The organism is Microbacterium sp. XT11 (genome assembly GCF_001513675.1).
GTDB lineage: Bacteria > Actinomycetota > Actinomycetes > Actinomycetales > Microbacteriaceae > Microbacterium.
The window spans coordinates 850585-907051 of sequence record NZ_CP013859.1 but is presented as its reverse complement, the minus strand read 5'-3'; the positions used below and the strand labels follow the sequence as shown (position 1 = coordinate 907051).

Below are 56467 nucleotides of genomic sequence, written 5' to 3'. Positions count from 1 at the left end.
TCACATCCGGCGCGCACGCGGAGATGGCGCGGAGCGTATCTTCCGCCGCGCCTACAACTACGACGAACGCCCCGCCGGCGCTGAGGTCTCCGAGTCCGGCCTCATCTTCGTCTCGTTCCAAGCCGACATCGACCGCCAGTTCATTCCCATGCAGCATCGGCTGGACGAGCTCGACCTGCTCAACGAGTGGACCACACCCATCGGCTCGGCCGTCTTCGCGGTCCCGCCGGGATGCCGCGACGGCGGATTCATCGGCGACACCCTCCTCACCTGAAAGCCACACCCGTGACCCTCACCGACACCCACACGCCCCACCCGCCTCCGCGCCCACCCCTCCTCGCCGTCGCGGGTGGTTCGGCGCCCTCCTGCTCCGACTGCACTTCTACGCCGGCATCCTCGTCGGCCCGTTCATCCTCATCACCGCGCTCAGCGGTGCGCTGTACGCGCTCACCCCGCAACTCGAACAGGCCGTCTACGCCCATGAGCTTCACGCACCGAAGAGCGACACCACCCTGACTCTCGCCGCGCAGATCGAGGCGGCCGACGCCTACTTGGGCGACGATGCCGCCCTGTTCGCCGTCCGCCCGGCACCTGAGAACGGCGACACCACGCGCATCATGTACGCCGAGGACGGTCTGGGATCCAGCGAGTCCCGCGCCGCGTTCATCGATCCGGGCACAGGAGAGATCCGCGGCGACCTCGTCGTCTACGGCACCAGCGGCTCCACACCACTGCGCACGTGGATCAGCAATCTGCACCGCAGCCTCCACCTCGGCGACCCCGGACGCGTCTACAGCGAGCTTGCGGCATCCTGGCTCGGAATCGTCGCCGTCGCTGGCCTCGCGCTGTGGGTCATCCGCATCCGCAGAGCCAGGGCGAAGAAGGACTACCTCCGCCCTAACCGCGCGCACAAGGGCTATCGTCGACTGTTCGGATGGCACACCTCGGTCGGCATCTGGATGCTGCTCGGCGCCCTGTTCCTCTCCGTCACCGGCATCACCTGGTCCCAGTACGCCGGAACCAACGTCAGCACCCTCCGCGCTGCCCTCGACTGGGGCACACCATCGGTGAACACCGCCCTCGACGGACGGGCCGCGGGTGCCGACGAACACGCCCACCACCACGGAGCGGAGAGCGCCCCAACCGGGGCCGCGAACCCGGCGACCTTCGACGCGAACCTCGCCATCGCACAGCGCGAGAACACCGGCCAGGTCGAGATCAGGCCGCCCACCGAACCCGGCACCGCATGGACGGTCCGCGAGATCAAGACCAGCTTCCCCACCGAAGGCGACTCCCTCGCCATCGACGGCACCACCATGCAGGTCGTCGACCGCATCGACTTCGCCGACATGTCGTTGCCGGCGAAGCTCGCCAGCTGGGGCGTCAACCTCCATATGGGAGTCATGTTCGGCCTCGCCAACCAGATCATCCTCTTCATCATCGCCATCGCACTTGCCGGCATGGTCGTCCTCGGCTACCTCATGTGGTGGAAACGACGCCCCCTCAGAGACACGAGCCGCGTGGTCGGCCGGGCACCCGCTCCCGTGCTCCGAGAAGCACCGTGGTGGGGAATCGCCGCGGTCGCGGCGGCTTCGGTGCTCGTAGGGCTCTGGCTGCCGCTCGTCGGCTGGACGCTTCTCGGCTTCGTCGTGGTGGACATCGTGCTTCGTCGGCGGAGAACACCCCGTACCCGTCGTACACCCCACGACCCAGTGCCGTCGCGTGGCGAGCCCGCTTGCCCCCCACCCGAGCCGCGGCAGGCTCAGGCGCTGGGCGCGGTTCGTTCCGCACGAACCACGACGTCGCGGAGCACCATGCGGTGACCGCCGTGCACCCCGGCGTCTCGCTCGCGCACCCCGGCCGTGCGGATCGTCCAGAGAGGCGGATCGAGGACCCCGCGGATGCGCTCGGGGGCTGTGACCGATCCCTCCGGATGCGCAGGGGCACCGTGGTGGCCCGGCGCGTGGTGATCGTGTCCGACGATCAGCAGTGTGCCGCCGGGAGCGACCCATCGCGAGATGCGGTGGTAGAACGCGTCCTGGCCCATCGTCGGATGCGCGTAGAACGTGGTCACCAGGTCGTACTGACGGTCTGGCTCCCAGCGGGTGAGGTCTGCCTGGACCCAGTCGACGCCCGAGGCATCGGCAGCGGCAACCGCGCGAGCCACCGCGGTCGCCGAGATGTCGACGGCCGTGACCGCCCAGCCGTGCCGCGCGAGCCAGACCGCCTCGGCCCCTTCGCCGCTGCCCGCGTCCAGCGCCGAGCCGGGGGTCAGCGTGGAGAGCTCCGCGGCGAGCGCGGGGTGGGCGGGCAGCGGTGCTCGGGACGACGCCTGAACCCAGTGGTCCTCCCAGTGCTCCGCGTCGAATCGTTCGCTCATCGGCCCGCTCCCGTCGCCCGGGCGAGGGCGGAGCGCACGCGGCCGTAGATATCGTGCAGCGAGGGCGCCTGCGCCGCCGGACCGTCGTCCGAGCGCCTCACCCACTCGTCGAACGTGAGCCGCATGCCGAGAGCGAAGGTCTCGGCCACTGCGTGCGCGTCGAGTACGTCCAGATCCGGGCCGCTCTGCAGGGCATCGGCGATGCGCTGTGTCAGCCGCGCCTCGCTCTCGAGGCCCGCGGCGAGCAGGGACGGGTTGTCGCGCATCAGCCGGCGCACACGCAGGAACCGGTCACGCCCCTGCGGATCGGCGTCGAAGACCGTCGTCATTCCCTCCCAGGCCGACTCGAGGTCGCGCAGCGGGTGGGCGGCGGATGCGGTCTCGGCGGCGCCGAGCAGCTCGGGCTCGAGACCGGAGTCGTCGACGAGCACCGCCGCCTCCTTGGTCGCGCAGTGACGGAAGAAGGTCGTGCGCGAGATGCCGGCCGCCGCGGCGATGTCGTCGATGGTCGTCGCCGAGAAGCCGTTGCGCTCGAACAGGTCGACGGCGGTCGCGGCGATCGTGCGCGCGAGCTCGCGACGGCGGCGTTCGCGCAGGCTGGGCGCCGGTGGCGCGGTGAGTCGCGATTCCCGGGTAGTCCACGATCAGCCCTGCCGCGTCGTACCGCAGGTCGCACGCGACGTCGAAGGTCGACGATTCATAGTGGAAGAGGATCTGCTCCGAAGCGGTGCCGATCAACGTGTAGCGCTGCTCGAGCCGTTCCACGCGCAGATCCTCCGCCCGGACGAATGCCGCCGGCACGTCGACCGCGGCTCCCTCGATGAGGTCGAGACGGTGCAGAGGAAGGGTGTTCGTCACGACCGACGACTCGAAGTCGACGTCGACGCATCCGTCCAGCTCAGGAAGCGGCTCCCCGTTCGCCGTCCACCTGCCCCCCGGGTCACGCGTGAGCGCCAACTCGCGTCTTCCGGCCGCCGTCAGCGTCGATGCGCGCACCTGTACGGTTTTCCATGAACCATCCACCGTCACGTCGTAGCCGACCGACCACGACGAACCGGACTCGCGTGCGGTCGTGTGACCGCGCAGTCGATGACCCTCGGGCAGCTCGGTGAAGAAGGCGACCTCGAAGCCGACTCTCGCCCCGACGTGGTTCCAGCTCGCATCCTGTGGTGGCCTCAGCTTCATGCAGCACTCCTTTTCACGAACTCAGCCGCGCGGCGATCCCGTCGAGGACCATGCCGAGGTGTCGTTCGAATCGCTGATCGCCATCATCGTGGAGATGGCCGGCCTGTTTGACGAGCGGCACCCCCTCGCCCAGCCAGTCATCGCGCTGTTCCACGGAGTACCGCGATGGATCGGTGGCGGCCGACTGGCTTCGCGCCTGTTCTTCGATGACGAATCCGACCACGAACGCCGTGATGATGTCGACCGCGTCGTCTGCGTCGGCGGGGTTCCATCCCTGCGCGACCCAACGTTCGAAGAGGGGCTCCTTCGCGCGGACCACGTCCGGGTCGGTGATCCGCGTGCCGCTGAAGATGCGCGCCCCATCGCGGTGCGGCAGGTACTCGGCGCGCAGGACGCGCGCGTAGGCCGCGAGGTCGTCACGCCAGCCCTCGCCCGGAGGCATCGCGGCGAACGCGACCGCCACGCGCCGCATCACCTCGGTCGCCATCTCGTCGAGCAGCTCCTGCTTGTTGCGCACGTGCCAGTAGAGGGCGGGTGGACGCACCCCCAACCGGGAGGCGAGCGCGCGGACGGTGAGGTCATCCATGCCCTGATCGTCCAGGAGTTCCAGCGCCGCCGTGACGATCCGCTCCCGCGTGATGCCTTTGGTCATGATTGACACCTTAACAAAGTTAAGGCATCCTGGCAGAGCTATTGAACTTAGTTAAGGAGAACCGATATGCGTGCTGCAGTCTTCACCGGCCCCGATGCCTCCCCGGTCTGTGCCGACGTCCCCGAGCCGACGGTGCCACCCGGCGTCGAGCCGATGCGCCTCGTCGGAGCCGGCCTGCACAACGTCGTCCGCGGACTCGCGACCGGCCAGCACTACGGCAGCGGTCAGATGAGCTATCCGCTGATCCCCGGAATCGACGCGGTCGCCCGCACGGACGACGGGCGGCTGGTCTACACCGGCTACGCACGTCCACCCTTCGGGACGATGGCCGAGCAGTTGTTCGCACCATTACAGGCGGAGGTCCCCGCAGGCGCTGACCCGCTCGAGATCGCGGCGGGGATGAACCCCAGCCTGTCCGGCTGGATGGTGCTCACTGCGCGACGCAAGGAGATCGGCGCGCTGGGCACCGTGATCGTGCTCGGCGCTACCGGCATGTCGGGCAGCCTCGCCGTGCAAGGAGCGTGGGCACTCGGAGCAGAGCGCGTGGTCGCTGCCGGACGCGATCCGGAGGCGTTGGAGCGGCTGCGCGAGACGGGAGCGACCACCGTGTCACTGGCGCACGACGGTCGAGACGATCTGGAGAGCGCGCTGGCCGACGCACTGTCGGACTCGTCGCCCAGCCTCGTGCTGGACTACCTGTGGGGGCACGTCGCCGAGGCCACCTTCGCCGTGCTCGGTCGTCGCGGCGAGGGCACCGAGGCGGACACCTCCTATGTGCAGATCGGCACGCTCGCCGGGCACCATGCATCCCTTCCGGCAGACCTGCTCCGCAGCCGCCGGATACGGATCAGCGGCAGCGGCGCCGGGTCCGTGGCCCACGAGGAGATGCTCGCCGAAGCGCCCGCCGTCATGGCGAGATTCGCCGACGGGTCGCTGCACCTGCCCTACACCGCGTTCCCGCTGAGCCGCATCGATGAGGCGTGGGCGCACACCGGCCGCAGCCACGCCGTCGTCGTGCCGGACTGAGCCGTCCTCCGGTCGAAGCAACCGAAGGGAAGGAGAAGCGACAGCTCAACAGCCCGAGGTCCTGAAGCCAGCGCAATTGGAGCAGACCATCGGGACCGAACCGTTCAGCGTGCGTCTTGGCGCAGCGTACCGCCCAACCGTTGCGACCTAGGTCGTGCGAAGGAAGAGGCGATGCTCACCGTGTCGCCGTCCGAGACCGGGTCGTCCGACTGCGCCGCGAGTTGACCCGCTCTGGCGCCGACGCCAGCCCGTGACTCATGCTCACCCACGACCGCGACGTCTCGTCAGCAGCATGACCACCGGGGAGATCATCGCCGAGTTCCTCATCGACCCTGACAAGAACTACCAGCGCAAGTAATCCCGCGCCACACGTCAACACCCCAGGCAACTTAAAAGTCCTGAGCCGCGACCGACCAGTTCGTAAACTATGTCGCGACTCAGGACAACTGTGCGCGAGGGGGGACTTGAACCCCCACGTCCGTACGGACACTGGCACCTGAAGCCAGCGCGTCTACCATTCCGCCACTCGCGCGAGCGTCTCGTTCCGAAGAACTCAACTTCCCGAGGATATCACGCGTTCCGGCCCGTCATGAACACGGCGGGAGCGCGGGCGAAACCGGCCGTGAGGCGTCGTCCGGGGGCGTTCACTCAGGACACCTGGCTACGATGTCCCTACCGGTCGGCATGCCAGAGGAGCCCAGTGGGACTACTTGACAGCTTTGAGAAGGGTCTCGAGCGCGCGGTCAACAGCGCGTTCGCGAAGACCTTCCGCAGCGGCATCCAGCCCGTCGAGATCGCCTCCGCCCTGCGGCGCGAGGCCGACACGAAGGCGGCTGTGGTCAGCCGCGACCGCATCATCGCGCCCAACAGCTACCTGGTGCGCCTCAGCCCCGACGACGCCGAGCGCATGCGCGGGCTCGGCGGCACCCTCATCGACGAACTGCACGCCCTGCTGAGCAAGCACGGCCGCGCGCAGGGGTACAGCTTCGCGGGTCCTCTGTCGATCGCCCTCGAGGCCGACGACAAGGTCGCGACGGGTACGGTGCACGTCACGACGACCACCGTCGAAGGGCGGGTCGATTGGCAGGCCGTCGTCGAGGTCGATGGACGCCGCCACCCGATCACCCGCGCGCGAACGGTCATCGGTCGCGGTTCGGATGCCGACATCACGATCGCGGATGCCGGTTCGAGCCGCAAGCACGTCGAGATCCTGTGGGACGGCGAGCGCGCCATGATGCGCGACCTCGGCTCCACCAACGGCACGAAGGTCAACGGCGCCAAGGTGCGCGAGGCGGCGCTTCCGAGCGACACGACCCTCACGATCGGCCGCACCGACATCGTGTTCCGCATCGTGCCCGTCACCACCCGTGCCCGCCCGGCGCGGCCGCGCGACGACGACGCCACCCGCGCTTTCGGAGCGATCTGATGGGGGGCCGCGCCGATGCCTGAACTCACCCTGCTGCTGCTGCGCATCGGGTTCCTGGTGCTGCTGTGGTTCTTCGTGTTCGCCGTGGTGTATTCGCTGCGCTCCGACCTCTTCGGCGTCAAGGTGCGCAAGCTCCCTGCCGAGCAGGCAGCGGCTGCGGCATCGGCCCCGGCCCCGGCGGCCGCGCCCCGCCCGGCTTCCGCCAAGCCCGCGTCCACGGGGCCCGCCACGATCGCCACCGCGAAGAAGCTCGTGATCACCTCAGGACCCAAGGCCGGCCTCGAGCTGCCGCTCGGGACCGACGTGCTCACGATCGGCCGATCGAGCGAGTCGTCGCTCGTCATCCGCGACGACTACACCTCCAGCCATCACGCGCGTCTGCTGCTCCGCGGCGACACCTGGGCCATCCAGGACCTCGACTCGACCAACGGCACCTTCGTCGGCGGCAAGCGCGTCACCGGCGGTCCCGTCGGCCTGTCCCTCGGCACACCGATCAAGGTGGGCGCCACGACCTTCGAGCTGCGAGCCTGACACCGGCATGGTCTTCGAGGGTTCGAGCGCCGCGATCTCCCACACCGGGAAGGTCCGCTCCAACAACCAGGATTCCGGGTACTCGGGGGCCAACCTCTTCGTCGTCGCCGACGGCATGGGCGGCCACGCCGGAGGCGACGTGGCCTCGAGCATCGCGATCCAGCGCATGGAGCCGCTCGACCAGGCCTACGCATCGACCGACGACGCCCAGGCGTCGCTGCAGGCTGCCGCGACGACGGCGGCGAACGACCTGATCCGCGCCGCGAAGGACCGTCCGGAGCTGGCAGGGCTCGGCACCACCCTCAGCGCGATCATCATGGTCGACGACTACGCGGTCATCGGCCACATCGGCGACTCGCGCATCTACCTCTACCGCGACGACGTGCTCACCCAGATCACGACCGACCACACGTTCGTGCAGCGACTGGTCGACTCCGGTCGCATCACGCCGGAAGAGGCCAGATACCATCCACGGCGCTCCGTGCTCATGCGGGTGCTCAGCGACATGGATGCCGACCCCGAGCTCGACATGTTCGTCATGCACACGCAGCCGGGCGACCGCTGGCTGCTGTGCTCCGACGGTCTCTCGGGCGTCGTCGACGAGGCGCACATCCTCAAGGCCATGCGCCTGGGCATGGCGCCCGGTCGCACGGCCGACAACCTGCTCAAGCAGGCGCTCGACGGCGGCGCACCCGACAACGTCACCATCGTCCTCGTCGAGGTCGGCGGACAGCACGCCATCTCGTCGGGAACACCGACCATCGTCGGCTCGGCGTCGAACCCGCTCAACATGCCGATCCCGGCGGCACGGTCGACGCTGAGCAACTGGCTTCACCCCGTGCGCCAGGCGGCGAACGAGCCCACGCACTTCGAGCCGGCCCCCGAGTACCTCGAGGAGCTCATCGAGGAGGACCGGCGGCGGGCGAAGCGCCGCCGGCTCGGCTGGATCGCCGGCGTTCTCGTCGTGCTCGTCATGCTCGGCCTGGCGACGTTCGCGGCCTACAGCTGGACACAGACGCGCTACTTCATCGGCGCCGATGAGGACAGCGTGGTGATCTTCCAGGGAGTGCAGCAGAACATCGGCCCGATCGTGCTCTCCACGCCGGTCCGCGACACCGACATCCTCCTCGCCGACCTGCCGCCGTACCAGAGGGCGTCTGTCGAACGCACCATCACGGCGCGGTCGCTGGCGGATGCCGAGGCGATCGTGGTGCGCCTCAAGGCGGGAGCCGAGGCGAACATCATCCAGGAGTCCCCGCTGCCCACTCCCCTGCCGACACCGACGGAGGACGCAGGATGAGCACCGACGTCGCCGCCGACACCAGCGTCATCACGGCCCTCCGGCGCATCCGGATGCCGCAGACCCAGCGCAACCGGGAGTTCTGGCTGCTGCTCTTCGCCGTCGCGATCAGCGGCGCCTCGCTGACGCTCGTGCAGCTGGGAGCCCTCGGGCTCATCGACCCCATGATCCTCGCCATCGGCGGAGGCCTGGCAGCGCTCGCCTTCGCCCTGCACATCGTGCTGCGCTTCGTGGCCCGCGACGCCGATTCGTTCGTGCTGCCCATCGCCACGCTGCTGACCGGCCTCGGCATCGCGATGATCTACCGCATCGACATCGCCAAGGCCCTCACCGGCTGGAACGCGTACTCCACCAAGCAGCTCGCCTGGACGGCGATCTCGCTCGCCGGTGCCATCGCCACCGTCATCCTGCTGCGCAACTACCGCGTGCTTTTCCGCTACACCTACATCTTCGGCCTCACCGGTATCGTGCTGCTCCTGCTGCCGTTCGTGCCGGGTCTGCGCATCGACGACGCCAACGCGGCCGTCTGGGTGTCGCTCGGCGGCAACTTCGCCTTCCAGCCGGGCGAGCTCGCGAAGATCTGCCTCGCGGTGTTCTTCGCCGGCTACCTCGTGCGCACGCGCGAGAGCCTCGCGTCGGTGGGGACCCGCGTGCTCGGCATCACCTGGCCGCGGATGCGCGAGCTCGGACCGGTGCTCGTGGTGTGGCTCCTCTCGCTCGGGATCATCGTCTTCCAGCGCGACCTCGGCACCGGAACGCTCATCTTCGGCATGTTCGTCGCGATGCTGTACGTCGCGACGGGCAAGACCAGCTGGGTGCTCATCGGCCTCGGCCTCGTGCTCGCCGGCGCGGCGGTCGCCACGCAGGTGCTGAGCTACGTGCACGGGCGCTTCATCAACTGGCTGTTCCTCTTCGACCCCGAGCAGGTCGACCCCGAGGGCGCCGGGTACCAGCCGATGCAGGGTCTGTTCGGGCTGGCGCACGGAGGGCTCGTCGGCACGGGCTGGGGCCAAGGCCGCCCGGAGGTCACGCCCCTCGCGCACAGCGACTACATCATCACGAGCCTCGGCGAGGAGATCGGCCTCATCGGCCTGTTCGCCATCCTCTGCCTCTACATGGTCTTCGTCAGCCGCGGCATCCGCATCGGCCTGGCCGGGCAGGACGACTTCGGCAAGCTGCTCGCGACCGGGCTGTCGTTCACGATCGCGCTGCAGGTGTTCATCATGGTCGGCGGCGTGACGCGCGTGATCCCGCTGACCGGCCTCACCACGCCCTTCCTCGCGGCGGGAGGGTCGTCGCTCGTCGCCAACTGGATCATCGTGGCGATCCTGCTGCGCATCTCGGACGCCGTGCGGGCCAAGCCGAGGGCGGTGATCGGATGACCAAAGAACTGCGCCGGCTCAGCATCGTGATGCTGTTCATGTTCCTGTCGCTGTTCGCAGCGACGAGCTGGATCCAGGTGGTCGACGCCGACAACCTCGCCCAGAACGTGAACAACAAGCGCACGAAGCTCGACAGCTACGACATCCAGCGCGGGGCGATCATCGTCGACGGCGCCGCCATCGCCTCGTCCGTGCCCTCGGACGACCAGTACAAGTTCCAGCGGGTATACACGGATGCCGCGATGTGGGAGCCGGTGACCGGGTACTTCAACCCGGCGCTCGATTCGCGCACCGGCATCGAGCAGGCGCTCAACGCCGACCTCTCCGGTACTGGTTCGAACGCGTTCCTCGCGGAGATCGAGCGGATCCTGTCGGGACAGCCGCAGCGCGGATACAGCGTCGAGCTGTCGCTGAATACGGCGGCGCAGCGCGCTGCGTACGAAGGGCTCCAGGGGCTGCAGGGCGCGGTCGTGGCCATCGAGCCCAAGACCGGGCGCATCCTCGCCATGGCGTCGACGCCCGGCTTCGACACGAACCTGCTCGCGACGCACGACGCGGATGCCGCGAACGCGACGTACGACCAGCTGCTCGACGATCCGTCGAAGCCCCTGTACAACCGGGCGATCGCGGGCAACCTGAACCCGCCGGGGTCGACGTTCAAGGTGCTCGTCGCCGCCGCGGCCTTCGCTTCGGGCGACTGGACTCCCGAGTCCACGCTGCCGAACCCGGCGCGCTACCAGCTCCCCGACTCCGACGACACGGTGTCGAACGCGTGGGGTGGCACGTGCGGCCCCGGCGAGACCGTGTCGATCGCCGAGGCGATCCGCCTGAGCTGCAACATCCCGATGGCGGAGCTGGCCGTGCAGCTCGGAGACGACAGGATCCGCGAGATGGCCGAGAAGTTCGGGTTCAACCGGAGCTTCTCGACGCCCCTCGAATCGACCCCGTCGTCGTACCCGAGCGGTCTCGACGATCCGCAGACCGCGCTCACCGGTTTCGGCCAGGGCAAGGTGACGGCGACCCCGCTGCAGATCGCCATGATCGCCGCCGGTCTCGCCAACGACGGCGTCGTCATGAACCCGCGCATGGTGGATGCCGTGATCGGCAACGATCTGTCGGTGATCCGGTCGTACGACGACACGGAATTCGGCCGTGCCGTCGAGGCGTCGGTGGCCGACGAGGTGACCGCGGCCATGGTCGCGAGCGTCTCAACCGGGGCGGCGCAGGGTGCAAGAATAGACGGTGTCGACGTGGCCGGTAAGACCGGAACCGCTGAGAACGAGAACAAGCCGCACACGTTGTGGTTCACCGGCTTCGCGCCGGCGGACGATCCCGCTGTGGCGGTGGCGGTCGTCGTCGAAGACGGCGGCGGACAGGGGCAATCCGGAACCGGCGACACCATAGCCGCTCCGATTGCGAAGAGGGTCATAGAGGCGGTGCTGGGCAGATGAGACCGACGCAGGGTGTGTCGTTCGGTGGTCGCTACGAGCTGCAGTCGCGAATCGCGATCGGCGGCATGGGCGAGGTGTGGGAGGCGACGGATCACGTCATCGGACGCACCGTCGCCATCAAGATCCTCAAGGACGAGTACATGGGGGACCCCGGGTTCCTCGAGCGGTTCCGCGCCGAGGCGCGTCACGCCGCCCTCGTCAACCACGAAGGCATCGCGAGCGTCTTCGACTACGGCGAGGAGAACGGCAGCGCCTACCTCGTCATGGAGCTCGTGCCCGGCGAGGCCCTGTCGACGATCCTCGAGCGCGACGGCTCGCTGAGCGCCGACAAGACGCTCGACATCGTCGCCCAGACGGCATCCGCCCTGCAGGCCGCCCATGCCGCCGGCCTCGTGCACCGCGACATCAAGCCGGGCAACCTGCTCATCACGCCCGACGGGCGCGTCAAGATCACCGACTTCGGCATCGCGCGCATCGCCGATCAGGTGCCGCTCACCGCCACCGGCCAGGTCATGGGAACGGTGCAGTACCTGTCACCCGAGCAGGCGTCGGGCCACCCGGCATCGCCCGCGACCGACATCTACTCGCTCGGCATCGTCGCGTACGAGTGCCTTGCCGGCAAGCGCCCCTTCACGGGCGAGTCGCAGGTGGCGATCGCGATGGCCCAGATCAACGAGCAGCCTCCGCCGCTGCCGACGACCGTCCCGGTGCCGGTGCAGAACCTCGTGATGTCGATGATCGCGAAGAAGCCGGCCGATCGTCCGTCGTCCGCGGCGACCGTGTCGCGCGCCGCGCAGGCTCTCCGGCGCGGCGACCTGAACTCGGCCGCCATCGCCGTGCCCGCCATCGCGAACGGTGTCGCGGGAGACGACGCCACCCGGATGCTGACGGCATCCGGCGACGACGGCGCCACGAGGATCCTCCCCACCACGGCGACGCTGCACACCGAGGACACCGTCGAGGATGCCGAGCCGCAGAAGAAGAAGCGCAGCCCGTGGACGTGGCCGCTCATCGCGCTCATCGTGCTTCTGCTCATCGTGCTCGGCGGCACTCTATGGGCGCTGCTGAACCAGGGCGACGCGGGCGGAGACGCCGACAAGACGCCCGTGCAGACCACGACGAGCGCGCCGCCGCCCGTGGAGACGCCGAAGGAGACCCCGACGCCGGAGCCGGTGATGGTCGACGTGAGCGCTCTCGGCCTCGTCGGCCTCCCGTGCGACGTCGCGCGGCAGAAGGCGATCGACGCCGGTCTCCAGGCCGAGTGCGTTCCGGGCACCACATCGGCGACGAGCTCCGACCAGGCCGGCACCGTCGAGAAGGTCGACCCGTCGGGCAACGTCGTCGAGGGCAGCGCCGTCACGCTCATCACCTACAAGGATCAGGTGCCGGTCGGCAAGCCGTCGGGCACCCCGACGCTGGCGTCTTCGACTCCGGTCGAGGGTGAGGAGGTCACGCTCAACTGGCCGAGCTTCGAGTGCCCCTCCGGCACGAGCGCACGCTCGTCGTTCGAGGTGACCCTCACCAATGCCACCTTCGCCGGCGGCACGCCCAACGAGGGGATCCGCTCGTTCGGTCCGAGCGTGCTCACCGCGAAGATCATCCCCGGCACGGCAGGTCAGAGCATCACGGCGACATACCGCGCGTTCTGCGGCGATCGCCCGTCGGACATGTCCGACCCGATGCCCGGAGTGCTCATCCTTCCGGCCGCGGATGCCGATACGAGTGGCGGCACCGGCGACTGACAGGTCGGCGTCGTAGGCTGAGAGCAGCGTCACCAGGTGATTTCAGGGGGTCAGTCCGTGTCTGCAGAGCCACGCGTTCTCGCGGGTCGATACCGCGTCGACGAGCTCATCGGGCACGGCGGCATGGCGAAGGTGTACCGAGGGTACGACCTCACGCTCGGCCGCGAGGTCGCGATCAAGATCCTCGACGCCGAGCTCGCCCGCGACACCGCGTTCCGCACGCGCTTCCGCCTCGAGGCGCAGGCCGCGTCGCGCATGTCTCACCCGTCGATCGTGCGCGTGTTCGACGCGACCGACCCCTCGTCCGCCGGTCACAGCGATGAACCGCCGTACATCGTCATGGAGCTCATCCGCGGCACCCTGCTGAAGGACATCATCGCCGCGGGCCCCGTGTCCGTCGACGACGCCGTGCGCTACGTCGACGGCATCCTCGAGGCGCTCGACTACTCGCACCGCGCCGGTGTCGTGCACCGCGACATCAAGCCGGGCAACGTCATGGTGACCGACAAGGGCCAGGTCAAGGTGATGGACTTCGGCATCGCCCGAGCGGTGTCCGACTCGTCGTCGACGGTGGCCGAGACCACGCAGATCATCGGCACGGCCGCGTACTTCTCGCCGGAGCAGGCGAAGGGCGAGCCGGTCGACGCCCGCGCCGACCTGTACTCCACCGGGGTCGTGCTGTACGAACTGCTGACGGGACGGCAGCCGTTCCGGGGCGAATCGCCCGTCGCCGTCGCCTACCAGCACGTGAGCGAGACGCCCGTGCCTCCGACCGAGGTCAACGACGAGGCCCCCGGGGCGCTCGACCCGGTCGTGCTCCGAGCGCTGGCGAAGGACCCGTACCAGCGGTTCCCGGATGCCGCGAGCTTCCGCGCCGCCCTCGACGCGGCCGTCACCGGCAGCGCTCCGAGCCGCAAGCAGCTGGGCGAGCTGACGAGCGAGCTCTACGGGGCGAGCCCGCGCCAGGCGCAGGAGACCGCACGCTCGCTTCGCCAACTCAGCAGCGACACGACGATGACGCGCACGCAGTCCGGCCCTCCGGTGGCCTGGATCTGGGCGGGCGTCGCGCTGCTGGCGGTGCTGCTCGCGTCGATCCTGTTCTGGGTCATCACCATCAGCAACGCCCCGGCCGAGACGCCGAGCACCTCGCGCACGGTCCCCGACCTCGTGAACGTCTCGTCTCAGCGCGCGCAAGACGATCTCAGCGATCTCGACCTGACGACCAAGCTCGTGCTGGAGTCGAGTTCCGACATCGCCGAGGGCAACGTCATCCGCACCGACCCCGAGGCGGGGACGGCCGTGACCGAGGGCGATCTCATCACGCTGTACGTGTCGTCCGGCAAGAAGACGGTCGTCGTGCCGACGCTCGAAGGCCTGTCGCTCGAAGACGCGAAGCAGGCACTCGGCGCGGCCGGCCTGCAGCTCGGCACGGTGATCCAGCGGAACGACAAGACGCTGCTCGCCGACACCGTCATGGAGGCGAGCGAGAAGGCCGGTGACGAGGTCGCGCCAGGCACCATCGTGAACCTCGTCGTCGCGAGCGGGCGCGTGACGCTCATGGACGTCTCGGGCTGGACGCTGGACGCCGCGAGCTCCCAGCTCGAACAGCTGGGTCTCGTACCGAATCCCGTCGAACTGTCCGATTGCCCTGCCACCGATCCGGCGACCGTCGCGTCGATGTCGGCGGCCCCCGGCGACGTGCCGATCGGCTCGACGATCGACCTGCGCTACTGCACCGCCGCCGAGTGAGCTCTCAGGCCGCGGCAGGGCCCGACAGCGGATGCAGCGACGCGGCCCGCTGCACGGCATCCGCGTCGCCGACCGAGGCGAGCCAGTTCGCGAGCAGGCGGTAGCCTCCCTCGGTGAGCACGCTCTCGGGGTGGAACTGCACGCCGACGATCGGCAGATCGACGTGCGCGACGGCCATGACCGTGCCGCTCGGGGTGTGCGCCGTGACGACGAGCTCCGCGGGAAGGTCGGATGCGGCGAGCGCGAGCGAATGGTAGCGCCCAGCGTCGAACGGCGAGGGGATGCCGGCGAAGAGCGCGGATCCGTCGTGCTCGACGGCCGACACCATGCCGTGCATGAGCTCGGGTGCCTCCGTGACGGGCGCGCCGAAGGCCTCGCCGATGGCCTGATGCCCGAGACACACGCCGAGCAAGGGTGTGCGCGTGCGCGCGGCGAGCCGGACGGCGTCGAGCGACGCGCCGGCATCCGACGGCCGGCCCGGCCCGGGGGAGAGCAGGACGCCGTCGAACCCTGGCAGCAGCGTCTCGAGGCCGCCGGCATCCGTCGCGTCGGCCTCGATCAGCTCGACGTCGGCGCCGAGCTCGCGGAGGTATCCGACGAGGGTGTGCACGAAGCTGTCGTGGTTGTCGACCACGAGCACCCGCGTCATTCGACGTCGACCTCGCCCGGGCTGATGAACGGGCTGATCCACGGGAACACGTACCAGAAGAGCGCGTAGAGCACGGCGGCGACGAGCACGAGCAGGATGAACAGCTTCAGCCACCACGGGCCGGGCAGCAGGCGCCAGAGTGCGGCGTACATGATTCCTCTCGTTCCCTACACGGACGGTGCGGCCGGGGCCGGCGGCGGATCGGTCAGCGCTTTGGGTGGTCCCTCGGCACGCGGCTGGAAGCTCTCGAAGACGCCGTAGGCGACGATGCGCTCGGCGAGCGAGTAGAGGGGCGAGCAGGCCGTCAGGGTGATGTAGCGCTCGCCTGTCTGCGCTCCGGGCACCTGTGGCACGTCGAAGAGCACGTCGGTCTCGTTCGGCTTGACGTACTCGAGGGTGCGGAAGCGATAGGTGTACCAGCCGTCGGGCGTCTCGACGACGATCGCGTCGTTGAGCTGCAGCTTGTCGAGCTGGTTGAACGGCTTGCCCCACGTCGTGCGGTGCCCCGCCATGGCGAAGTTGCCGACCTCGCCGGGCATCTTCGAGTCGGTGTAGACGCCGATGCCGAGCTTGTCGAGCGTACCCGCCCGCGTGGTGCCGCCGAAGATGCCCTTGTTGTAGTCGGCGCCGAACCGGGGGATGTGCATCTGGCCGAGCCACTGCGACTCCGCGGGAGCGGCGGGAACGGGCGGCTCGTAGTAGGTGGTGCCGTCCTCGGCCTGCACGAGCGGCGGGGGCTCCGGCGCGGGACTCTCGGCCAGCCGCTGCGAGACGGCTGCGCCTTCGTCGTTCTTCTGGGCGTCGATGATGAGGTCGCCGATCCACATCTGCCAGGCGACGAAGAGCAGCACGAGCACGCCGGCAGTGAGCAGGAGCTCGCCGAGCACGCTCGTGAAGGTCGCCCTCGAACGGGGGCGCCGTCGTCGGGCGCGCTGCGGGGCCGACGCGGCGGGTGCACTCATGGCGCCGATCTTATCCCGCCGCCCTCGGAGCGGGCGGAGAAGCGCTCGTGGCGGCGCGGAGCGGCATGGGTAGAATGTCCGCATGGCACGAGACCGCAAGACTGACGAAGCCGAAGTGACGCGCACCGAAGGCGATGCCGCGCCCAACGCGGTGTGGTTCAAGCCGGTGATGATCGGCTTCATGCTGCTGGGCCTCGCGTGGATCCTCGTGTTCTACATCTCGGGCATGCAGTACCCGATCCCCGGCCTGTCGAACTGGAACCTCGCGATCGGTCTCGGCATCGCGCTGATCGGCTTCCTCATGACCACGCGCTGGCGCTGACCGGCGTCCGCTTCGTCCGAAGGCCTCTCGCAGCGCGAGGGGCCTTCGTCGTCTTCGCCCTCGCCCGGTTCTGCGTCGAAGAGCGCAGTTCTCCGCAGAGTTATCCACAGGTTTTCCCCAGTCTGGGGAGAATTACACGGATGTTATTCACAGGGGTTGACAACCCTGTTAACAACTCCTGATCAGGCGAGAAGCACCATGCGGGGGACGATGAGCACGGCGGCGATCAGCACGAGCACGACCGCGGAGAGTCCGACGATCTGCCACACACGCTGCTCACGGCGACGGGTGCGCGTGTAGACGAAGGCCACCGCGGCACCCGCGATGATGCCGCCGAGGTGCGCCTGCCACGAGATGCCGCCGAAGATGAGGCCGACGGCGAAGTTGATGCCGAGGATCACCAGGATGCCGGTGACGTTCGCACCGAGGTGACGGCCGATGATCAGCAACGCGGCCATGAGGCCGAAGATCGCTCCGGAGGCCCCGATCACCGCCGTCTGCGGAGCGAGACAGGCCGCGAGCACCGAGCCGCCCAGGCCGCTGATGAGATAGAGCGCGAGGAAGCGCGCTCTGCCGAGCATCGGCTCGACGATCTGACCCAGCATCCACAGGGCGAGCATGTTCAATGCGAGGTGGACGAAGTTGCCGTGTACGAGAAGCACGGTGAGCAGTCGCCACGGTTCGAACGGGTACAGCGACACACCCGGCACCACGAAGTACGAGAGGAATCCCAGCTGGTTCGTGATCGCGTCACCGAAGCCATCGGGGATCATCTGCAGCAGGCCGATGAACGACGTCACCGCGAGCAGCACGTACGTCACCATCGGCCGGCCGCTGCGCACGACGGTCGCCGTGCCGCCGCCACCACGCCAGCGCCGGCGGGCCTTGCGCTGAGCGGGGGTCTCAGCCTTGCGCTCCGCCTTCATGCACTCGGGGCAGATCACCCCGACGGCGGCCTGCGTCTGGCACTGCGGGCAGATCGTGCGCAGGCAGCGCTGGCAGAGCACGAAGCTCTGCCGATCCGGATGCCGATAGCAGTAGTTGTCGCGATTGCTCGTGAACTCAGGGCTCGTCATCCGGATCGGCTCGCTCGTCTGGCCTCAGGCGGCGACGACGTCGACCGAGTGGAGCACGACCGGCTCGATGGGGCGGTCGCCCGCGCCGGTCGGCACGGCCGAGATGGCGTCGACGACGGCCTTCGACGCGTCGTCGGCGACCTCGCCGAAGATGGTGTGCTTGCCCTGAAGCCACGGGGTGGGATCGGTGGTGATGAAGAACTGCGAGCCGTTGGTGCCCTCGACCTGTCCGGTGATGGCATTGCGGCGCAGGCCGGCGTTCGCCATGGCGAGCACGTAGGGCTCGTTGAAGTTCAGCTCGGGGTGGATCTCGTCGTTGAAGTTGTAGCCGGGACCGCCGACACCCTGACCGAGCGGGTCGCCGCCCTGGATCATGAAGTTCGGGATGATGCGGTGGAAGATGACGTCCTTGTAGAGGGGGCCCTCACCCGGCTTGCCGGTGGCGGGGTGGGTCCACTCCTTGGTGCCGTCGGCGAGGCCGACGAAGTTCGCGACCGTCTTCGGGGCGTGGTCGCCGAAGAGGTTGATGACGATGTCACCGTGGTTGGTGTGCAGGGTTGCGACGTGAGAAGCGTGAGGCATGTGCTCATTCTCGCAGAGCGCGCCGGGTGTTGGCCCGGACTACCCCGAGTGACGCGATCGCGCAAGGGTCTGCGATTTCCCTCCTGCCATCCAGGCAGGCGTGGCAAGATGGGGAACCCGTACTCCAATGGACAGGAGAGCATCGTGAGCGTCAGCCGCAAGCGGAAGAAGGAACTGCGTCGTCTGCAGAAGGACGCGACCCAGCTCTGGGAGAACCAGCAGGTCCTCGTCGGTCACGCCGCCGAGGTCGCACGCGAGGCAGGTCGCCAGCTCGGCAACTTCAATCGCGAGCAGGTCATCCCCGTGGTCCAGAACACGTACAACCGCAAGGTCGCACCCGTGGTCGACCAGGGCGTGCGCTTCGGCAAGCACGTCGTCGACGACAAGGTCGTCCCGATCGTCGGCGGCGTCGTCGGCACCGCTCTGTCGGCCTGGGACGTCGCGAACGCCAAGCGCCACGGCCTCCCCACGCCTCGCGGTCGTGTCGCCGCTGCCGCCAAGAAGGGGCCCGGGATCGGCTCGATCGTCGCGATCGTCCTCGGCGCGGCCGCCGCAGCGGGTGTGCTGTACGCAGCCTGGCAGGCGCTGCGCGCCGACGACGAGCTCTGGGTCGCCGACGACCCGCTCTCCGCGCCCGACGCGTGAGCCCCACGGGCGCCACCCCGCCGGACGGCGAGGTGCATCGCAGGGTGATGGATGCCGCGGCCGAGCGCGGTCTCGACATCGAGATCCGCGAACGGCCCCAGGCGCGCAGCCTGCACGAGGCCGCGGAGCTCCTCGGCATCCCTCCGTCGGGCATCGTGAAGACCCTCGTGGTCAAGCGCTCCGACGACACGTACCTGTTCGCGCTCGTCCCGGGCGGCCGGTCGATCTCGTGGCCGAAGCTGCGCGCGGTCGTCGGCGTCAACAAGCTGCGCCTGCCGGAACCCGAGCTCGCCCTGGCGGCGACGGGATACGAGCGCGGCACCATCGTGCCGATCGGCAGCACCACCGACTGGCCGGTCTACGCCGACGAGACGATCGTGGGAAGGCGCATCGCGATGGGCGCCGGTACACACGGGTACAGCCTGTTCGTCGACGCCGACGACCTCATCAGGGCGTACGGCGCCACCGTCGCCGACATCTCGGTACCGGAAGAGCAGCGTCCGTAGCCCAGGCCCGAGCGCGGTCGCTGCGGTAACCCGCTACGCTACCGCAGACCGGCCATGCGCAGCGCGATGTCGACGAGCTTGACGCGCTGCAGATCGCCGACGGCGTGCAGCGGGAACCACTCCGCCATGTCGGTCGATCCGTCTTCCTCGAACTGCAACCGCCCGCCCGTCACCGTTGCGCGGTAGACGATGCGCAGCGTGTGGAGCGGCTGATCCGAGCGGTGCACACGTTGCGTCGCCGGGATGACGCGGGAGTGGATGCCAAGCAGCTCGCCCACCTTGACGGTGTACCCGGTCTCCTCCCGCAGCTCGCGCCGGACCGCGTCCTCAGGGGCCTCGCCCGGCTCGAGTCCGCCGCCCGGCATGGTCCAGGCGACGCGGCGCCCCTCGACCCACCGCGCCAGGAGGATCCGGTCGTCGTCATCGGTGACGACTCCATATGCCGCGACGCGCATGTCCATGCGTCACACCCTAGCGCCGTGCCGGGTGCGGCGCCGATGCCGTGACGATCGATCGATCAGGAATCGAGAAGAGCATCCGTCGCCCCGTCCCTACGCTGGGATCGTCACCCCGATCCTGAAAGGACATCATCATGTCGGACGCCGATCAGAACTTCACCGCCGCCGAGCGCGAGGCCATGAAGGCACGTGCGAGCGAGGTGCGCGCCGCCCGCTCCAAGGCCGCGAAGAAGACGCCGGAGGAGGCCGCGCAGGAGGTGCTCGACAAGATCGCCGAGATGACGGATGCCGACCGCGAGCTCGCCGAGAAGATCCACGCCATGGTGACCTCCGCTGCCCCGCACCTCGAGGTCAGCACGTACTACGGGATGCCCGCGTACAAGAAGAACGGCAAGGTGATCTGCTTCTTCAAGCCCGCCGCGAAGTTCAAGGACCGCTACGCGACGTTCGGCTTCGAGACCATGGCGCAGCTCGACGACGGCAACGTGTGGGCCACGGGTTTCAGCATCCGCAAGCTCGACGACGCCGACCTGGAGTTCCTCGCCGGTCTCGTCACACGCGCCGCCTCGTGACCCCCGGTGCGGTAGGGTCATCTGCATGACCCGTTGGTATGCGTATTTCGAGTCGGCTCTGGAGGGGCCGGCGCCGAGCTAGCGCGTACCGACACCTTCAGAGCCGACAGGGCAGAGCATCCGCTCTGCCCTTCGCCGTTTCGGCGGGCTCTGCGCGGGTCCGCCCTCGACAGGACAGGACCCATGGACACCATCGACGCCACTGCCGACCTTCACGTCGCGAGCTTCACGACCCTCCCTTCGCCGGAGGAGATCGCCGCGGAGCTCCCGATCGGCGAGGAGCGAGCTGCGCTCGTCTCCCGCACACGCGACGAGGTGCGCGCCATCATGACCGGGGACGACGACCGCGTGCTCGTGGTGGTCGGACCATGCTCCATCCACGACACGGATGCGGGGCTCGAGTACGCCGGACGTCTCATCCGCGAGGCGGAGCGGCACCGTGACGAGCTGCTCGTCGTGATGCGCACGTACTTCGAGAAGCCGCGGACGACGGTGGGCTGGAAGGGGCTCATCAACGACCCGCACCTCGACGGCAGTCACGACATCGAGACCGGGCTGCGCCTCGCCCGGGCGTTCCTTCGAGACGTGACGGCGCTCGGCATGCCGTGCGCGACGGAGTTCCTCGAGCCCATCAGTCCGCAGTACACCGCCGACCTGGTGACGTGGGGCGCTATCGGAGCTCGGACGACCGAGAGCCAGATCCACCGGCAGCTCGCCTCGGGGCTGTCGATGCCGATCGGGTTCAAGAACGGCACCGACGGGGGGCTGCAGGTCGCGCTCGACGCGGCCGCTGCGGCATCCGCTCCGCAGGCGTTCCTGGGCATCGGCGGCGACGGGAGGGCCAGTCTCGTGACGACGACCGGCAACCCCGACACCTCCGTCATCCTGCGCGGCGGGGCGGACGGGCCGAACTACGCACCCGAGCACGTGCGGCGCGCGTCGGAGCGTCTGGCCGCAGCCGGGCTCACCCCGAGGCTCGTGGTGGATGCGAGCCACGGCAACAGCGGGAAGGACCACCTCCGCCAGGCCGAGGTCGCAGCCGAACTCGCAGAGCAGCTCGCCGACCGCTCCACGCCGATCGCGGGGGTGATGCTCGAGAGCAACCTCGTCGCCGGCGCGCAGAAGCTCGACGTCACTGCCGGGCCGGTCGGGCTGGTCCGCGGTCAGAGCGTCACGGATGCGTGCATGGGGTGGGAGGCGACGCAGACCGCGCTCGCGCAGCTCGCGGCATCCGTTCGCTCCCGGCGCTGAGCCTCGCTCGCGCCCTCGGGCCGGGAACCGATGCTCGCGCGAACCTGCGGGGTGGTCAGTCGGTGGAGCGGACGCTCAGGAGCTGCCACCCCTCGGGCACCTTGGCGCGCAGGGCATCGATGTCGTCGGCCTCGATCTCGGTCACCTGGTCACGGCGCGCGAAGGTCCCGACAGCGGTCAGGACGGCCGCGCCCTTCACCATCTTCACGGGCGACGACACCAGATCGAAGCCATCCGGACGCAATGCAGCGAGCTGAGCCTGGATGTCGGCGAGGTCGGTGCCCTCGACGTCGAACGACTGTGTTTCCACGGGACGAATCAGACCGATCAGCACGCTACGAGTCTAGGGTCGCGCGGACGCAGGTGCCGAGCGTGGGCCGATGCCGAACGCCGCCGCCACGGAGCGCCGCGGACCGCCGGGACGGACCGCCGTGCGTCCCGGCCGTGCGGACCGCCGAGCGTCCCGTGATGCGTCAGCCCACCCCGGCGGCGTCGAGCCCAGCACGGAGGCGCGACACGGTCCCGTCGATGTCGGCGAGCTTGTCGAGTCCGAACAGGCCGATGCGGAAGGTCGAGAACGACTCGGACTCGCCGCAGTGCAGCGGCACGCCCGCGGCGATCTGCAGCCCATGCTCGCGCAGCTTCGCGCCGCTGCGCAGCCCGGGATCGTCGGTGTGCACGACGACCACACTGGGCGCGGCATACTCCGGCGCGGCGACCGAGGGCAGTCCGCGCTCGGCGAGAAGCGCGCGTACCCGGCCGCCGAGCTCGACCTGCGCGTCGCGCAGAGCGGCGTATCCGCGGTCGCGCGTCTCGATCATCTGCGCCAGGTTGCGAGCGATCGTGTCGGTGGGCATGGTGGCGTGGTAGCCGGCCTTTCCATCGCGGTACCCGTCGGAGATCGCCAGCCACCGCCCGAGGTCGAGGGCGAAGCTCGACGGGGTTCCGGCCTCGACGGCCGCGCGGCCGCGGGCGCCGAGCATCACGAAGCCCACGCCAGGCGAGCCGCTCCATCCCTTCTGCGGGGCGCTGAGCAGCACGTCGACTCCGAGCGCGCGCATGTCGACCCACAGGGCACCCGACGCGATGCAGTCGAGCACGAGCACGCCACCGACCTCGTGCACGGCGTCGGCCAGCGCCCGCACGTAGTCGTCGGGGAGCAGCATCCCCGCCGCGGTCTCGACGTGCGGCGCGAAGACGACGTCGGGCCGCCCCGCGCGGATGGCCGCGACCACCTCGCCGATCGGCGCGGGACTCCAGGCCGCCTGCGCTCCGTCGCCGTCCGGCCGCGCCGTGCACACCGTGACCGATGCCGCGATCCCGCCCTCGTCGAGGATCTGCGACCACCGGTACGAGAAGAGCCCGTTGCGCACGACGAGCGCACGTCGCCCTCCGGCCAGCTGCCGTGCCACGGCCTCCATCGCGTAGCTGCCGCCGCCGTTGATCAGCGCGGCATCCGTCGCACCGTATGCGTCGCGGAGGATGCCGAGGGTCTGCTGCATCACGCCGATGAAACGGTCGGACATGTGGTTCAGCGAGCGGTCGGTGAACACGACCGAGTACTCGAGCAGTCCGCCCTCGTCGATGTCGTCATGGGGAAGCGTCATGCCCCCAGTCTGCGACACCGCGGCATGGAACGCACGGATGCCGGACGGGCGGGGTGCGGGGGGCGGGGCGCCGGCCGGGGTCGCGCGGGGGTGCCGCGCGGGTGCGGGTGCGGCGGGTTCCGCGGGCGGCGGGGCGGGCCGGCGTGCGCGGGGGCGCGGCGCACCCGCGGGGGGCGGGGGGACGAAACGTCGGAGATCCGCGGCGACACGCCGGCCAACGGCATCCGCGGGTCGGCGTGTCGCCTCAAGAGTCCGACGTTTCGAACGCCGTGTCAGGCGAGAGCGGTCGCCGTGCGCAGCTCCTGCTCCCGCATCGCGCGCTCGACGGCGTCGACGTCGCGCACCGCGCCCCGGTCGGCCGAGGTGGCCATGGCCGCGTAGGCGCGCAGCGCCGGCGACACGGGGCGCTGCCGGTCGACGGGGCGATAGCCCCCGGCATCCAGCAGCCGCGCTCGGCGCTCCTCGAGCACAGACTCGTCGACGCGCAGGCTCATGCTGCGCGAAGGGATGTCGATGTCGATGATGTCGCCGTCTTCGACGAGCGCGATCACGCCGCCGGATGCCGCCTCGGGCGAGACATGCCCGATCGACAGGCCCGAGGTCCCTCCGGAGAAGCGACCGTCGGTGACGAGTGCGCAGACCTTGCCGAGGCCACGGCCCTTGAGGAACGAGGTCGGGTGGAGCATCTCCTGCATGCCCGGGCCGCCCTTCGGCCCCTCGTAGCGGATGACGACCACGTCGCCCGGCTGCACCTTCTTGCCGAGGATCTTCGCGACCGCCTCCTCCTGCGACTCGCACACGACCGCGGGGCCGGAGAACACGAGGATCGACGGATCGACGCCCGCGGTCTTCACGACGGCGCCGTCGACCGCGAGGTTGCCGCGGAGCACCGCGAGACCGCCGTCGGCCGAGTACGCGTGCGCGACGTCGCGGATGCAGCCGTTCTCGGCATCCGTGTCGAGTGCGGCCCAGCGCTCGGACTGCGAGAACGCGCTCGACGACCGCACCCCGCCGGGGGCTGCGTGCCAGAGATCCTGCGCGGTCTCGGATGCCGTGCCGCCGCGCACATCCCACTCGGCGAGCCAGGCCGCGAGCGATCGGGAGTGGATGGACGAGACATCGTCGTTCAGCAGTCCGGCACGGTGCAGCTCACCGAGGATGGCGGGGATGCCGCCCGCACGGTGCACGTCTTCCATGTAGTACATGCGGCCGTAAGCGGGGTTCGGGGCGATCTTGGCCAGGCACGGCACGCGGCGGGAGATCGCGTCGATCTCGTCGAGGCCGAAGTCGATGCCGGCCTCGTGCGCGGCGGCGAGCAGGTGCAGGATCGTGTTCGTCGATCCGCCCATCGCGATGTCGAGCGCCATCGCGTTGGCGAAGGCCGCGGGGCTGGCAATCGAGCGGGGGAGCACGGAGGCGTCATCCTCGTCGTAGAACGCCTTCGTGATCTGCACGGCCACCTCGCCGGCCTTCTCGTACAGCGCACGGCGGGCGGTATGCGTCGCGAGCACCGAGCCGTTGCCGGGCAGCGCGAGACCCAGGGCCTCGACGAGGCAGTTCATCGAGTTGGCGGTGAACATGCCGGAACACGATCCGCACGTGGGGCAGGCGTTCTCCTCGATGCGCTGGATGTCGGCATCCGAGACGGTATCGTTCGCCGCCTCGGAGATCGCGTCGACGAGATCGAGCGTGCGCACCGTGCCGTCGACAAGGGTCGCGCGGCCGGACTCCATCGGTCCGCCGGAGACGAAGACCGTCGGGATGTTCAGCCGCAGCGCCGCCATGAGCATGCCGGGCGTGATCTTGTCGCAGTTCGAGATGCACACGAGCGCGTCGGCCTGGTGCGCGTTGACCATGTACTCGACCGAGTCGGCGATGAGGTCGCGCGAAGGGAGGGAGTACAGCATCCCGCCGTGGCCCATCGCGATGCCGTCGTCGACCGCGATGGTGTTGAACTCGCGGGGGATGCCGCCGGCCGCGGTGATGGCCTCCGACACGATGCGGCCGACGGGCTGCAGGTGCGTGTGGCCGGGGACGAACTCGGTGAAACTGTTCGCGACGGCGATCATCGGCTTGCCGAAGTCGGATGCGTTGACGCCGGCGGCGCGGAACAGGGCGCGCGCGCCCGCCGCATTGCGGCCGTGCGTTACGGTGCGGGAACGAAGAGGGGTGGGCATTCTTCCACTGTGCCCGGGAACGCGCGGATGCCGAAGACGGCGCTGATACTAGTAGTGAGAGCACTAGGTTTGTGATGTGGCGATCGATGAGCAGCAGCGGGCGGAACTCGGCGCGTTCCTGCGCGCCCGTCGCTCGATGCTCGACCGCGCCGCGCACGGGCTGCCGCCTGCCGGTCGCGCACGGACGACCGGGCTGCGGCGCGAAGAGGTCTCCTTCCTCTCCGGGGTGAGCGTCACCTGGTACACCTGGCTCGAGCAGGGGCGCGACATCAACCCGTCGCGGCAGGTGCTCGACGCCGTCGCCACCGCGCTGCGCCTGACCGGCGCCGAGCACGACTACGTGCTGCGGCTCGCCGGCTTCTCGCCGGTGCGCCCCGGGTCGAGCTCGGCGGTCGAGACCGCGCCGGCGCACGTGCAGCGGTTCCTCGACGCGCTCGACGAGCATCCGTCCTACGCGCTCGCGCCGGACTGGGGCATCGCCGCCTGGAACGCGGCGTACGAGGCGCTCTATCCCAACGTCGCCACGACGGCCCCGGAGGACCGCAACCTCCTGTGGCTGATCTTCACCGATCCTGCGGTGCGCGAGCTGCTCGACGACTGGGACGACACCAGCCGCCGCTTCCTCGCCGAGTTCCGCGCCGAGGCCGGACCCCGACTCGGCGATGCGCGATATCGCGACCTCGTGGGGCGGCTGCGCGAGGCCAGTCCGGAGTTCCGCGACCGATGGGACAGCCACGGCGTCGGCGGCTTCGAGTCGCGCGAGCGCGTGTTCCAGCATCCGTCTCTCGGCCGGCTCGTCTTCGAGCACCACCAGCTGCGCCCCTCGGACCAGACCGACGTGCAGCTGGTCGTGTACGTTGCGGATGCCGAAACCCGGAAGCGGTTCCCGGGGCGCTAGCCGCTTCGCCTTCGAGTCGCATGATTTGACCTGAAATCGCCGGAATCAGGGCAAATCATGCGACTCGAAACCCCGGGGGGAGGGCTACAGCGGGGTGCTCACGGCCGCCGGCCACGACAAGGTCGTCGAGTCGACGCCCGCGCATCACGCGCTCGTCCGGCAACTCGTCTTCGACAGCCTGACCTCGGCGCAGGCGCGCCAGCTGCGCTCCCTCAGCGACAGGATCACGGCGGCCATCGGCCCCGCGGAAGGCTGGCGACCTCCGACGCATCCGTGAACCGGGGCGGTGCAGGGCACTCGAGCGCTCTCGATACGCTCGATCCATGACGTCGATCGCACCCCTCACGCACGGTGACCACCCCGAATAGCTCGCCCTCTGGAACGGCTACCTCACGTTCTACGGATCCAGCCTCGACGACGCCACGACGGCCACGACATTCGCGCGGCTCGTCGACGAGGACTCAGGCGTGCACGGTGCCATCGCCCGTGATGACGACGGCACGGCGGTGGGCATCGTCCATTGGCTGACCCATCCGGCGACCTGGACGACGACGGACTACTGCTATCTGGAGGACCTGTTCGTCGCCCCGGATGTTCGCGGGGGAGGAGTCGGCCGCGCGTTGATCGCACACGTTCGCGCGTGGGCGGAGAAGAACGGATCGGCGAAGGTGTACTGGCTCACCGCCGAGTCGAACAGCACAGCGCGAGCACTCTACGACCGGGTCGCATCACGTACCGGGATGATCCACTACCAGATCGCGATCGATTGAACGACGGGGATGCGGGGCGCATCGGCGCCAGAGGTCTGTGGAGCCTAGGAGACTCCGCCCTTACGCTGCGCTTCAGGGCTCCCCGAATCACTCAGCCGAGACATGCGAGAAGGCCCCCGTGCCGACGCTCGGGAGCCTTCACGCATCTTTGTGGAGCCTAGGAGATTCGAACTCCTGACATCCTGCTTGCAAAGCAGGCGCTCTACCAACTGAGCTAAGGCCCCGTAGGGGATTTCTTGAGTTGCATGGTGGGGCTACCAGGACTTGAACCTGGGACCTCTTCATTATCAGTGAAGCGCTCTAACCGCCTGAGCTATAGCCCCGTCAACCTCCAAGACTTTACCGGAAGATTCCGCAAATTCCGAATCGAGCCGGAGAGCCGGCGGCTCGACGGCGTCGTACAGGGAGGAAGACCGCCGTCGAGCCTCTCGATCAGCTGCCCGGACGCAGCGCGACCTCGCCCGCAGTCAGGGTCACATCGATCGAGTTGCGCGCACCCGCGGACTGCCCGAGCCTGTTGTCGAGGGTGCCCCCGCTCACTTCCTGAGTGATGACGTAGCCGTCGTCGGGGAGTGTGATCTCGGCGCTGCCGGCGCTCGCCTCGATGGACGTCTCGCGCGGCGCTGTTCCCGTGAGCTCGACACGCAGATCGCCGGCCGACACGGTCAGCTCCGCCTCCTGCACTCCGTCGAGCGTGACGTCGGCACGACCGGCGCTGACATCGGCGTCGAGCGACGTCGCCGACCCGTCGACCACGAGTCCGCCCGCCGCGACCTCCAGATCCAGCTCGCCGTACTCGCCCGACACGTCGAGGCTGCCTGCGTTCAGCACGAAGGACCCGTCGATGCCCTCCAGCTCGCGCGGAAGAGTGAGCACCACCGAGCGCTCGTCGTCGAACCAGCGTCCGAACCACCATCCGAACACGGTGTCGGGGCTGCGCACGACGATCTCGTCGTCGTGCCGGTCGAGGGTCCATGCGCCGGCGCCGTCTCCGCGCACCGACAGCTCCGCCTCGTCGACATCGCCGAACACGACGCGCACCTCGCTGGCACTGGCATCGAGGTCGACCCCTTCGGCTCCCGTGGCGTCGATCCGCTGCACGGACTCGCCGCGAGACAGATCACCGGATGCCGCGAAGGCGGCGGTCGTGCCTGCGACAGCGAGCGAGAGTCCGCCGATCACGGCCGTGGTCACGGTGATCCACGTCGCCCGACCTGGACGCGGCGGTTGCGGTCCGGACGCCGCGGGAGCGACCGGCTGTGGAACCGGGGCGGGCGGGGGAGTCATGGGGTGCTGGTAGGTGCTCATCGTGCGGCTCCTGTCTGGCCGGTGGCGGGTGTCCCGCCGGTGTTCTCGATGTGGGCGAGGGCTGCGAGCACGCGCCGGTTGCCCGACTCGTCCGGCTCGAGGCCCAGTTTCTGGAAGATCGACGTGATGTGCTTCTCGACGCTGGCCTCAGACACGAAGAGCAGCGCGGCGATCGCCTGGTTCGACTTGCCCTCGGCGATCAGCGCGAGCACGGTGCGCTCCCGCTCGGTGAGCCGCAGCATGCGGTCGTCACGGTTGCGGCGGGTGAGCAGCTGCGCGACGACCTCGGGGTCGAGCACGGTCGCCCCCTCGTGGATGCGCTGCACCGACGCGAGGAACTCCGCCACGTCGGCGACCCGGTCTTTGAGCAGGTATCCGAGCGGTCCGCCCTGCGCTGCGATGAGGTCCGACGCGTAGCGCTCCTCCACGTACTGCGAGAGCACGAGCAGGGGAAGCGACGGGTCGGCGGCCCGCAGCGCGAGCGCCGCGCGGATGCCCTCGTCGGTGAAGGTCGGCGGAAGACGGACGTCGAGGATGCAGAGTTCGGGCGACGCCTCGGTCACGGCATCCGTGAGCCCCGCGGTGTCGGGCAGAGCCGCCACGACCTCGTGTCCGGCGTCTTCGAGCAGCCGCACGAGTCCTTCGCGCAGGAGGACGGAGTCCTCGCAGATCAGGATGCGCATGGCACGCTCACCTCCAGGCTGGTCGGTCCGCCGAGCGGGCTGTCGAGGCGGAACGTGCCGCCCGCGGCCAGGATGCGGTTCGCGATGCCGTCGAGTCCTCCGCCTGGCTGCACCTGCGCACCGCCCATGCCGTTGTCCTCGACCCTGGCCCAGAGGGTGTTCCCCTCACGCAGCCGCACGACGACCCTGGCCTCACTGGCCCGCGAGTGCTTCGCGGCGTTCGTCAGCGACTCGGCGATCGCGAAGTACACAGCGGCCTCCGCATCCCTGCTCACCCGTGCGGCCCCGGAGCCCGACGAGGGGTCCATGCGGACGTCGAGGCTCACCGGGATGTGCGAGCGGCCGGCGAGAGCCGACAGCGCGGCGTCGAGCCCCCGGTCGTCGAGCACCGAGGCGTGGATGCCGCGGGCGAGCTGCCGCAGTTCGGTGATCGCGGCCTTCGTGGACGTGTGCGCTTCGGCGATGAGCTCCTTCGCCGCGGCGGGGTCGTCGTCGATCTTCTGCTGGGCGAGCCCGAGGGTCATGCCGACCGACACCAGCCGGGGCTGGACGCCGTCGTGCAGGTCGCGCTCGATGCGGGTGCGCTCGACGTCGGCCGCGCGCACCGCCCCTTCGCGCTGTGCGGTCGTCGCCCGCACGGCCTCGGTGAGCTCGGCCTCTCGGCTGGGCACGACGATGGCGAGCGACAGCAAGCGGTGCAGAAGGGCGATGCCGACGATGCCGGCGGCACTGACCGCCACCCCGAGGATGCCGACGAGAGGAGCCCACGCCACGGCGACCGAGCTGCCCAACGGTCCGTCGACGGCGCCCTCGGTCACAAGAGGTGCGAACGAGATGACCGCCGACCACACGAGGCTCCAGAACAGCCGAAGCACCACGGCGCCGCCGATGCAGGCGAGCGCGAAGTTCGCGAGCGCACGCCACATGCGGCCGTCGATGCTCTGCCGGCCGAGCGAACGCAGCCACCCGGCGAATCCCGGACGGTCGCGCGGACGCCACCGGAGCGGAGCGATCCGCACTCCGTAGAGGGCATCGACGCGTGCCACCTCGAACCAGCCGAGGCCGAACAGGGCGTACACGAGGCCGACGAGGAAGACGGCGCCGATCCCGAACGCGAAGAGGAGACCGAGCCCCGCGCCGAACAGTCCGGTGAGCATGGCGAGGATGCCGGCCCCGAGCACGCCGAGTCCGGCCAGTTCGAGAACCGTAAGCAGGATCCTCAGCGGCGGTTTCGCCGTGGCCGCCGCGGGGGTGGTCGCAGTCTGTGTGGTCATAGCCCCACGGTACGGTGGCCCCGCACGGCGCCGACACCGAGACATCCGGACACCTGCCTTCGGGTTTTCCCTACCCTCATACCCGTCCTGCCGCACCCGTGTCTGGTTCACTGTCGTCATGACGATGCACGAAAACGAACCGCACGGAACAGGTCTCGGGCAGCGGTTGAACTGGCTGCGCGCCGGAGTTCTCGGCGCGAACGACGGCATCGTGTCCGTCGCGTCGCTGGTCGTGGGCGTAGCGGGGGCGACCACCGACAACGCCGCCCTGCTCACCGCGGGCATCGCCGGCCTCGTCGGCGGTGCCATCTCGATGGCCCTGGGCGAGTACGTCTCGGTGAGCAGCCAGCGCGACAGCGAGCGCTCGCTCATCGCCAAAGAGCGCGAGGAGCTGCGCACCATGCCCGAGGCGGAGCTCGCCGAGCTCACCGCGCTCTACCGTGAGCGCGGGCTCACCGACGAGACCGCGCGTAAGGTGGCGGAGGAACTCACCGCCCACGACGCCCTCTCCGCACACCTCGAGGTCGAGCTCGGCATCGATCAGGACGACCTCGTCAACCCGTGGCACGCGGCGATCTCCTCCGCCGTCGCCTTCACGCTCGGTGCGCTGTTGCCGCTCATCGCGATCCTGCTGCCACCGCCGGAGTGGCGCGTACCCGTCACCTTCGTCGCCGTGCTCGTCGCCCTCGCCGCGACCGGCGCGATCTCGGCACGCATCGGCGGATCGCCCGTCATCCGCGCATCCGTCCGGCTCGTGATCGGAGGAGCGCTCGCGCTGTTCGCCACCTGGCTCATCGGCACACTGCTGGGAACCACTGGCGTCGTCTGACGCCGTCGACGACAGAGGGCGGATGCCGCAGCATCCGCCCTCTTTCCGTTCCTGAGCCCGACGAAGGATCAGTTCGACATGAAGCCGATGAGCAGCCCTCCCGTGACCTTCACAGCGAGGTTGTAGATCCCGGCCACCACGGCGCCGAGGACCGTGAACACGATGAGGTTCAGGATCGAGACGACCGCCGCGAAGGCCATGACCTGCGGGAGACCCGCGACCTCCGACAGCCGCACCGAGCCGTCGGTGAAGCTGCCGACGAAGTCGTCGGCCTGGGCAAGGATGCCGGTGGCCTGCAGCACGAGGTAGATGAGGAAGAACGACACCATCGTGACGACGGCGAGCGCGACCGCCCCCAGGAACGAGAGCTTCACGGCCGACCAGAAGTCCACGTACACCAGACGCAGACGCACCTGCTTGCCGGTGGTCTTGCGCGTGGACTTCTTCGCCAGCTTGTCGGCTACTGTGCTCATGCGGTTTCCTCAGGGGTGTCTGTCTCGCGGGCCTCGGATTCGGCATCCGCCGACGCGTCGTCTTCACCGAGCCCTCGCTCGCCGTTGCGGGCGATCGCGAGGATGCGGTCTGCGTCTGTGGTCCGGGCGAACACGACACCCATGGTGTCGCGGCCCTTGGCGGGCACCTCGGCCACGGCAGAGCGTACCACCTTGCCGCTGGACAGAACCACCAAGACCTCGTCGTCCTCGGCGACCATGAGACCACCCGCGAGGGTGCCCCGATCGTCGTTCAACTTGGCCACCTTGATGCCGTATCCGCCGCGTCCCTGAACGCGGTACTCCTCGACGGCGGTGCGCTTCGCGTACCCTCCGTCGGTCACTACGAACACGAACTGGCCGGGGGCTGCGACGGATGCCGAAAGCAGGCTGTCGCCCTCGCGGAACTTCATGCCCTTGACGCCGGCGGTCGCGCGACCCATCGGCCGAAGAGCGTCGTCGGTCGCGCTGAAGCGCACCGACATGCCCTTGCGGCTGATGAGCAGGATGTCGTCCTCCGGGTTCACCATGAGGGCGGAGACCAGCTCGTCGCCGTCGTTGAGCCGGATGGCGATGACGCCGCCCTGTCGGTTGGTGTCGTAGCTGTCGAGCCGCGTCTTCTTGACGAGTCCGTCGCGCGTCGCGAGCACCAGGTACTCGGCGACGCCGTAGTCGCGGATGTCGAGGATCTGCGCGATCTTCTCGTCGGGCTGGAGGGCGAGCAGGTTCGCGACGTGCGTGCCCTTCGCGTCGCGTCCGGCCTCAGGGACCTCATAGGTCTTCGCGCGGTACACCCGCCCCTTGTCGGTGAAGAACAGGAGCCAGTGATGCGTCGTCGTGACGAAGAAGTGCTCGACGATGTCGTCCGCCCGCAGCTGGGCGCCCTTGACGCCCTTTCCGCCGCGGTGCTGGGAGCGGTAGTTGTCGCTGCGGGTGCGCTTGATGTACCCCTCGCGCGTGACGGTGACCACCATCTCCTCTTCGGCGATGAGGTCCTCCATCGACACGTCGCCGTCGAATCCATGCAGGATGTGCGTGCGGCGCTCGTCACCGAAGCGCTCGACGATGCCGGTCAGCTCCTCGCGGATGATGCCGCGCTGCAGCATCTCATCGGCGAGGATCGCCTTGTACTCCGCGATCTGCGCCTCGAGTTCTTCGGCCTCGTCGATGATCTTCTGTCGTTCGAGGGCGGCCAGCCGGCGCAGCTGCATCTGCAGGATCGCGTCGGCCTGGTCGTTGTCGATGTCGAGGAGCTTCTTCAGTCCCTCGCGCGCGTCGTCGACCGTAGGCGATCGGCGGATGAGCGCGATGACCTCGTCGAGCGCGTCGAGCGCCTTGAGGTAGCCGCGCAGGATGTGCATGCGGGCCTCGGCCTTGGCGAGACGGAACCGCGTGCGGCGCACGATGACGTCGAGCTGGTGGGAGATCCAGTGCGACACGAAACCGTCGATCGCGAGCGTGCGGGGCACGCCGTCGACGATCGCGAGCATGTTCGCGCCGAAGTTCTCCTGCAGCTGCGTGTGCTTGTACAGGTTGTTCAGCACGACCTTCGCGACGGCATCCCGCTTCAGCACCACGACGAGACGCTGGCCAGTGCGGTCGGACGACTCGTCACGGATGTCGGCGATGCCCGTGATCTTGCCCTCGCGAGCGAGGTCACCGATCTTCACCGCGACGTTGTCGGGGTTCACCTGATACGGCAGCTCGGTGATCACGAGGCAGGTGCGGCCCTGGATCTCCTCGACGTTGACCACGGCGCGCATCGTGATCGAGCCGCGACCGGTGCGGTAGGCCTCGTGGATGCCCTTGGTGCCGAGGATCTGCGCGCCCGTCGGGAAGTCCGGCCCGGGAATGCGCTGGATGAGTCCGTCGAGCAGTTCCTCGCGGGAGATCCCCGGGTTGTCGAGGGCCCACAGCGCTGCCTCGGCCACCTCGCGGAGGTTGTGCGGCGGGATATTCGTCGCCATGCCGACCGCGATGCCGATCGATCCGTTGACGAGGAGGTTCGGGAAACGCGACGGAAGGACGTCGGGTTCCTGGGTCTGGCCGTCGTAGTTCGGCGAGAAGTCGACGGTGTCCTCTTCGATGTCGCGCACCATCTCGAGCGCGAGCGGGGCCATCTTCGTCTCGGTGTACCGCGGGGCTGCGGCGCCCATGTTGCCAGGAGACCCGAAGTTCCCCTGTCCGAGCGCGAGCGGGTAGCGCAGCGACCACGGCTGCACGAGGCGGACGAGGGTGTCGTAGATCGCCGAGTCGCCGTGCGGGTGGTACTGACCCATGACCTCACCCACGACGCGGGCGCACTTCGAGAACGACTTGTCGGGGCGGAATCCGCCGTCGTACATGCCGTAGATCACACGACGGTGCACGGGCTTGAGACCGTCGCGCACGTCGGGGAGGGCTCGACCGACGATGACCGCCATCGCGTAGTCGAGGTACGACCGCTGCATCTCCTCCTGCAGGTCGACCTGGTTGATGCGGCCGTGCTCGTGACCCGCGTTGATGTCGGGGCGTTCTTCGTCAGTCATGTGTTCTTCTCCGGATGCTGCCGGACTCCGGAATCCTCCCTTCATTCGCAGAGCGGGGGCCCCGACGCTGGCGCGCCACCCCGATGCTCATTCCGGGAAGATTCCTCCGTCCTGCGTGCGTGTGTTGTTGTCCGAGATCAGCGGTGTGGTGGCGGGATCAGATGTCCAGGAAGCGGACGTCCTTGGCGTTGCGCTGAATGAAGCTGCGGCGCGACTCGACGTCTTCGCCCATCAGCACGCTGAAGATCTCGTCTGCCGCGGCGGCGTCCTCGATCGTGATCTGGCGGAGCGTGCGGGTGTTGTGATCCATCGTGGTCTCCCACAGCTCCTTGGGGTTCATCTCACCGAGACCCTTGTAGCGCTGGATGCCGGCATCCTTCGGGAGCCGCTTGCCATTCGCGAGCCCGTCCGTCATGAGAGCGTCGCGCTCCGCGTCGGAGTAGACGTACTCGTGCGGAGCGTTCGTCCACTTGAGGCGGTACAGCGGCGGCATCGCCAGGTAGACGAAGCCGGCCTCGATGAGCCCGCGCATGTAGCGGAAGAGCATCGTGAGCAGCAGCGTCGTGATGTGCTGACCGTCGACGTCGGCATCCGCCATCAGCACGATCTTGTGGTAGCGCGCCTTCTCGATGTCGAACTCCTCGCCGATGCCAGTGCCGAAGGCCTGGATCATCGCCTGGACTTCCTTGTTGCCCAGCGCCTTGTCGAGGCGCGCACGCTCGACGTTGAGGATCTTGCCGCGGAGGGCCAGGATCGCCTGCGTGTGCGGGTCGCGACCCTGCACGGCCGAACCGCCGGCCGAGTCACCCTCGACGAGGAAGATCTCGCTGATCGACGGGTCCTTGCTCGTGCAGTCCTTGAGCTTGTCGGGCATGGCGGCCGATTCGAACACGCTCTTGCGGCGAGCGGTCTCGCGCGCCTTGCGGGCGGCGAGTCGCGCGGTCGCGGCGTCGATCGCCTTGCGGATGACGTTCTTCGCCTGGGCGGGGTTGCGGTCGAACCAGTCGCCCAGCTGATCGCCGACCACCTTCTGCACGAACGCCTTGGCCTCGGTGTTGCCGAGCTTCGTCTTGGTCTGACCCTCGAACTGCGGCTCACCGAGCTTGATCGAGATGACGGCGGTGAGGCCCTCGCGCACGTCGTCGCCGGAGAGGTTATCGTCCTTCTCCTTGAGCAGGTTGTTCGCACGCGCGTAGCGGTTCACCAGCGTGGTCAGCGCCGCGCGGAAGCCCTCTTCGTGCGTGCCGCCCTCGTGCGTGTTGATCGTGTTCGCGTAGGTGAAGACGTTCTCGGTGTACGAGGTGGTCCACTGCATCGCGATCTCGAGCGAGATGCGCCGGTCGGTGTCCTCCGACTCGAAGGCGATGATCTCGTCGTTCACGACCTCCGCGTGACGCACCTTGTTGAGGTACTCGACGTAGTCGACGAGACCCCTCTCGTAGAAGAAGACGTCGCTCGGCTGCTTGCTGACGATCTGACCCTCTTCTTCGACCTCGTACGCCGACGACGGACGCTCGTCGTGCAGCTCGATCCGCAGCCCCTTGTTGAGGAAGGCCATCTGCTGGAAGCGGGTGCGGAGGGTGTCGTAGTCGAACTCGACCGTCTCGCGGAAGATCTCGGCATCCGGCCAGAACGTGATGCTCGTACCGGTCTCGTCGGTGGGCTCGCCCTTCTCGAGCTGCTGCTGGGGGGCGCCGCCGTTCGCGAAGCTGTGCCGCCAGACGAAGCCCTTCTGCTTCACCTCGACCTCGAAGCGGGTCGACAGCGCGTTCACGACCGACGAGCCGACGCCGTGGAGACCGCCGGAGACCGCGTACGCGCCGCCGCCGAACTTGCCGCCCGCGTGCAGGATGGTCAGCACCACCTCGACCGTGGACTTCGACGGGTCTGACGAGTGCGGGTCGACGGGGATGCCGCGGCCGTTGTCGACCACGCGGACCCCGCCGTCTTCGAGCAGGGTGACGAGGATCGTGTCGGCGTAACCGGCGAGAGCCTCGTCGACGGAGTTGTCGACGATCTCGTAGACGAGGTGATGCAGACCGCGCGGCCCCGTGGAACCGATGTACATGCCTGGGCGCTTGCGCACCGCCTCGAGGCCCTCGAGGATCTGGATGGAGTCGGCGCCGTACTCGGCGGGCTGATTCGCAGGTGCGGACGAGCCCTTGTCCTCGTTGTCGGAATGCGTCTCGTCAGCAGGGGATTCAGGCGTCATCAGAGGGCAGTCTCCACATCGATATCACGAAGTCCCATTCTAGCGGGGTTTTGTGTGGATATGCGGCTGTACGGCCTCGTGTGGCCCTCTGAGCGTTTCAGACCCCTCGCATGGTGTCCTACCCGTAGGTATCGCGTGGACCCCGCCCTGGAACGACTCTGGGGCCCCATTTCCAGGAGGGGACGTCGGGTCCGATGAAGCGGAGGTTCTCCACGCCGGCCTCGGGATACCGGCGGCCGATCTCGGTGAGGATCGTCCCTCGCATGTACTGGAGGTTCTTCGCCCACGCGGTCGAGTCGCATTTCACGGTGAGCAGCCCGCGCTCGAGGGATACCGGCTCGGAGTGCTTGGCCGTGTCGGCTCCGGCCAGGTCGGCCCACTGGCGAACGAGGTCCTCGCGCGCCAGGGTGGTCTCCCATCCGGAGTCGCGCGTGAGCTTGTCGAGCACGGCGCCCAGGGTGCCGGGGTCGCGGCCCGGTGCGAACGGCACGTTGTCGTCGTCGACCGAGACTCGCCGCTTGCGGCGCCAGTTCTTGGCGCTCGGCTGCAGACCGCGCAGCCGCAGATACGTGGCGATCGTCTCGGGAGTGTCGGATGCCGCGGCGGCGAGGTTCTCAGCGATCTCCGTCATCCGCGCTCCTCTCCGTCTGGCTGTCGTTCGTCGCTGATCGTCCCCGCGGTGATGCGCACGACGTGACGGTGCAGCGCCTCGGGGATATCCTCCTCCACGGCCGCCGTCACCACCACCTGCTCGTACTCCGCGGTGAGCCCGGCAAGGCGCTGCCGCCGGTCGGCATCGAGTTCAGCGAACACGTCGTCGAGGATGAGCACCGGATCGCCGGCCGGCGACTCGCTGCGCAGCAGCTCAGCCGACGCGAGTCTGAGCGAGAGAGCGACCGACCACGACTCGCCGTGCGACGCATAGCCCTTCACCGGAAGTCCGCGCACCCGCAGGAGCAGGTCGTCGCGGTGGGGCCCGGTGAGCGTGAGCCCCCTTTCCAGCTCCTGCGTGCGCTTCGCCGTCAGCGCCGACCGGAAGAGTTCGGCAATGTTCTCACGGTCGGACGCCGCGCCGGCCGCGATGTCGTCTCCTTCTTCTGGGTCGCCGCCCCGCACTGAAAGCGCCCACTCCAGTTCCGGCCGGTGGTCGGCGCCTGCGATGGCGGCGTAGGCATCGGTCATCGGCTGCTGCAGATCCGCGGCGAGACGCTGCCGTGCCGCGATGATCTCGGAGCCGAGTGACACGAGCTTGTCGTCCCACACGTCGAGGGTGCTGAGGGCGTCGCCGCGGATGCCGCGGGCACGCGCCGACTTGAGCAGAGCCGTGCGCTGCTTGAGCACGCGGTCGTAGTCGGCGATGACGGCCGCCATGCGCGGAGTGCGCTGGATGAGCAGCTGGTCGGCGAATCGGCGTCGGGCCGACGGATCTCCGCGCACGATCTGCAGGTCTTCTGGCGCGAAGAGCACCACATGCGCGTAGCGGGGGAGTTCGCTCGTCTTCGAGGGCGACCCGTTGATGCGCGCCTTGTTCGATCCCTGGCGATTGAGCTGCACCTCGATGAGCACTTTGCGCTCACCGTGCGAGAGGCGTGCGCGGATGATCGCATGATCCTGTCCGTCGCGCACCATCGGAGCATCCGAAGAGACGCGGTGGGAGCCGAGGGTCGCCAAGAACACGATCGCCTCGGCGAGATTGGTCTTGCCCTGGCCGTTGCGGCCGACGAGCACGTTCGGACCGCGGTGGAGGGCGAGTTCCGCGGTCGCGTAATTGCGGAAATCGACCAGACTCAGGTGCTCCACAATCACGCCAGTCAGCCTACCTTCGGGCTCCGACGTCGGTCCGACGTCACGCCAGAGCAGCCGCGAGGACGACGGCGAACCACACGGCGGTTCCCAGCAGCACCGCACTCGACACGAACGGGCAGGGAGAGCAGGAATCCGCCCATCAGCACGAGGCAGAAGAAGCCCGGGGCGAACAGGAGCCCGGTATCGCGCGGGTGCACATCTCCGGTGACCGCGCCGAGCACGACGAGCCCGACCGCCATCGCGCCGCCCTGGGCGAGCGCGGCCGCAACGGCGACCGAGCGTTCTTCACGGGCAGTGGGCAGGGTGGTCCCTCAGCGCAGTGGCACCGACGTCTCCGCCACGGCTACGGAGCCGGTTCAGCGCAGCAGCAGGTTGGGCTGCAGCAGGTACTTGAACGAGTCGAGGCCCGCCTGGTCGACCGAGGTCTGGCTGGTGATGAGCACGGGGCTGAGCTTGTTGGCGTTGTCGCTCGAGGTGAACGTGACGCGGACGAACTCGCTCTTCACTGCGGCCAGGGCCTCGGTGAGGTACTGCGGGTTGAGCCCGAGGGTGACCTCGTCGCCGCCGGTCAGGATCGCGTCGACCGACTCCGAGGCGCGCGCATGCTCGCTGCCGGACGCGTCCATCGTGACGCTGTCGGTCGAGAACGTGAAGCGGAGGGGAGCGGCGCGGTCGAGCACGAGCGACACGCGACGCACCGCTTCGATGAGGTCGCCGGTGTTGACGACGGCGTAGTGGTCGGTCTGCTCAGGGAACAGACGTCGCACCGGCGGGAAGTTGCCCTTGATGAGCAGCGACGTCACGGTCTTGTTGCCGGCGGTGAAGGCGATGATCTCGCGGTCGCCGGCTCCGGAGAACGCGATCTCGATGGTGCCGGCGTGGCCGAACGTCTTGCCGACCTCGACGAGCGTGCGGGCCGGGACGAGGGCGCTCGACTCGACGGCTTCACCGTCCCACGGCACATCCCGCAGCGACACGCGGTAGCGGTCGGTCGCGACGAGGCTCAGGTTCTGGCCGGTGACCTCCAGCTGCACTCCGGTCAGCACCGGGGTGACGTCGTCGCGCGACGCAGCGAAGCCGACCTGAGAGATCGCCGTGCTGAAGTCGTCGGCCGGGACGACACCGGACGTGCCGGTGACCTCGGGGATCGACGGATACTCCTCGACGGGCATGGCAGCGAGCGTGAAGCGCGCGGAGCCGCAGGTTACCGAGATGCTGCCGTCGTCTTCGACGGCGATCTCGATCGGAGCGTTCGGCAACCGGCTGGCGATGTCGCTGAGAAGACGGCCGTGCACGAGGATCGTGCCAGGCGTCTCGACCGTCGCCTCGATGGTGGTGCGGGCGGATGCCTCGTAGTCGAAGGCCGAGAGCGTCAGGCCCGCACCGTCGGCCTCGATGAGCACGCCGGCGAGGATCGGCTGCGGATTGCGCTGAGGGAGCAGTTTGACCACGAAGGAGACGGCTTCGCTGAAGACATCGCGGTTGACCTGAAACCTCACGGGTGCTCCCTCGTCGTCGGTGCATGACATTCCTGCCAGTGCGGGGCTTCCCATGCTAGCCCCACAGTTCTGCAGTTCCCTACGCCATGGTGCGACAAAGGCCGCTCCGGGTTCTTCCCACCGTCTGGTGATCGGATCGCGCCTTAACCGGGTTAACTTCTTAACGGTGTTAACAGTTGTGGATACTGTGGATAACTCGGTGGAAATCAGACGCGAGTAGGGAACTACATCTTTGTCACTTGTGGAATCCCTGAGGAATCCGCGGGTTCGCAGCATCCGCCGCCCTGTGCAGATCCCCGTGGTTATCCACAGGTTTCACCGTTCCGCTCACAGTCGTCCCGACCGGCTGGGGATTCATCCACAAGTTATCCACATGTGCAAACAGCCGATATCGGATGCCGCAGACGGCTGTCAAGTCCACGGAAAAGGGGATGCAGCGCCCTCGTGGGCACCGCATCCCCTTTTCGAACCCTGACGCGGATCCGTGCGCTCAGCGGCGCCCGAGCTGCGTCGTGATCTCCGTGACCTGGTTGTAGATCGAGCGACGCTCCTTCATGAGGTCGCTGATCTTCTTGTACGCGTACATGACCGTCGTGTGATCGCGGTTGCCGAACAGCTGGCCGATCTTCGGCAGCGAGAGGTTCGTCCGCTCGCGGCAGAGATACATGGCGATCTGCCGCGCCACGGCGATCTGCTGCGACCGGCTCGAGCCGTACAGGTCGTCGACGGTGAGCTTGAAGTACTGCGCGGTCGCCGTGATGATGTCCGTCGGCGAGATGATGTTGTCCTCGGCCGTGTCGACGATGTCGCGCAGTACGGTCTGGGCGAGGGAGATGTCGAGGGCGGAGCGGTTCAGGCTCGCGAACGCCGAGACGCGGATGAGTGCGCCCTCGAGCTCCCGGATGTTCGACGAGACGACGGTCGCGATGTACTCCAGCACATCATCCGGTATGTGGAGGGATTCGCTCTGCGCCTTCTTGCGGAGGATCGCGATACGGGTCTCGAGGTCGGGAGCCTGCACATCGGTGATGAGACCCCACTCGAACCGGCTGCGCATCCGATCTTCGAACCCGGTGAGGAGCTTGGGCGCGACGTCGCTCGTGATCACGACCTGCTTGTTGTGGTCGTGCAGCGTGTTGAAGGTATGGAAGAACGCCTCCTGCGTCTCCGCTCGCCCCTGCAGGAACTGGATGTCGTCGATGAGGAGGATGTCGACCTCGCGGTACCTGGCCTGGAACGCAGCGCCGCGGTTGTTGGCGATGGAGTTGATGAAGTCGTTCGTGAACTCCTCGCTCGAGACGTACCGGACCTTGACCCCGGCGTAGAGCGATTGCGCGTAGTCGCCGATCGCGTGAAGAAGGTGCGTCTTGCCGAGGCCCGAGTCGCCGTAGATGAAGAGCGGGTTGTACGCCTTGGCGGGCGCCTCGGCCACGGCGACGGCAGCCGCGTGCGCGAATCTGTTCGACTGGCCGATGACGAAGTTGTCGAACGTGTACTTGGGGTTCAGCCGCGACTCGTGACGGATGGGAGTCGGCTGCTGCTCCATCGGCGACTCGGGGCGCGCGGAGTCCTGGCGACCGTAGTCGGGAACCGCGATCGGTGCGGTGGGCTGCTCTGCGAGTTCGTGGTTCACCACGACGCGATACGACGTGACCTCGTCGCCGATGTGCGAGAGAGCTTCCATGATCGGGAGCCGCAGGCGCTTGTTGATCTGTGCCGCGGTGAGGTCGTTCGGCACCTCGAGGTAGAGGGTCGCGGCCATCACGCCGGCCGGGACCGCGAGACTGAGGAAGCCCTGGAGCTGCGGGGTGACGCGGTCGTCTGCCTCGAGGAGCTCCTGCACCGTGGTCCAGATCGGAACGTCGGGCTGGGCAGGTGAGGACATGACGCTCCGGGCGGTGGATCGAGGAGGGATGCCGCGCAGCAGTCCCCCCTGTGGATAACTTCGGATGCCACGGTAGTCACCACGGCCCGGAACGGCAACCTGCCCTGGGAAAACCGCGGGCGTGTTGCGTCGAGCGGAGGCAGCGGGGTTGTGGATAATGGCTGTGCGGATCCGGGCGCGTGATGACCAGATGAGCGCGCAGATTTGCTCTGTGCGCCGCCACGACGTACCCTTAATCGGTTGACTTATGCCTGAACGGCAGTTCCCTATGTCTCCGGTCGCAATGGTTCCGGTGGCAGCATTTTCCGGAGTGATTCCATGAGCAAGCGCACCTTCCAGCCCAACAACCGTCGTCGCGCCAAGAAGCACGGCTTCCGTGCCCGCATGCGCACCCGTGCCGGCCGCGCGATCCTGTCGGCTCGTCGCGCGAAGGGCCGCGTCGAGCTCTCCGCGTAAGCCGCTGTGCTCGCCCGTCCGTTCCGGCTGACCCGCGGAAGCGACTACCGACTGGTGGTCCGACGCGGAAACCGCTGTGGCGGAGCGCGCGTCGTGACGTCGATGCTGTCGACGGGCGAGAGCAGAGCCGCGAGGTTCGGGTTCATCATCAGCAAGCAGGTGGGCACCGCGGTGGTGCGCAACACCGTGCGACGGCGACTCAAAGCCGTCTGTGCGGAGGCGCTTCCCCGGGTTCCCGAGGGCACGGATGTCGTCATCCGTGCCCTTCCTGCATCCGCGACCGCGACGTTCGCCGAGCTCAGCGCCGATGTGAACCGCTGTCTCGGCCGGCTCACGCGGGCCTCGTCATGACGGCGCTGCCGGCGTCGTCGGTCGGGACGGCGCGATTCCACTGGCACGACGCCGTCCGCAGCATCCCGCTGATCCCGCGCAACCTCGTCCTGGGGTTCCTCACCGCGTACCGCGCGGTCATCTCACCGCTCTACGGAGATGTCTGTGCGTACTATCCCTCGTGTTCCGCCTACGCTGTAGGTGCGGTGCAACAGCACGGCGCCGTGCAGGGAGCTCTGCTCTCTGCCTGGCGCATCCTCCGTTGCAATCCCTGGACTCGCGGCGGCGTCGATGACGTCCGTCCGCACGAACACTTCCGTTACGACCTGACCGCTCGTGGTTTCGTCGTTCCTGCCCGAAAGGACTGATCAGTGGGTCTCGACCTCCTGCTGGCCGCAGCCACTCCGTCACCGACACCCTCGGAGGCGGCATCCGGCGGCGGCTTCGACCTGCTCGGCACCATCCTCTGGCCGCTGAAGTGGCTCGTCGAGCTCGTGCTCGTCGCGTGGCACTGGCTCCTCACGGCCGTGGGGCTTCCCGCTGCGAGCGGACTCACCTGGGTGCTGTCGATCGTCGGGCTCGTGATCGTCGTGCGCGCGGCGCTCATCCCGCTCTTCGTGCGGCAGATCAAGAGTCAGCGGAAGATGATGGAAATCGCTCCTGAACTGCGAAAAGTGCAGGAGAAGTACCGCGGCAAGAAGGATCAGCTCAGCCGTGAGGCGATGAGTCGCGAGACCATGGCGCTGTACAAGAAGCACGGCACGACGCCGATGTCGAGCTGCCTGCCGCTGCTCGTGCAGATGCCGGTGTTCTTCTCGCTGTACAGCGTGCTGAGCGATGTCAGCAAGCACGCGAAGGCCGGCATCGGCGGTGTCGGCTTCCTGAGCCCCGAGCTCACGAAGGAGTTCTATGACGCCAAGCTCTTCGGTGTCGCCTCGCTGCACGAGACCCTGGGCAATGCGGTCGACGCTCAGAACACCACGGCGATCATCATCCTGGTCACGCTCGTCGTGCTGATGATCGCGTCGCAGTTCTTCACTCAGCTGCAGATCATCTCGAAGAACCTGTCGCCCGAAGCCAAGACCGGCCAGGCGTACCAGATGCAGAAGATCATGCTCTACATCCTGCCGCTGGGCTTCATCTTCTCGGGTGTGTTCTTCCCCCTCGGTGTCGTCGTGTACTGGTTCATCTCGAACCTGTGGACGATGGGTCAGCAGTTCCTCGTCATCCGTGAGATGCCGACGCCCGGGTCTGAGGCGGCGAAGGCGCGCGAAGAGCGCCTGGCTCGCAAGGGCAAGGCCATCAACTCCGAGGGCAAGGTGGTGCCGATCGCGGTGTACGAGGCCGAGCAGCAGCGGCTCGTCGAAGAGGTCGAGCGCGCGAAGGCCGAAGCGCCGAAGCGGCAGCAGCCGGTCGGCAAGAAGCGCGCGAAGAAGAAGGGGAAGTAGCCGACCATGAGCGAGAACCTGACGACGGAATCGGCTGAACCCACAGTGGCGCAGCTCGAGAACGAGGGCGACATCGCCGCCGACTACATCGAAGAGCTCCTCGATATCGCCGATATCGACGGAGATCTGACTCTCGATGTGCGCCAGGGGCGTGCGTACGTGTCGGTCGAGGCAGAGGGTGATTCGCTGGCCCTGCTCTCCGCGCCCGACACGGTGCAGGCTCTGCAGGAGCTGACCCGGCTTGCTGTGCAGAACAAGACAGGCTCGTTCTCGCGGCTGATCCTCGACATCGGAGGATCACGTGACGAGCGTCGACGTCAGCTGGAGCGTCTGGTGGATGCCGCGGCTGCCAAGCTCGACGAGGGGTCGTCGCAGGCATCGCTTCCGGCGATGTCGAGCTACGAGCGCAAGCTGATCCATGACATCGCGGCCGAACGAGGGCTGGTCTCGGAGTCGTACGGCGAGGGTGCCGCGCGGCACACCGTGCTGCGCCGCCACTGAGCGGGTGGGCACACGGCGATCGCCTCTCGGTTGAGATCAGAACGGATATCACGGCCATGAGTGCAGTTGAAGTCGAGCCAACCGTCGCCGCGGAGCTGTTCGGAGATCGGATCGATCTTGCGCGTCAGTTCACGGACGCCCTGGCTCGCGAGGGGGAGGAGCGGGGCCTCATCGGGCCACTGGAGGTCCCTCGTCTGTGGACGCGGCACATCCTCAACAGCGTGATCGCTGCGCCGCTGTTCCATGGCAGCGTCGCAGATGTCGGATCCGGCGCCGGGCTTCCTGGGCTCGTGTTGGCGATTGCGCGACCGGATGTTCAGTGGACCCTGATCGAGCCGATGGAGCGGCGGATCACGTGGTTGAACGAGCAGGTGTCGGCTCTGGGGATCGACAATGTCGAGGTGCTGCGCGCGCGGGCGGAGGACGCCCGGCGGGCGGAAGGTTTCGACGTGGTGACGGCACGGGCTGTCAGTGCGCTGCGGACTCTCATCCCGATCACGGCGCCGCTTGTGCGGGATGGAGGCGAACTCACCCTGCTGAAGGGTTTGAACGCTGCCAATGAGATCGAGGCAGCGCAGAAGCAGATCAAGAAGTTCCGGCTGAGTGATGTCAGGGTCGAGGTCCTCGGCGAGGGAGTTCTGCCGGAGACGACACGAGTGGTGAGAGCTCGCGTGCGCTGAGCCCGGATGCTGAATGAAGAGGTGATGTTTCACGTGAAACATGACCTCTTTCTTCTGGGAACCTCGGGAACGGGTACGCGCACGTTCGTGTGGGTGCGGGCACGAGGGGGTGCTCGCCGGGGAGGAGGCTGTTGGTGATTCCTGCTGGGTGAGCAGCCCTTTTGTCGTGGTCTTTGGGGGCGCCGGGAGGCTTCGGGGGCGTTGTGCTGTTGATGGCTGGGCGCGATGGCGACCGTGGGGGAGGCGTGGCGCGGGGGTTTCGGTTTCACGTGGAACGGCCGGGTCAGAGGATGCGGGCACGTCCGCCGCAGTGATGGCGGGAGTGGGTGTTCAGGTGGTGTGTGGCGTGGGATTCTTGCCACGTGCGATTCCTGGTGTGCTGCGGGGAGGGAGTACCGGGCAGGATCGACTCGGTTTCGATTCGGTTCGTTCCGTGGGGGCTGGATCGCAGTCACGACGACGTACGGGGTGGAGCACGCGTTGTTAACGTCGCGTGGCGTGGGTGCCCGCGGGTGCGGTTGACCGTGATGGTCGTGGGAGCTGGATCCGGTCGAAGTGTTTCACGTGAAACGTCCGCTTCCGAGATGGAACGGTGGAACTCGGGGATGGGCGGGGAGATCAATCGACGCGCTCTCGTTGGGTCTGTTGATTGGTCTCGGTCCGTCGCGCGGTGTGTTGTGAGGCTACTGCGCCTGCGCTTCTGGGAGGCGAGGTACACGCGTTGCCGGCGATATGCTCGGCTCTGCGGCTCTGCGGCTCTGCGGCTCTGCGGCCCTGCGACCCTGTGAGGGAGCGGGAACGAGGGCGTGCTCGAGCTGCGCGATGGGAACAGTGGACGAATCTCCGGCGGCTCAGCGACGACCATGAAATGTGTTTCACGTGAAACATGCGGCGGTGGTGACATTCGACCGAGTTGATGCGGTGCGTGTAGTGGGGGCGACACGAGGCTTGATCTCAGGCGTTTCACGTGAAACGTGCGGTGCCGGAGGTGTTCGGTCGGGTTGGTGCAGTGGCTGGGAGCACTGCGTTCGACGGGAGGGGGTGGATCCCGGATGTCACGCGAGGCACACGGTGCCGGTGAGAGTCAAGCGAACTGGCGCACCGTGCGAGCTCTGCGTTCAGTCAGGGTGCTGATGCCCAGGGTGCGAGGTGAGGTACACGGTGTCGGTGGTGATCGATCGAACTGGTCATCGCAGTGTGTGCGAGCTCTGTGTTCGACCAGCGGTCTGTCCCCGGGCTGTCACGTGAGGCAGACGGTGCCGGTGGGAGTTGATCGAGCTAGCTGCCGCAGTGCGTTCGAGCTCTGCGTACGACCAGCGGTCTGACGGCCTGGGCGGCCACGTAAGGCACACGGTGCCGGCGGCGTTCGGGTGATCGGTCGAAACGGCTGCCGCAGTGCGTTCGAGCTCTGCGTGCGACCAGGGGTATGATCGCGGCCGTTTCACGTGAAACGGAGGCGCGCTAGTGACAGTCGCTCGTACGGGCGGCTCGTCCCGGGACTATTGGAATGGTTCTCTCGTGAGTCGCGACGCGACTCTCGGTCGCGTTCAGAAATGGGCGCCGCGTGGTGGGTGCGGTGTTCGGGACCGTCACGGAATGGCTCAGTCGTGGCCCGACAGTCAATTGAGACCCCGCGGCGCCGACCTCGCCGCAGTGCCCGATGCGGTGCCGTAGAGGTGGAGCCAGGCCGGACTCCTCGCGGACGCAGTCGATCTCCGGCTGTCTATTGGGCGCAGCATGAAGCATCGGTCAAGGGGGCTGGGGCGTGCCGTCGAGGGACTGAGTTGGGCAGGAGGAGACTTCGGCACAATCTCCGCTGGTCGCATACCGGGCTACGGGACCGCGTTCGATGGCAGTCCCGTCGATGATCATCGCCCCGTCGGGCTGCGATCATCGACGTGCGGGCTGGACGGGCCGGCGGTCAGCCGCCGCACGCGCAGGAGAGGGGTGGAATGGCGCATAACCTCCGAGCAAAGCGCATCCACGATGGTGTGTGTCGCGAAGTCCTCACCGGCCGTCTGTTGCCGCGGTGCAGCGTGGGGTTATCCCACGTGGGCGGCGCGGAGCGGGCTTCCCATGGCACCTGGCTGACGGGGGAGTGGCACGGCAGCCCGAGCACCACCGCGTTTCACGTGAAACGCTCTGCCGCGTGCCGCGCGAGCGTCCTCGACATCGCACCAAGCGACGCAGCTGGCCAGATGAATTCACGTCAGCCGGGCTGCGAAGGTCGGCTCGGCGCGACGCCCTCCACTCTCAGGGCCCGGTCCGCCGAACCCTACGCGAGGGCGGAGCGGTCCCCCGGGATTGTTTCACGTGAAACGTGCAGATCGGCTCGTTGTGCTCGGTGAGGGTTCCTAAAGACGGCGGCGCCCCACGTCGTCGTAGACGGCATGCGACGTAGCCGGCATCCGCCCGCAGGCGAAGCGGGAACGGCCGCTACCGTTTACGTAGCGACTGCTCGCCCTGCTCTGCCCGTCGCTCGGCCCATCGACCCCCCGGCCACTACCGGCAACCGGCCTCCACCGACCGACCACTCACCCCCACTCTCTCTGCACAGATCCCAGCACGAGGGAGCTTTCCCCTTCTCCCGCGTGTGCACATGCAAACGGACAAGCCTGTCAGTCCCAACGATTAGAGTGGTACCCGGCCCCGAAAGGAGTGGATGTTTCACGTGAAACAGTCCGACAAGGAATCACCGAACACCTTCGGGACGGATACACCCCTCGCGCGAGAACTCGCGGACCTCTCCGCTCGCCGCAAGGCGCTTGAGGGCGTTCATGTCGAGTTCAGTGGTGAGACCCGCGTGCTCACCGTCTCCAATCAGAAGGGCGGCGTCGGCAAGACCACCAGTGCGGTCAACATCGCCGCGGCGCTGGCCGGACTGGGCGCGAAAGTTCTGGTCATCGACCTCGACCCCCAGGGCAACGCATCGACGGCGCTGGGTGTGCCACACAACTCCGATACACCGAGCGTGTACGACGTGCTCATCGAGGAGTTCCCGCTCGCAGATATCGTGCAGCCCAGTCCGGAAGACGAGAACCTGTTCTGCGCACCGAGCACCATTCATCTCGCCGGAGCGGAGATCGAACTGGTTGCGCAGGTAGCGCGCGAGCATCGCCTCCGTCGTGCCCTTCTCGATTACCTCGAAGACCATCCGATGGACTTCGTCATCATCGACTGCCCTCCGTCCCTCGGACTGCTCACGATCAACGCGTTCACGGCGGCATCCGAGGTCTTCATCCCGATCCAGTGCGAGTACTACGCGCTGGAGGGTCTCAGCCAGCTGCTCGGCAGCATCCAGATGATCCAGAAGCACCTCAACCCCGCCCTCCACCTCTCCACGATCCTGCTCACGATGTTCGACGGACGCACCCGGCTCGCGCATCAGGTCGCTGAAGAGGTGCGCAACCACTTCCCGTCGCAGGTGCTCGACACCGTCATCCCGCGCTCGGTGCGAGTGTCGGAGGCGCCGAGCTTCGGACAGACCGTCATCGCGTACGACGGCCAGTCTGCCGGGGCCATCGCCTACCGTGAGGCAGCGGTCGAGATCGCGTCGCGCTCCACAGCGCGCACCCAGAAGCAGAGCAAGGAGAAATGATGGCGAAGCGCACAGGACTGGGGCGGGGGATCGGCGCCCTGATCCCCACCGCAGATCAGGCAGAACGTCCCGTGGACGTGTTCTTCCCGGGCGCCAGCATCCGTTCAGAAGCGCAGACGGATGCCGCGGCGGAGGCGCCGGAGCTGGAAAGCGTTCCTGGAATCCACCTCATCCAGCTGGATCCGCAGAAGATCGTTCCCAACCCGCGACAGCCGCGCACGCACTTCGACCCGGAGCACCTCGCTGAGCTCGTGCACAGCGTCCGCGAGTTCGGCGTGCTCCAGCCCGTCGTGGTCCGGAAGAACGCCGATGGCGACTACGAGCTCATCATGGGGGAGCGGCGCACGCGCGCGGCTCGCGAGGCCGGTCTGGAGTCCATCCCGGCGATCGTGCGCGACACCGCGGATGAAGACCTACTGCGCGACGCGCTCCTCGAGAACCTGCACCGATCCGAGCTGAACCCGCTGGAAGAGGCATCCGCCTACCAGCAGCTGCTCGAAGACTTCGGGATCACGCAGGAGGAGCTCGCCACCCGCATCGGGCGCTCTCGTCCCCAGATCAGCAACACCATCCGCCTGCTGAAGCTCCCTGTGCCGGTGCAGCAGCGCGTCGCCGCAGGCGTGCTGTCGGCCGGACACGCGCGTGCGATCCTCAGCCTCGACAGCCCCGAAGCCATGCAGCGCCTGGCCGACAAGGTCGTGAACGAGGACCTTTCGGTGCGCGCCACCGAGATGGCCGCGAAGTCGGTGTCGGAGCCCGCGACGCGCACGCCGAAGCCGACGCCCGGAGCACGGCGCGCCTATCTCGACGAGGTCGCGGGCAAGCTCGGCGACCGCCTGAACACGCGCGTGAAGATCTCACTCGGCGCGCGTAAAGGCCAGGTCACAATCGATTTCGCTTCGATTCAGGATCTGAACCGCATTCTCGAGGAACTCGGCGAAGACAGCTACGGCCGCGGGTGATCCTGCCCTGCGGGCGTCCTCAGGCCTAGACTCGGTCAACGGACGCTGAGGAGGGCGACATGTCTGCACCATCACCTTCGGCATCCGCGATACGAGGCCGTGTCATCGCGGTCAGCATCGCGGCGGCGCTGGGAGGCTTCCTGTTCGGGTTCGACACGGCCGTGATCAACGGCGCGGTCGACGCTCTCGCCGGCGCTCAATCCGGCTTCGACCTCGGGGTGGGCCTCAAGGGCTTCGCCGTGTCGTCAGCCCTCATCGGCTGCGCGGTCGGCGCCTGGTTCGCGGGGCCGCTTGCCAACCGGTTCGGCCGGATCCCCGTCATGGTGACAGCCGCCGTGCTCTTCCTCGCGTCCTCGGTGGGATCGGGACTCGCGTTCGGCGTCGTCGACCTCATCATCTGGCGCATCGTGGGCGGCTTCGGCGTCGGCGCGGCATCCGTCATCGCCCCCGCCTACATCGCCGAGGTCTCGCCCGCACGCATGCGCGGCCGACTCGGTTCCCTGCAGCAGCTCGCGATCGTGACGGGCATCTTCGTCGCCCTGCTCTCGGATGCTCTGCTCGCCGATGTCGCGGGAGGCGCGGCCAAGCCCCTGTGGGGCCTCACCGCCTGGCGCTGGATGTTCATCGCCGAAGCGATCCCCGCTCTCATCTACGGAATCATGTCGCTTCGCCTGCCCGAGTCGCCCCGGTACCTCGTGGCGAAGGGCGAGTTCGAGAAGGCATCCGAGATCCTCACGACCGTCACCGGAACGGTCGACGTCAAGGCGAAGATCACCGAGATCACCGGCACCATCAACACCGAGCGCTCCGAGTCGCTGCGTGACCTGCGCGGCAACCGACTCGGCCTCAAGCCCATCGTGTGGGTCGGCATCCTGCTGTCGGTGTTCCAGCAGTTCGTCGGCATCAACGTGATCTTCTACTACTCCACCACGCTGTGGCAGTCGGTGGGCTTCGGCGAATCGCAGGCCCTGACCATCACGGTCATCACCTCGGTGACGAACATCGTCGTCACAGTCGTGGCGATCCTGCTGGTCGACCGCGTCGGACGACGCATCATGCTGCTCGTCGGCTCGGTGGGGATGACCCTCACGCTCGGCCTCATGGCCCTGGCGTTCTCGTTCGGCACACTCGAGAACGGCGCCGTGACCCTTCCCGACCCGTGGGCCACGATCGCTCTCATCTGCGCCAACGCGTTCGTGGTGTTCTTCGGCGCCACGTGGGGACCTCTGGTCTGGGTGCTGCTCGGCGAGATGTTCCCCAACTCGATCAGGGCGGGCGCGCTCGCCGTCGCGGCGGCAGCGCAGTGGGTCGCGAACTTCTTCATCTCGACCACCTTCCCCGCGTTCGCGGAGATCGGGCTGCCGTTCGCGTACGGCTTCTACGCCTTCTTCGCTCTGCTGTCGTTCTTCTTCGTGTACTTCAAGGTCGCGGAGACCAAGGGCAAGGAGCTCGAGGAGATGAAGGACGATGCTCGCGTAGAGCGCCGCAGGCGGGCAGAACGCACGTAGGCTGGACGGATGACCGAGTCCGTTCCCCGCCGCGCCAGCCTCGAGGTCCTGCGCGCAGAGGCGTCGGACGAACTCGCGGTTCTCATCCAGGAGCGCCTGCTCGGGGGCGAGGACCCGTGGGACTTCATGGAGGAGCTCCCGAGCGTCGATGAGCTCGTCGTCTACCTGCTGCGCGCCGACAACATCGCGGCGAACGACGGCGTGCGGCCCAACGAGGCGCGGCACTACCGGGTGCTGCGGCAGATCGCCCTCGAGTACCCGGAGCTGACGCCTGCCGTCTGGGGGCTGCTCGACGAGAAGCAGCGGCATCGGCGGTGGGATCCGGCCGTCGCCTGAGGCCGTTCAGCGGGCGGAGTCCACGAGCCCGGACATGAAGAAGGGCCGCCGCCCCGAGGGGAGCGACGGCCCGGATGCCGGAGCGATCAGCCGATGAACGCGGCCAGATCCTGCTCGAGGGCGAACTTCGGCTTGGCGCCGATGATGGTCGTCTTGACCTCGCCGCCCTGGAACACCTTCATCGCCGGGATCGAGGTGATCTGGTACTGCATGGCGAGCTGCGGGTTCTCGTCGACGTTCAGCTTGAGGATGGTGATCTTGTCGGGGTGGTCGGCCTGGATCTCGTCCAGGACCGGCGAGACCATGCGACACGGACCGCACCATTCGGCCCAGAAGTCCACCAGCACGGGACCTTCGGCCTGCAGGACGTCCTGCTCCCAGGTCGCCTGGCTCGTCGCCTTTGCACTCATCAGAGTTCTCCTTGATTCGAGGTTCGACGGCTACAACAGCCGACGAGTGTGTTCTGTTCCCGCGGTCAGGCCGTGATGATCTCGGCGGCCTCGGCAGCCGGGACCTCGACCGAGGCGTCTTCCAAGTCGGCGAGGAAGTGCTCGGCATCCAGCGCAGCGACGGTGCCCGACCCGGCGGCGGTGATCGCCTGGCGGTAGGTCGGGTCGATGACGTCGCCGGCGGCGAACACACCAGGGACCGACGTGCGCGACGAGCGTCCGTCGACCCAGATGGTGCCCTCGGGCGTGAGCTCGAGCTTGTCGTGCACGAGGTGCGTGCGCGGGTCGTTGCCGATCGCGATGAAGAGACCGTCGAGGGGGAGGTCGCGCAGCGAGCCGTCGACCGTCGAGCGCAGCTGCACGCCGGTCACGTTGTCGCCGCCGAGGATCTCAGCGACCTCGCTGTTCCAGATGAACTCGATCTTCTCGTTCGCGAAGGCGCGCTCCTGCATGATCTTCGAGGCGCGGAGGGTGTCCTTGCGGTGGATGACGTACACCTTCGACGCGAAGCGCGTGAGGAACGTCGCCTCTTCCATGGCGGAGTCGCCGCCGCCGACCACGGCGATGGTTTTCTCGCGGAAGAAGAAGCCGTCACAGGTGGCGCACCAGGACACGCCGTAGCCCGACAGGCGCTCCTCGCCCTCGATGCCGAGCTTGCGGTACGCGGATCCGGTCGCGTAGATGAGAGTCTGCGTCTCGTGCACGGCGCCGGACCCCAGGGTGACCTTCTTCACGGGACCGTCGAGTTCGAGCGCGGTCACATCGTCGTAGAGCACTTCGGTGCCGAACTTCTCGGCCTGCTCCTGGAACTTGGCCATGAGCTCGGGACCCTGGATGCCTTCGGGGAAGCCGGGGTAGTTCTCGACCTCGGTGGTGTTCATCAGCTCGCCGCCGACCTCGACCGAGCTGGCGATGAGCAGCGGCTGGAGGTTCGCGCGGGCCGCGTAGATGGCGGCCGTGAAGCCGGCCGGGCCGGAGCCGATGATGATGACCTTGCGCATGTGCTCTCTCTCTTCCCTGGACACAGGGCGCCTCCCTGGAAAGGGGTTCCGCTGCTTCAACCAATGGTAACCGCGGGGCATTCCCCACGGCCGGGTGGCGCGGCCGGGCGGGGGCGGGCGGGGTCAGCGGCCGGGGAGGAAGCGACGCAGCATCCGCGTGGCGGCGGAGAGCTCGGGTGCGCGAAGGAGCAGCAGCACGGCCACGTACACGCTCACGGCGGCGAGGCCGACGACGCCGGTGCCGACGGCGCCGAGCAGGCGGTCGAGGAAGTTCGCGCCGGTGTTGCCTGCGGTCCAGCCGTCGCCCGCCCCGAGCAGCAGGTAGACGCCCCAGCCGGCGAGTCCGGCGGGAATCGCGGCGACGGCGAAACGCACGAGCGAGCGGATGGTCGACGGCAGCTCGAGCCCGCCGAGACGGTTGCGGAGGATCCACACGGCGATGACGGTCTGCACGATGCCCGCGACCGACTGCCCGAGCGCGATCGCGGCGGCGAGCTGGCTGAGCGGAGCCACGGCGCCGGCGAGGACCGAGAACCCGATGATGAGCACGACCTGCACGAGCGTGAAGAAGAACGGCGTGCGTGTGTCGCCGTAGGCGTAGAACGCGCGCTGCACGATGAACAGGACCGCCAGCGGCAGAAGTCCGACGAGGTAGCAGATCAGCACTGGGGCGGCCTGCACGGCCTGCTCCGAGGATGTGGTGAAGATGCGCGTCGCCGGCACCGCGGCGACGGCCAGGGCGACGCCGGAGCCGACGACGAACAGCGAGATGACGCGGATGCAGCGGGCGACGTCGGAACGCACGTCGGCGTCGCGCCTTGCCGCGGCGTGCTCGGCGATCTGCGTGAAGTACGGGGTGCCGATCGAGATCGCGAAGATCGAGTACGGGAGCATGAACACCAGCCACGCCGCCTGCATGAAGAACACCGAGGGATGCCCGGTCGACTCCGACACCACGGTCGTCTGGACGAGGCCTGCGAGCTGACCGGCGATGACCATGAGGAACGTCCACCCGGCGAGCGTCCCCACGTGCCGCAGGCCGACACCGCGCCACCGGAAGTCCGGCTTCAGCACGAGTCCCGTGCGACGCCAGGAGACCAGCAGCAGCGCTGCCTGCAGGGCGATGCCCAGGGTCGCCGTGCCGGCGAGGACGGCGATCATCGTCGGATTCCACGACTCGACCTGACTGCGGTCGGCGCCGAACAGGGCGATGAAGACGAGGAACCCCGCGATCGAGACGATGTTGTTCGCGATGGGCGCCCAGGTGTACGGGCCGAACACGCGCTTGGCGTTGAGCGTCTCGCCGATGAGCGCGTACAGACCGTAGAAGAAGATCTGCGGAAGACACCAGTACGCGAACGCCGTCGCCAGTGCGAGCTGGTCGGGGGCATAGCCCTTCGCGTAGATCCGGACGAGAACGGGGGCGAGCACGATCGCCACAGCCGTGGCCGCGAGGAACACGACCGTTCCGAGTGTGAAGAGCTTCGAGATGTAGGCCCTGCCGCCGTCGGAGTGGGCACCGGCCTTGACGATCTGCGGAATGATCACGGCGGTGAGGATGCCGGTCTGGATGATCGTGAACACGTTGTTGGGCAACTGGTTCGCGACGCCGAACGCATCGCCTGCTCCGCCGATGCTGCCGATGGCGGCGACAAGAACGATCGTGCGCAAGAGCCCGGTCACACGGGAGATCAGGGTTCCAGCGCCGAGGATGGCGCTGGAACGGCCCAGACTGGTCATTCGACTCCTCGATCGTGGCCGGCGGTGCCGGACTCCTCGTCGGCCGCCTCGTCGGCCTCGCGCCGCTTGCGGCGCACCGTGCGCACGACCCCAAGGCCGACGAGGATCACGATGAGGGCGCCGAAGACGGTGAGGCCGATCCCCTCCCACTCGGCGCGCACGGCGACCCGCACCGTCTGCCTGTCTCCGAGCTCGACGCCCGTGGGGCTGAAGAGCGCCAGACGAAGGTCGAGCTCTCCGCTGCCGACCCGAGCCGAGACCGGGACCTTGACGCGCGTGTTGGTGTTCGCCGGGATCACCGCCGGCGTGACCGACTGCACCTCGAGGCGCGGATCGGTCGGGGCCACCGACAAGCGCACGGTCACCGGCCAGGGCAGGTCGTTGCGCACCTGGAAGGGCAGGTCTGCGTTCGCCGTGAGCAGCTGGATGGTGCTGGACTGCGGGATCTCCACCGCCCGCAGCGTCTCGCGCGTCGTCGCGCGGTGCTCGCTCACATCGGCGTCGAACCGCTTGGTCGACGACCCGACGGCGATGACGCGCAGGATCCGGATGCGCTCGGGGCTGAGCAGCACCTGCGGCTCCTCGAGGATGCTGGAGAACGCCGCGAGCTGGCTCTCCTCGGCGAGCAGCACCTGCAGCGAGGCCCCGCGCGCGTCGCCCGCATCGCCGCTGAGGGTGGCGGGTGCGGCAGGGGTCGACCGGAGGCTGGCGAGACCGACACCGGGCGAGTCGACCGCGGAGATCGCGTCGCGCAGCGCCGTGGCAGAGCGGTCGTCGTCGCGGTCGAGTCCGACGAGCAGGGGAGCGCCGCCCGAAGCCTGCGACGCGAAGAACAGGTACGCGCCGGCGGCCGCGAGAGACCGTGCGCGGGCCCCGGACTCCGGCTCGGCGGCGGCGTCGGAGAGCGCTTCGGATGCTGCGGCATCCGTCACGAGCACGTCGTGCTCACCCACCGCCACGTGCCCGCCGCTGACCTCGGTGAACGCCGTCGACGGCAGCACGGTGGTGACCGATCCGCCGACGTACGCCGCGAAGCGGGTGAGGTCGTCGGCGGTCGCTCCCTGCCTCGGCCACAGGATGCCGGGCGTGGCACCGTCGATCGCCATGAGTGTCTGGTCGTCGGGCAGCTGCGGCCCGGCGCTCGGTGTCGGGGTGGGCGTGGCAGCGGGAGCCTCGGTCGCGGCGCCCGGCTGCGGCTGGAAGTTCGCGGGGTCGAGCAGCGGCACGAGCGTCGTGGGCTGCAGCAGGGCCGGCAGGTTCGCCTGCGCCTGCGTGGTGGCGTCGGCATCCCCGAACTGCAGCGCGAAGCGCTCGTTGGGCAGCGCGTCGAGCTGATCGAGCCACTCGGCGACCCTCGTCGGCGCCGAGGTGCCGAGTGCGCGGATCGCCGCGGGGATCGACGGATCGATGGCCAGCACGGCCGACGTGCCCGACACGCCTTCGAGCTGCGCCGTGAGGTCGCCGTCTGGCGCGGTCAGCTCGATGAGCTCGTCGCGGGTCAGAAGCGATCCGCCCTCCGGCGTCGCCGTGATGGGGACCAGCACCGTGACCTGAGGACGAGGTCCGGCCGCCACGACGAGGACGCTCGTGGCGGTGGCGTGCGCGCTCTCGGCGTCGTCACCCGTGCCGGTCGTGGCGCCGCTC

Annotated in this window: 54 protein-coding genes, 3 tRNA genes and 2 pseudogenes (2 of these 59 running past the window's edge); 29 read left to right on the top strand and 30 right to left on the bottom strand. The window is 68.3% G+C overall.

Features of this window, described 5'->3' with window-relative positions; translation table 11 throughout:
* Both AB663_RS04340 and AB663_RS04335 read left to right on the top strand, forming a co-directional pair.
* Positions 1-274 carry the 3' end of a Dyp-type peroxidase gene (locus tag AB663_RS04340; RefSeq protein ID WP_067196160.1) on the top strand. It extends 956 nt beyond the left edge of the window, so 274 of the gene's 1230 nt are visible here — the last part of the coding sequence; its start codon lies off the left edge, out of view; the stop codon is at positions 272-274.
* A gap of 91 nt (positions 275-365) precedes the next feature.
* Complete coding sequence (locus AB663_RS04335; RefSeq protein ID WP_083511321.1) at positions 366-1823, top strand: PepSY-associated TM helix domain-containing protein; 1458 nt, start codon at positions 366-368, stop codon at positions 1821-1823.
* Here the strand turns inward: AB663_RS04335 and AB663_RS04330 are convergent.
* The 4 genes and pseudogenes from AB663_RS04330 to AB663_RS04315 all read right to left on the bottom strand — a co-directional run bounded on the left by AB663_RS04330 (position 1763) and on the right by AB663_RS04315 (position 4217).
* Entirely contained in the window at positions 1763-2380 is a 618-nt protein-coding gene (locus tag AB663_RS04330; protein WP_067196158.1) for a class I SAM-dependent methyltransferase, read from the bottom strand. The genes AB663_RS04335 and AB663_RS04330 overlap by 61 nt on opposite strands.
* Complete coding sequence (locus AB663_RS17335) at positions 2377-2811, bottom strand: hypothetical protein (protein ID WP_232304630.1); 435 nt, start codon at positions 2809-2811, stop codon at positions 2377-2379. Before AB663_RS17335 ends, AB663_RS04330 begins: the two co-directional genes overlap by 4 nt.
* A gap of 247 nt (positions 2812-3058) precedes the next feature.
* Positions 3059-3565: pseudogene (locus AB663_RS17735) on the bottom strand (putative glycolipid-binding domain-containing protein); the annotation flags it as partial.
* 13 nt (positions 3566-3578) lie between these two features.
* Complete coding sequence (locus AB663_RS04315; protein ID WP_067196154.1) at positions 3579-4217, bottom strand: TetR/AcrR family transcriptional regulator C-terminal domain-containing protein; 639 nt, start codon at positions 4215-4217, stop codon at positions 3579-3581.
* Positions 4218-4283: 66 nt separating this feature from the next.
* On the opposite strand from AB663_RS04315, the gene AB663_RS04310 reads away from it, so the two are divergent.
* Positions 4284-5243 carry a quinone oxidoreductase family protein gene (locus tag AB663_RS04310; RefSeq protein WP_067196152.1) on the top strand — a complete coding sequence of 320 codons (960 nt, stop codon included), beginning with the start codon at positions 4284-4286 and terminating at the stop codon, positions 5241-5243.
* A 449-nt stretch (positions 5244-5692) separates the two neighbouring features.
* Here the strand turns inward: AB663_RS04310 and AB663_RS04305 are convergent.
* Positions 5693-5775, bottom strand: a tRNA-Leu gene (locus tag AB663_RS04305).
* Between the two features lie 168 nt (positions 5776-5943).
* On the opposite strand from AB663_RS04305, the gene AB663_RS04300 reads away from it, so the two are divergent.
* The 7 genes from AB663_RS04300 to pknB are packed head-to-tail and all read left to right on the top strand — an operon-like array spanning position 5944 to position 14824.
* On the top strand, positions 5944-6669 hold the full coding sequence (locus tag AB663_RS04300; protein ID WP_067196149.1) for an FhaA domain-containing protein: 726 nt from the start codon (positions 5944-5946) through the stop codon (positions 6667-6669).
* Positions 6670-6684: 15 nt separating this feature from the next.
* On the top strand, positions 6685-7200 hold the full coding sequence (locus AB663_RS04295; RefSeq protein WP_067196147.1) for an FHA domain-containing protein FhaB/FipA: 516 nt from the start codon (positions 6685-6687) through the stop codon (positions 7198-7200).
* 7 nt (positions 7201-7207) lie between these two features.
* Positions 7208-8500, top strand: a complete 1293-nt coding sequence (locus tag AB663_RS04290; protein ID WP_067196145.1) for a PP2C family protein-serine/threonine phosphatase — start codon at positions 7208-7210, stop codon at positions 8498-8500.
* Positions 8497-9882, top strand: coding sequence for an FtsW/RodA/SpoVE family cell cycle protein (locus AB663_RS04285; RefSeq protein WP_067196143.1), 1386 nt, complete (start codon positions 8497-8499; stop codon positions 9880-9882). The genes AB663_RS04290 and AB663_RS04285 overlap by 4 nt, the downstream gene beginning before the upstream one ends.
* On the top strand, positions 9879-11333 hold the full coding sequence (locus AB663_RS04280; protein WP_067196141.1) for a peptidoglycan D,D-transpeptidase FtsI family protein: 1455 nt from the start codon (positions 9879-9881) through the stop codon (positions 11331-11333). Before AB663_RS04285 ends, AB663_RS04280 begins: the two co-directional genes overlap by 4 nt.
* The gene (locus AB663_RS04275; RefSeq protein WP_083511100.1) at positions 11330-13075 is read left to right on the top strand and encodes a serine/threonine-protein kinase; all 1746 of its coding nucleotides are present in this window, start codon (positions 11330-11332) and stop codon (positions 13073-13075) included. The genes AB663_RS04280 and AB663_RS04275 overlap by 4 nt, the downstream gene beginning before the upstream one ends.
* A 57-nt stretch (positions 13076-13132) precedes the next feature.
* Positions 13133-14824, top strand: coding sequence for a Stk1 family PASTA domain-containing Ser/Thr kinase (gene pknB, locus AB663_RS04270; RefSeq protein ID WP_067196139.1), 1692 nt, complete (start codon positions 13133-13135; stop codon positions 14822-14824).
* Positions 14825-14828: 4 nt separating this feature from the next.
* Here the strand turns inward: pknB and AB663_RS04265 are convergent, their stop codons facing one another.
* From AB663_RS04265 to AB663_RS04260, 3 genes are read right to left on the bottom strand one after another with little or no spacing between them, the layout of a single operon-like run.
* On the bottom strand, positions 14829-15473 hold the full coding sequence (locus AB663_RS04265) for an anthranilate synthase component II (RefSeq protein ID WP_067196137.1): 645 nt from the start codon (positions 15471-15473) through the stop codon (positions 14829-14831).
* The gene (locus AB663_RS17325; protein WP_198147923.1) at positions 15470-15625 is read right to left on the bottom strand and encodes a hypothetical protein; all 156 of its coding nucleotides are present in this window, start codon (positions 15623-15625) and stop codon (positions 15470-15472) included. The genes AB663_RS04265 and AB663_RS17325 overlap by 4 nt, the downstream gene beginning before the upstream one ends.
* A 15-nt stretch (positions 15626-15640) precedes the next feature.
* Positions 15641-16435: a class E sortase gene (locus tag AB663_RS04260; protein ID WP_067196135.1), complete on the bottom strand. Its 795-nt coding sequence runs from the start codon at positions 16433-16435 to the stop codon at positions 15641-15643.
* Positions 16436-16517: 82 nt separating this feature from the next.
* Here AB663_RS04260 and AB663_RS04255 point away from each other — a divergent pair, with 82 nt between their 5' ends.
* On the top strand, positions 16518-16757 hold the full coding sequence (locus tag AB663_RS04255; protein ID WP_067196133.1) for a cell division protein CrgA: 240 nt from the start codon (positions 16518-16520) through the stop codon (positions 16755-16757).
* Positions 16758-16939: 182 nt separating this feature from the next.
* On the opposite strand, the gene AB663_RS04250 is transcribed toward AB663_RS04255, so the two are convergent.
* Positions 16940-17833: a rhomboid family intramembrane serine protease gene (locus tag AB663_RS04250; protein WP_067196131.1), complete on the bottom strand. Its 894-nt coding sequence runs from the start codon at positions 17831-17833 to the stop codon at positions 16940-16942.
* Between the two features lie 24 nt (positions 17834-17857).
* Entirely contained in the window at positions 17858-18415 is a 558-nt protein-coding gene (locus AB663_RS04245; protein ID WP_067196129.1) for a peptidylprolyl isomerase, read from the bottom strand.
* A gap of 144 nt (positions 18416-18559) precedes the next feature.
* On the opposite strand from AB663_RS04245, the gene AB663_RS04240 reads away from it, so the two are divergent.
* Both AB663_RS04240 and AB663_RS04235 read left to right on the top strand, forming a co-directional pair.
* Entirely contained in the window at positions 18560-19060 is a 501-nt protein-coding gene (locus tag AB663_RS04240; RefSeq protein WP_067196127.1) for a DNA helicase, read from the top strand.
* Positions 19061-19107: 47 nt separating this feature from the next.
* On the top strand, positions 19108-19566 hold the full coding sequence (locus tag AB663_RS04235) for an aminoacyl-tRNA deacylase (RefSeq protein WP_067196125.1): 459 nt from the start codon (positions 19108-19110) through the stop codon (positions 19564-19566).
* Between the two features lie 38 nt (positions 19567-19604).
* On the opposite strand, the gene AB663_RS04230 is transcribed toward AB663_RS04235, so the two are convergent.
* A complete protein-coding gene (locus AB663_RS04230; RefSeq protein WP_067196123.1) occupies positions 19605-20027 on the bottom strand; it encodes an NUDIX hydrolase in 423 nt (140 codons plus the stop codon).
* A gap of 131 nt (positions 20028-20158) precedes the next feature.
* Between AB663_RS04230 and AB663_RS04225 the strand changes: the two genes are divergently transcribed.
* A complete protein-coding gene (locus AB663_RS04225; protein WP_067196121.1) occupies positions 20159-20596 on the top strand; it encodes an iron chaperone in 438 nt (145 codons plus the stop codon).
* A 183-nt stretch (positions 20597-20779) separates the two neighbouring features.
* Positions 20780-21847 (top strand): 3-deoxy-7-phosphoheptulonate synthase, encoded by a 1068-nt coding sequence (locus tag AB663_RS04220; protein ID WP_067196119.1) that lies wholly within the window; start codon positions 20780-20782, stop codon positions 21845-21847.
* 55 nt (positions 21848-21902) lie between these two features.
* Here AB663_RS04220 and AB663_RS04215 read toward each other — a convergent pair whose 3' ends face one another.
* The 3 genes from AB663_RS04215 to ilvD form a co-directional block, all read right to left on the bottom strand.
* Positions 21903-22157 (bottom strand): hypothetical protein, encoded by a 255-nt coding sequence (locus AB663_RS04215; RefSeq protein WP_232304628.1) that lies wholly within the window; start codon positions 22155-22157, stop codon positions 21903-21905.
* Between the two features lie 163 nt (positions 22158-22320).
* Positions 22321-23454: an aminotransferase class V-fold PLP-dependent enzyme gene (locus AB663_RS04210; RefSeq protein WP_067196116.1), complete on the bottom strand. Its 1134-nt coding sequence runs from the start codon at positions 23452-23454 to the stop codon at positions 22321-22323.
* Between the two features lie 272 nt (positions 23455-23726).
* Positions 23727-25631, bottom strand: a complete 1905-nt coding sequence (gene ilvD, locus AB663_RS04205) for a dihydroxy-acid dehydratase (RefSeq protein WP_067196114.1) — start codon at positions 25629-25631, stop codon at positions 23727-23729.
* An 82-nt stretch (positions 25632-25713) separates the two neighbouring features.
* Here ilvD and AB663_RS04200 point away from each other — a divergent pair, with 82 nt between their 5' ends.
* From AB663_RS04200 to AB663_RS04190, 3 genes and pseudogenes are all read left to right on the top strand, one after another.
* On the top strand, positions 25714-26529 hold the full coding sequence (locus AB663_RS04200; protein ID WP_198147964.1) for a helix-turn-helix transcriptional regulator: 816 nt from the start codon (positions 25714-25716) through the stop codon (positions 26527-26529).
* A 94-nt stretch (positions 26530-26623) separates the two neighbouring features.
* Positions 26624-26806 carry a hypothetical protein gene (locus tag AB663_RS04195; protein WP_067196110.1) on the top strand — a complete coding sequence of 61 codons (183 nt, stop codon included), beginning with the start codon at positions 26624-26626 and terminating at the stop codon, positions 26804-26806.
* A gap of 121 nt (positions 26807-26927) precedes the next feature.
* Positions 26928-27299: pseudogene (locus AB663_RS04190) on the top strand (GNAT family N-acetyltransferase); the annotation flags it as partial.
* A gap of 151 nt (positions 27300-27450) precedes the next feature.
* On the opposite strand, the gene AB663_RS04185 reads toward AB663_RS04190, so the two are convergent.
* The 5 genes from AB663_RS04185 to AB663_RS04165 all read right to left on the bottom strand — a co-directional run bounded on the left by AB663_RS04185 (position 27451) and on the right by AB663_RS04165 (position 30564).
* Positions 27451-27523 (bottom strand) — tRNA-Ala (locus AB663_RS04185).
* 22 nt (positions 27524-27545) lie between these two features.
* A tRNA-Ile gene (locus AB663_RS04180) sits at positions 27546-27622 on the bottom strand.
* 109 nt (positions 27623-27731) lie between these two features.
* The gene (locus AB663_RS04175; protein ID WP_067196109.1) at positions 27732-28607 is read right to left on the bottom strand and encodes a DUF4097 family beta strand repeat-containing protein; all 876 of its coding nucleotides are present in this window, start codon (positions 28605-28607) and stop codon (positions 27732-27734) included.
* A complete protein-coding gene (locus AB663_RS04170; RefSeq protein ID WP_067196107.1) occupies positions 28604-29290 on the bottom strand; it encodes a LuxR C-terminal-related transcriptional regulator in 687 nt (228 codons plus the stop codon). Before AB663_RS04170 ends, AB663_RS04175 begins: the two co-directional genes overlap by 4 nt.
* Positions 29278-30564, bottom strand: a complete 1287-nt coding sequence (locus AB663_RS04165) for a sensor histidine kinase (RefSeq protein ID WP_067196105.1) — start codon at positions 30562-30564, stop codon at positions 29278-29280. The genes AB663_RS04170 and AB663_RS04165 overlap by 13 nt, the downstream gene beginning before the upstream one ends.
* A 118-nt stretch (positions 30565-30682) precedes the next feature.
* Here AB663_RS04165 and AB663_RS04160 point away from each other — a divergent pair, with 118 nt between their 5' ends.
* A complete protein-coding gene (locus AB663_RS04160) occupies positions 30683-31393 on the top strand; it encodes a VIT1/CCC1 transporter family protein (RefSeq protein ID WP_067196103.1) in 711 nt (236 codons plus the stop codon).
* A gap of 68 nt (positions 31394-31461) precedes the next feature.
* Here AB663_RS04160 and AB663_RS04155 read toward each other — a convergent pair whose 3' ends face one another.
* The 7 genes from AB663_RS04155 to dnaA form a co-directional block, all read right to left on the bottom strand.
* Positions 31462-31866 carry a DUF3566 domain-containing protein gene (locus AB663_RS04155; RefSeq protein ID WP_067196101.1) on the bottom strand — a complete coding sequence of 135 codons (405 nt, stop codon included), beginning with the start codon at positions 31864-31866 and terminating at the stop codon, positions 31462-31464.
* Positions 31863-34412, bottom strand: coding sequence for a DNA gyrase subunit A (gyrA, locus tag AB663_RS04150; protein WP_067196099.1), 2550 nt, complete (start codon positions 34410-34412; stop codon positions 31863-31865). Before gyrA ends, AB663_RS04155 begins: the two co-directional genes overlap by 4 nt.
* Positions 34413-34569: 157 nt before the next feature.
* Entirely contained in the window at positions 34570-36624 is a 2055-nt protein-coding gene (gene gyrB / locus AB663_RS04145; protein ID WP_067196098.1) for a DNA topoisomerase (ATP-hydrolyzing) subunit B, read from the bottom strand.
* A 118-nt stretch (positions 36625-36742) separates the two neighbouring features.
* Positions 36743-37255 (bottom strand): DUF721 domain-containing protein, encoded by a 513-nt coding sequence (locus AB663_RS04140; protein ID WP_067196096.1) that lies wholly within the window; start codon positions 37253-37255, stop codon positions 36743-36745.
* Positions 37252-38430: a DNA replication/repair protein RecF gene (gene recF, locus AB663_RS04135; RefSeq protein ID WP_067196094.1), complete on the bottom strand. Its 1179-nt coding sequence runs from the start codon at positions 38428-38430 to the stop codon at positions 37252-37254. The genes AB663_RS04140 and recF overlap by 4 nt, the downstream gene beginning before the upstream one ends.
* Before the next feature lie 356 nt (positions 38431-38786).
* Positions 38787-39929: a DNA polymerase III subunit beta gene (dnaN, locus tag AB663_RS04130; RefSeq protein ID WP_067202134.1), complete on the bottom strand. Its 1143-nt coding sequence runs from the start codon at positions 39927-39929 to the stop codon at positions 38787-38789.
* Between the two features lie 490 nt (positions 39930-40419).
* Positions 40420-41814 (bottom strand): chromosomal replication initiator protein DnaA, encoded by a 1395-nt coding sequence (gene dnaA / locus AB663_RS04125; RefSeq protein ID WP_067196093.1) that lies wholly within the window; start codon positions 41812-41814, stop codon positions 40420-40422.
* Positions 41815-42132: 318 nt separating this feature from the next.
* Here dnaA and rpmH point away from each other — a divergent pair, with 318 nt between their 5' ends.
* From rpmH to AB663_RS04075, 10 genes are all read left to right on the top strand, one after another.
* Positions 42133-42270 carry a 50S ribosomal protein L34 gene (gene rpmH, locus AB663_RS04120; protein WP_067196091.1) on the top strand — a complete coding sequence of 46 codons (138 nt, stop codon included), beginning with the start codon at positions 42133-42135 and terminating at the stop codon, positions 42268-42270.
* Between the two features lie 6 nt (positions 42271-42276).
* Positions 42277-42621 (top strand): ribonuclease P protein component, encoded by a 345-nt coding sequence (rnpA, locus tag AB663_RS04115; RefSeq protein ID WP_083511098.1) that lies wholly within the window; start codon positions 42277-42279, stop codon positions 42619-42621.
* Positions 42618-42968 carry a membrane protein insertion efficiency factor YidD gene (gene yidD, locus AB663_RS04110; protein ID WP_067196089.1) on the top strand — a complete coding sequence of 117 codons (351 nt, stop codon included), beginning with the start codon at positions 42618-42620 and terminating at the stop codon, positions 42966-42968. The genes rnpA and yidD overlap by 4 nt, the downstream gene beginning before the upstream one ends.
* A 3-nt stretch (positions 42969-42971) precedes the next feature.
* Entirely contained in the window at positions 42972-44048 is a 1077-nt protein-coding gene (gene yidC, locus AB663_RS04105; protein WP_067196087.1) for a membrane protein insertase YidC, read from the top strand.
* Positions 44049-44054: 6 nt separating this feature from the next.
* On the top strand, positions 44055-44549 hold the full coding sequence (locus tag AB663_RS04100) for a Jag family protein (RefSeq protein WP_067196085.1): 495 nt from the start codon (positions 44055-44057) through the stop codon (positions 44547-44549).
* A gap of 56 nt (positions 44550-44605) precedes the next feature.
* Positions 44606-45229: a 16S rRNA (guanine(527)-N(7))-methyltransferase RsmG gene (gene rsmG / locus AB663_RS04095; protein WP_067196083.1), complete on the top strand. Its 624-nt coding sequence runs from the start codon at positions 44606-44608 to the stop codon at positions 45227-45229.
* 2662 nt (positions 45230-47891) lie between these two features.
* Entirely contained in the window at positions 47892-48827 is a 936-nt protein-coding gene (locus AB663_RS04090; protein ID WP_067196081.1) for a ParA family protein, read from the top strand.
* On the top strand, positions 48827-49789 hold the full coding sequence (locus AB663_RS04085; protein ID WP_083511097.1) for a ParB/RepB/Spo0J family partition protein: 963 nt from the start codon (positions 48827-48829) through the stop codon (positions 49787-49789). Before AB663_RS04090 ends, AB663_RS04085 begins: the two co-directional genes overlap by 1 nt.
* 59 nt (positions 49790-49848) lie before the next feature.
* Positions 49849-51297: a sugar porter family MFS transporter gene (locus AB663_RS04080; RefSeq protein WP_067196078.1), complete on the top strand. Its 1449-nt coding sequence runs from the start codon at positions 49849-49851 to the stop codon at positions 51295-51297.
* 9 nt (positions 51298-51306) lie between these two features.
* Positions 51307-51633, top strand: a complete 327-nt coding sequence (locus AB663_RS04075) for a tryptophan synthase subunit alpha (protein WP_067196076.1) — start codon at positions 51307-51309, stop codon at positions 51631-51633.
* Between the two features lie 86 nt (positions 51634-51719).
* Here AB663_RS04075 and trxA read toward each other — a convergent pair whose 3' ends face one another.
* The 4 genes from trxA to AB663_RS04055 form a co-directional block, all read right to left on the bottom strand.
* Entirely contained in the window at positions 51720-52043 is a 324-nt protein-coding gene (trxA, locus tag AB663_RS04070) for a thioredoxin (RefSeq protein ID WP_067196074.1), read from the bottom strand.
* Positions 52044-52108: 65 nt separating this feature from the next.
* Entirely contained in the window at positions 52109-53083 is a 975-nt protein-coding gene (gene trxB, locus AB663_RS04065) for a thioredoxin-disulfide reductase (RefSeq protein ID WP_067196073.1), read from the bottom strand.
* A 123-nt stretch (positions 53084-53206) separates the two neighbouring features.
* Entirely contained in the window at positions 53207-54823 is a 1617-nt protein-coding gene (gene murJ / locus AB663_RS04060; protein ID WP_067196071.1) for a murein biosynthesis integral membrane protein MurJ, read from the bottom strand.
* Positions 54820-56467 carry the 3' portion of a DUF6049 family protein gene (locus tag AB663_RS04055; protein WP_067196069.1) on the bottom strand. The gene runs 473 nt beyond the window's last position, so only the last 1648 of its 2121 coding nucleotides appear in the window; its start codon lies beyond the right edge, outside the window; it ends in the stop codon at positions 54820-54822. The genes murJ and AB663_RS04055 overlap by 4 nt, the downstream gene beginning before the upstream one ends.

Coding starts and splice junctions, on each gene's coding strand:
- AB663_RS04285 (WP_067196143.1), top strand. CDS start 8,497: ATGAGCACCGACGTCGCCGCCGACACCAGCGTCATCACGGCCCTCCGG.
- AB663_RS04090 (WP_067196081.1), top strand. CDS start 47,892: ATGTTTCACGTGAAACAGTCCGACAAGGAATCACCGAACACCTTCGGG.
- yidD (WP_067196089.1), top strand. CDS start 42,618: ATGACGGCGCTGCCGGCGTCGTCGGTCGGGACGGCGCGATTCCACTGG.
- AB663_RS17325 (WP_198147923.1), bottom strand. CDS start 15,625: ATGTACGCCGCACTCTGGCGCCTGCTGCCCGGCCCGTGGTGGCTGAAG.
- AB663_RS04330 (WP_067196158.1), bottom strand. CDS start 2,380: ATGAGCGAACGATTCGACGCGGAGCACTGGGAGGACCACTGGGTTCAG.
- ilvD (WP_067196114.1), bottom strand. CDS start 25,631: ATGCCCACCCCTCTTCGTTCCCGCACCGTAACGCACGGCCGCAATGCG.
- dnaA (WP_067196093.1), bottom strand. CDS start 41,814: ATGTCCTCACCTGCCCAGCCCGACGTTCCGATCTGGACCACGGTGCAG.
- AB663_RS04295 (WP_067196147.1), top strand. CDS start 6,685: ATGCCTGAACTCACCCTGCTGCTGCTGCGCATCGGGTTCCTGGTGCTG.
- trxB (WP_067196073.1), bottom strand. CDS start 53,083: ATGCGCAAGGTCATCATCATCGGCTCCGGCCCGGCCGGCTTCACGGCC.
- gyrB (WP_067196098.1), bottom strand. CDS start 36,624: ATGACGCCTGAATCCCCTGCTGACGAGACGCATTCCGACAACGAGGAC.
- AB663_RS04265 (WP_067196137.1), bottom strand. CDS start 15,473: ATGACGCGGGTGCTCGTGGTCGACAACCACGACAGCTTCGTGCACACC.
- AB663_RS04235 (WP_067196125.1), top strand. CDS start 19,108: ATGGATGCCGCGGCCGAGCGCGGTCTCGACATCGAGATCCGCGAACGG.
- AB663_RS04230 (WP_067196123.1), bottom strand. CDS start 20,027: ATGGACATGCGCGTCGCGGCATATGGAGTCGTCACCGATGACGACGAC.
- AB663_RS04160 (WP_067196103.1), top strand. CDS start 30,683: ATGACGATGCACGAAAACGAACCGCACGGAACAGGTCTCGGGCAGCGG.
- AB663_RS04170 (WP_067196107.1), bottom strand. CDS start 29,290: ATGCGCATCCTGATCTGCGAGGACTCCGTCCTCCTGCGCGAAGGACTC.
- AB663_RS04165 (WP_067196105.1), bottom strand. CDS start 30,564: ATGACCACACAGACTGCGACCACCCCCGCGGCGGCCACGGCGAAACCG.
- AB663_RS04075 (WP_067196076.1), top strand. CDS start 51,307: ATGACCGAGTCCGTTCCCCGCCGCGCCAGCCTCGAGGTCCTGCGCGCA.
- AB663_RS04155 (WP_067196101.1), bottom strand. CDS start 31,866: ATGAGCACAGTAGCCGACAAGCTGGCGAAGAAGTCCACGCGCAAGACC.
- AB663_RS04310 (WP_067196152.1), top strand. CDS start 4,284: ATGCGTGCTGCAGTCTTCACCGGCCCCGATGCCTCCCCGGTCTGTGCC.
- AB663_RS04260 (WP_067196135.1), bottom strand. CDS start 16,435: ATGAGTGCACCCGCCGCGTCGGCCCCGCAGCGCGCCCGACGACGGCGC.
- AB663_RS04255 (WP_067196133.1), top strand. CDS start 16,518: ATGGCACGAGACCGCAAGACTGACGAAGCCGAAGTGACGCGCACCGAA.
- trxA (WP_067196074.1), bottom strand. CDS start 52,043: ATGAGTGCAAAGGCGACGAGCCAGGCGACCTGGGAGCAGGACGTCCTG.
- gyrA (WP_067196099.1), bottom strand. CDS start 34,412: ATGACTGACGAAGAACGCCCCGACATCAACGCGGGTCACGAGCACGGC.
- AB663_RS04280 (WP_067196141.1), top strand. CDS start 9,879: ATGACCAAAGAACTGCGCCGGCTCAGCATCGTGATGCTGTTCATGTTC.
- rpmH (WP_067196091.1), top strand. CDS start 42,133: ATGAGCAAGCGCACCTTCCAGCCCAACAACCGTCGTCGCGCCAAGAAG.
- rsmG (WP_067196083.1), top strand. CDS start 44,606: ATGAGTGCAGTTGAAGTCGAGCCAACCGTCGCCGCGGAGCTGTTCGGA.
- AB663_RS04080 (WP_067196078.1), top strand. CDS start 49,849: ATGTCTGCACCATCACCTTCGGCATCCGCGATACGAGGCCGTGTCATC.
- AB663_RS04250 (WP_067196131.1), bottom strand. CDS start 17,833: ATGACGAGCCCTGAGTTCACGAGCAATCGCGACAACTACTGCTATCGG.
- AB663_RS04220 (WP_067196119.1), top strand. CDS start 20,780: ATGGACACCATCGACGCCACTGCCGACCTTCACGTCGCGAGCTTCACG.
- AB663_RS04175 (WP_067196109.1), bottom strand. CDS start 28,607: ATGAGCACCTACCAGCACCCCATGACTCCCCCGCCCGCCCCGGTTCCA.
- murJ (WP_067196071.1), bottom strand. CDS start 54,823: ATGACCAGTCTGGGCCGTTCCAGCGCCATCCTCGGCGCTGGAACCCTG.
- AB663_RS04315 (WP_067196154.1), bottom strand. CDS start 4,217: ATGACCAAAGGCATCACGCGGGAGCGGATCGTCACGGCGGCGCTGGAA.
- AB663_RS04100 (WP_067196085.1), top strand. CDS start 44,055: ATGAGCGAGAACCTGACGACGGAATCGGCTGAACCCACAGTGGCGCAG.
- AB663_RS04140 (WP_067196096.1), bottom strand. CDS start 37,255: ATGACGGAGATCGCTGAGAACCTCGCCGCCGCGGCATCCGACACTCCC.
- AB663_RS04225 (WP_067196121.1), top strand. CDS start 20,159: ATGTCGGACGCCGATCAGAACTTCACCGCCGCCGAGCGCGAGGCCATG.
- AB663_RS04210 (WP_067196116.1), bottom strand. CDS start 23,454: ATGACGCTTCCCCATGACGACATCGACGAGGGCGGACTGCTCGAGTAC.
- AB663_RS04275 (WP_083511100.1), top strand. CDS start 11,330: ATGAGACCGACGCAGGGTGTGTCGTTCGGTGGTCGCTACGAGCTGCAG.
- AB663_RS04290 (WP_067196145.1), top strand. CDS start 7,208: ATGGTCTTCGAGGGTTCGAGCGCCGCGATCTCCCACACCGGGAAGGTC.
- AB663_RS04245 (WP_067196129.1), bottom strand. CDS start 18,415: ATGCCTCACGCTTCTCACGTCGCAACCCTGCACACCAACCACGGTGAC.
- AB663_RS04085 (WP_083511097.1), top strand. CDS start 48,827: ATGGCGAAGCGCACAGGACTGGGGCGGGGGATCGGCGCCCTGATCCCC.